This window comes from Nonomuraea sp. NPDC050394, from assembly GCF_044459065.1.
GTDB lineage: Bacteria > Actinomycetota > Actinomycetes > Streptosporangiales > Streptosporangiaceae > Nonomuraea.
In genome coordinates, this window is record NZ_JBITIO010000004.1 from 221017 (window position 1) to 277263 (window position 56247).

At 72.2% G+C, this 56247-nt stretch carries 51 protein-coding genes (2 of these 51 cut by a window edge); 22 read left to right on the forward strand and 29 right to left on the reverse strand.

What is annotated here, in order from left to right:
• Positions 1 to 319, reverse strand: the 5' portion of a protein-coding gene (locus ACIBKY_RS18590; protein WP_397097885.1) for an NAD(P)-dependent oxidoreductase. The gene continues 545 nt to the left of window position 1, outside the view; 319 of the gene's 864 nt are visible here — the first part of the coding sequence; it begins with the start codon at positions 317 to 319; the stop codon falls past the left edge of the window.
• Positions 320 to 416: 97 nt separating this feature from the next.
• Between ACIBKY_RS18590 and ACIBKY_RS18595 the strand changes: the two genes are divergently transcribed.
• Positions 417 to 971: a CGNR zinc finger domain-containing protein gene (locus ACIBKY_RS18595; protein ID WP_397097886.1), complete on the forward strand. Its 555-nt coding sequence runs from the start codon at positions 417 to 419 to the stop codon at positions 969 to 971.
• Between the two features lie 180 nt (positions 972 to 1151).
• Here the strand turns inward: ACIBKY_RS18595 and ACIBKY_RS18600 are convergent, their stop codons facing one another.
• From ACIBKY_RS18600 to ACIBKY_RS18630, 7 genes are all read right to left on the reverse strand, one after another.
• Positions 1152 to 2375 carry an FAD-dependent monooxygenase gene (locus tag ACIBKY_RS18600; protein ID WP_397097887.1) on the reverse strand — a complete coding sequence of 408 codons (1224 nt, stop codon included), beginning with the start codon at positions 2373 to 2375 and terminating at the stop codon, positions 1152 to 1154.
• 551 nt (positions 2376 to 2926) lie between these two features.
• Complete coding sequence (locus ACIBKY_RS18605) at positions 2927 to 3301, reverse strand: Fur family transcriptional regulator (protein ID WP_184966503.1); 375 nt, start codon at positions 3299 to 3301, stop codon at positions 2927 to 2929.
• A complete protein-coding gene (locus tag ACIBKY_RS18610) occupies positions 3298 to 4131 on the reverse strand; it encodes a metal ABC transporter permease (RefSeq protein WP_397097888.1) in 834 nt (277 codons plus the stop codon). Before ACIBKY_RS18610 ends, ACIBKY_RS18605 begins: the two co-directional genes overlap by 4 nt.
• Positions 4132 to 4164: 33 nt before the next feature.
• On the reverse strand, positions 4165 to 4920 hold the full coding sequence (locus ACIBKY_RS18615; protein ID WP_397098410.1) for a metal ABC transporter ATP-binding protein: 756 nt from the start codon (positions 4918 to 4920) through the stop codon (positions 4165 to 4167).
• Between the two features lie 14 nt (positions 4921 to 4934).
• Complete coding sequence (locus ACIBKY_RS18620; RefSeq protein WP_397097889.1) at positions 4935 to 5858, reverse strand: metal ABC transporter substrate-binding protein; 924 nt, start codon at positions 5856 to 5858, stop codon at positions 4935 to 4937.
• A gap of 50 nt (positions 5859 to 5908) precedes the next feature.
• On the reverse strand, positions 5909 to 9562 hold the full coding sequence (locus tag ACIBKY_RS18625; protein ID WP_397097890.1) for a helix-turn-helix domain-containing protein: 3654 nt from the start codon (positions 9560 to 9562) through the stop codon (positions 5909 to 5911).
• Positions 9563 to 9613: 51 nt separating this feature from the next.
• The gene (locus tag ACIBKY_RS18630; RefSeq protein ID WP_397097891.1) at positions 9614 to 10174 is read right to left on the reverse strand and encodes a DinB family protein; all 561 of its coding nucleotides are present in this window, start codon (positions 10172 to 10174) and stop codon (positions 9614 to 9616) included.
• A gap of 48 nt (positions 10175 to 10222) precedes the next feature.
• Here ACIBKY_RS18630 and ACIBKY_RS18635 point away from each other — a divergent pair, with 48 nt between their 5' ends.
• Positions 10223 to 12598, forward strand: a complete 2376-nt coding sequence (locus tag ACIBKY_RS18635) for a GH1 family beta-glucosidase (RefSeq protein WP_397097892.1) — start codon at positions 10223 to 10225, stop codon at positions 12596 to 12598.
• Here ACIBKY_RS18635 and ACIBKY_RS18640 read toward each other — a convergent pair.
• Positions 12582 to 13742 (reverse strand): hypothetical protein, encoded by a 1161-nt coding sequence (locus ACIBKY_RS18640; RefSeq protein ID WP_397097893.1) that lies wholly within the window; start codon positions 13740 to 13742, stop codon positions 12582 to 12584. The genes ACIBKY_RS18635 and ACIBKY_RS18640 overlap by 17 nt on opposite strands.
• Positions 13743 to 13799: 57 nt before the next feature.
• Here ACIBKY_RS18640 and ACIBKY_RS18645 point away from each other — a divergent pair, with 57 nt between their 5' ends.
• Positions 13800 to 14756, forward strand: a complete 957-nt coding sequence (locus ACIBKY_RS18645; RefSeq protein ID WP_397097894.1) for an isopenicillin N synthase family dioxygenase — start codon at positions 13800 to 13802, stop codon at positions 14754 to 14756.
• Here ACIBKY_RS18645 and ACIBKY_RS18650 read toward each other — a convergent pair.
• The gene (locus tag ACIBKY_RS18650) at positions 14753 to 15457 is read right to left on the reverse strand and encodes a hypothetical protein (RefSeq protein ID WP_397097895.1); all 705 of its coding nucleotides are present in this window, start codon (positions 15455 to 15457) and stop codon (positions 14753 to 14755) included. The two genes, ACIBKY_RS18645 and ACIBKY_RS18650, sit on opposite strands and share 4 nt — an antisense overlap.
• Complete coding sequence (locus ACIBKY_RS18655) at positions 15454 to 16233, reverse strand: hypothetical protein (protein ID WP_397097896.1); 780 nt, start codon at positions 16231 to 16233, stop codon at positions 15454 to 15456. The genes ACIBKY_RS18650 and ACIBKY_RS18655 overlap by 4 nt, the downstream gene beginning before the upstream one ends.
• A 183-nt stretch (positions 16234 to 16416) precedes the next feature.
• Between ACIBKY_RS18655 and ACIBKY_RS18660 the strand changes: the two genes are divergently transcribed.
• The 3 genes from ACIBKY_RS18660 to rocD all read left to right on the forward strand — a co-directional run bounded on the left by ACIBKY_RS18660 (position 16417) and on the right by rocD (position 19070).
• On the forward strand, positions 16417 to 16890 hold the full coding sequence (locus ACIBKY_RS18660) for an Lrp/AsnC family transcriptional regulator (RefSeq protein ID WP_184966517.1): 474 nt from the start codon (positions 16417 to 16419) through the stop codon (positions 16888 to 16890).
• A 138-nt stretch (positions 16891 to 17028) separates the two neighbouring features.
• Complete coding sequence (gene ddaH, locus ACIBKY_RS18665) at positions 17029 to 17820, forward strand: dimethylargininase (RefSeq protein WP_397097897.1); 792 nt, start codon at positions 17029 to 17031, stop codon at positions 17818 to 17820.
• 38 nt (positions 17821 to 17858) lie between these two features.
• Entirely contained in the window at positions 17859 to 19070 is a 1212-nt protein-coding gene (rocD, locus tag ACIBKY_RS18670) for an ornithine--oxo-acid transaminase (RefSeq protein ID WP_397097898.1), read from the forward strand.
• Between the two features lie 244 nt (positions 19071 to 19314).
• Here rocD and ACIBKY_RS18675 read toward each other — a convergent pair whose 3' ends face one another.
• From ACIBKY_RS18675 to ACIBKY_RS18690, 4 genes are all read right to left on the reverse strand, one after another.
• Entirely contained in the window at positions 19315 to 20415 is a 1101-nt protein-coding gene (locus ACIBKY_RS18675) for a hypothetical protein (RefSeq protein WP_397097899.1), read from the reverse strand.
• Positions 20408 to 20995: an RNA polymerase sigma factor gene (locus ACIBKY_RS18680; protein WP_397097900.1), complete on the reverse strand. Its 588-nt coding sequence runs from the start codon at positions 20993 to 20995 to the stop codon at positions 20408 to 20410. Before ACIBKY_RS18680 ends, ACIBKY_RS18675 begins: the two co-directional genes overlap by 8 nt.
• Positions 20996 to 21414: 419 nt before the next feature.
• The gene (locus ACIBKY_RS18685; RefSeq protein WP_397097901.1) at positions 21415 to 22128 is read right to left on the reverse strand and encodes a class I SAM-dependent methyltransferase; all 714 of its coding nucleotides are present in this window, start codon (positions 22126 to 22128) and stop codon (positions 21415 to 21417) included.
• 22 nt (positions 22129 to 22150) lie between these two features.
• Positions 22151 to 23692: an alkaline phosphatase D family protein gene (locus ACIBKY_RS18690; protein ID WP_397097902.1), complete on the reverse strand. Its 1542-nt coding sequence runs from the start codon at positions 23690 to 23692 to the stop codon at positions 22151 to 22153.
• Positions 23693 to 23935: 243 nt separating this feature from the next.
• Between ACIBKY_RS18690 and ACIBKY_RS18695 the strand changes: the two genes are divergently transcribed.
• From ACIBKY_RS18695 to ACIBKY_RS18705, 3 genes are all read left to right on the forward strand, one after another.
• Positions 23936 to 25213 (forward strand): Glu/Leu/Phe/Val dehydrogenase, encoded by a 1278-nt coding sequence (locus ACIBKY_RS18695; protein WP_397097903.1) that lies wholly within the window; start codon positions 23936 to 23938, stop codon positions 25211 to 25213.
• Between the two features lie 75 nt (positions 25214 to 25288).
• The gene (locus ACIBKY_RS18700; RefSeq protein WP_397097904.1) at positions 25289 to 25477 is read left to right on the forward strand and encodes a hypothetical protein; all 189 of its coding nucleotides are present in this window, start codon (positions 25289 to 25291) and stop codon (positions 25475 to 25477) included.
• A gap of 16 nt (positions 25478 to 25493) precedes the next feature.
• Positions 25494 to 25973, forward strand: coding sequence for a cupin domain-containing protein (locus ACIBKY_RS18705; RefSeq protein ID WP_379616704.1), 480 nt, complete (start codon positions 25494 to 25496; stop codon positions 25971 to 25973).
• Between the two features lie 3 nt (positions 25974 to 25976).
• On the opposite strand, the gene ACIBKY_RS18710 is transcribed toward ACIBKY_RS18705, so the two are convergent.
• Entirely contained in the window at positions 25977 to 26348 is a 372-nt protein-coding gene (locus ACIBKY_RS18710) for a VOC family protein (protein ID WP_397097905.1), read from the reverse strand.
• 170 nt (positions 26349 to 26518) lie between these two features.
• Here ACIBKY_RS18710 and ACIBKY_RS18715 point away from each other — a divergent pair, with 170 nt between their 5' ends.
• Genes ACIBKY_RS18715 through ACIBKY_RS18725 form a run of 3 tightly spaced genes read left to right on the forward strand, consistent with a single transcriptional unit; the run spans position 26519 to position 29747 of the window.
• Positions 26519 to 27898, forward strand: a complete 1380-nt coding sequence (locus tag ACIBKY_RS18715) for an APC family permease (RefSeq protein WP_397097906.1) — start codon at positions 26519 to 26521, stop codon at positions 27896 to 27898.
• Entirely contained in the window at positions 27895 to 28905 is a 1011-nt protein-coding gene (locus ACIBKY_RS18720; protein WP_397097907.1) for an acetamidase/formamidase family protein, read from the forward strand. Before ACIBKY_RS18715 ends, ACIBKY_RS18720 begins: the two co-directional genes overlap by 4 nt.
• 53 nt (positions 28906 to 28958) lie before the next feature.
• Entirely contained in the window at positions 28959 to 29747 is a 789-nt protein-coding gene (locus ACIBKY_RS18725; RefSeq protein ID WP_397097908.1) for a trypsin-like serine peptidase, read from the forward strand.
• On the opposite strand, the gene ACIBKY_RS18730 is transcribed toward ACIBKY_RS18725, so the two are convergent.
• The 3 genes from ACIBKY_RS18730 to ACIBKY_RS18740 are packed head-to-tail and all read right to left on the reverse strand — an operon-like array spanning position 29731 to position 31858.
• Complete coding sequence (locus ACIBKY_RS18730) at positions 29731 to 30621, reverse strand: Gfo/Idh/MocA family protein (RefSeq protein ID WP_397097909.1); 891 nt, start codon at positions 30619 to 30621, stop codon at positions 29731 to 29733. The two genes, ACIBKY_RS18725 and ACIBKY_RS18730, sit on opposite strands and share 17 nt — an antisense overlap.
• A complete protein-coding gene (locus ACIBKY_RS18735) occupies positions 30618 to 31529 on the reverse strand; it encodes an NAD-dependent epimerase/dehydratase family protein (RefSeq protein ID WP_397097910.1) in 912 nt (303 codons plus the stop codon). Before ACIBKY_RS18735 ends, ACIBKY_RS18730 begins: the two co-directional genes overlap by 4 nt.
• 2 nt (positions 31530 to 31531) lie before the next feature.
• Positions 31532 to 31858 (reverse strand): YrdB family protein, encoded by a 327-nt coding sequence (locus ACIBKY_RS18740; RefSeq protein WP_397097911.1) that lies wholly within the window; start codon positions 31856 to 31858, stop codon positions 31532 to 31534.
• Between the two features lie 138 nt (positions 31859 to 31996).
• Here ACIBKY_RS18740 and ACIBKY_RS18745 point away from each other — a divergent pair, with 138 nt between their 5' ends.
• Positions 31997 to 32710: a TetR/AcrR family transcriptional regulator gene (locus ACIBKY_RS18745; protein WP_397097912.1), complete on the forward strand. Its 714-nt coding sequence runs from the start codon at positions 31997 to 31999 to the stop codon at positions 32708 to 32710.
• On the opposite strand, the gene ACIBKY_RS18750 is transcribed toward ACIBKY_RS18745, so the two are convergent.
• The 5 genes from ACIBKY_RS18750 to ddaH (ACIBKY_RS18770) all read right to left on the reverse strand — a co-directional run bounded on the left by ACIBKY_RS18750 (position 32676) and on the right by ddaH (ACIBKY_RS18770) (position 39634).
• Positions 32676 to 33272 (reverse strand): TetR/AcrR family transcriptional regulator, encoded by a 597-nt coding sequence (locus tag ACIBKY_RS18750; protein ID WP_397097913.1) that lies wholly within the window; start codon positions 33270 to 33272, stop codon positions 32676 to 32678. The genes ACIBKY_RS18745 and ACIBKY_RS18750 overlap by 35 nt on opposite strands.
• A 9-nt stretch (positions 33273 to 33281) precedes the next feature.
• Positions 33282 to 35555 carry a PEP/pyruvate-binding domain-containing protein gene (locus ACIBKY_RS18755; protein ID WP_397097914.1) on the reverse strand — a complete coding sequence of 758 codons (2274 nt, stop codon included), beginning with the start codon at positions 35553 to 35555 and terminating at the stop codon, positions 33282 to 33284.
• Positions 35552 to 36886, reverse strand: a complete 1335-nt coding sequence (locus ACIBKY_RS18760) for an MFS transporter (protein ID WP_397097915.1) — start codon at positions 36884 to 36886, stop codon at positions 35552 to 35554. The genes ACIBKY_RS18755 and ACIBKY_RS18760 overlap by 4 nt, the downstream gene beginning before the upstream one ends.
• Positions 36887 to 37021: 135 nt before the next feature.
• On the reverse strand, positions 37022 to 38728 hold the full coding sequence (gene leuA, locus ACIBKY_RS18765) for a 2-isopropylmalate synthase (RefSeq protein WP_397097916.1): 1707 nt from the start codon (positions 38726 to 38728) through the stop codon (positions 37022 to 37024).
• Between the two features lie 162 nt (positions 38729 to 38890).
• Complete coding sequence (gene ddaH, locus ACIBKY_RS18770; RefSeq protein WP_397097917.1) at positions 38891 to 39634, reverse strand: dimethylargininase; 744 nt, start codon at positions 39632 to 39634, stop codon at positions 38891 to 38893.
• 38 nt (positions 39635 to 39672) lie between these two features.
• Here ddaH (ACIBKY_RS18770) and ACIBKY_RS18775 point away from each other — a divergent pair, with 38 nt between their 5' ends.
• From ACIBKY_RS18775 to ACIBKY_RS18795, 5 genes are all read left to right on the forward strand, one after another.
• Entirely contained in the window at positions 39673 to 39918 is a 246-nt protein-coding gene (locus ACIBKY_RS18775; RefSeq protein ID WP_397097918.1) for a DUF2630 family protein, read from the forward strand.
• A gap of 24 nt (positions 39919 to 39942) precedes the next feature.
• The gene (locus tag ACIBKY_RS18780) at positions 39943 to 40926 is read left to right on the forward strand and encodes a GNAT family N-acetyltransferase (protein ID WP_397097919.1); all 984 of its coding nucleotides are present in this window, start codon (positions 39943 to 39945) and stop codon (positions 40924 to 40926) included.
• A gap of 109 nt (positions 40927 to 41035) precedes the next feature.
• Positions 41036 to 42352, forward strand: coding sequence for an MFS transporter (locus ACIBKY_RS18785; RefSeq protein ID WP_397097920.1), 1317 nt, complete (start codon positions 41036 to 41038; stop codon positions 42350 to 42352).
• A gap of 10 nt (positions 42353 to 42362) precedes the next feature.
• Positions 42363 to 43028: a response regulator transcription factor gene (locus tag ACIBKY_RS18790; RefSeq protein ID WP_397097921.1), complete on the forward strand. Its 666-nt coding sequence runs from the start codon at positions 42363 to 42365 to the stop codon at positions 43026 to 43028.
• Complete coding sequence (locus tag ACIBKY_RS18795) at positions 43025 to 44371, forward strand: sensor histidine kinase (protein ID WP_397097922.1); 1347 nt, start codon at positions 43025 to 43027, stop codon at positions 44369 to 44371. The genes ACIBKY_RS18790 and ACIBKY_RS18795 overlap by 4 nt, the downstream gene beginning before the upstream one ends.
• Here ACIBKY_RS18795 and ACIBKY_RS18800 read toward each other — a convergent pair.
• Both ACIBKY_RS18800 and ACIBKY_RS18805 read right to left on the reverse strand, forming a co-directional pair.
• Positions 44350 to 45891, reverse strand: a complete 1542-nt coding sequence (locus tag ACIBKY_RS18800; RefSeq protein ID WP_397097923.1) for a carboxylesterase/lipase family protein — start codon at positions 45889 to 45891, stop codon at positions 44350 to 44352. The two genes, ACIBKY_RS18795 and ACIBKY_RS18800, sit on opposite strands and share 22 nt — an antisense overlap.
• A complete protein-coding gene (locus ACIBKY_RS18805; protein ID WP_397097924.1) occupies positions 45888 to 46097 on the reverse strand; it encodes a hypothetical protein in 210 nt (69 codons plus the stop codon). The genes ACIBKY_RS18800 and ACIBKY_RS18805 overlap by 4 nt, the downstream gene beginning before the upstream one ends.
• 102 nt (positions 46098 to 46199) lie before the next feature.
• Between ACIBKY_RS18805 and ACIBKY_RS18810 the strand changes: the two genes are divergently transcribed.
• Positions 46200 to 46796, forward strand: a complete 597-nt coding sequence (locus ACIBKY_RS18810) for a TetR/AcrR family transcriptional regulator (RefSeq protein ID WP_397097925.1) — start codon at positions 46200 to 46202, stop codon at positions 46794 to 46796.
• Here the strand turns inward: ACIBKY_RS18810 and ACIBKY_RS18815 are convergent.
• Entirely contained in the window at positions 46793 to 47698 is a 906-nt protein-coding gene (locus tag ACIBKY_RS18815) for a TAXI family TRAP transporter solute-binding subunit (RefSeq protein ID WP_397097926.1), read from the reverse strand. The two genes, ACIBKY_RS18810 and ACIBKY_RS18815, sit on opposite strands and share 4 nt — an antisense overlap.
• A 26-nt stretch (positions 47699 to 47724) precedes the next feature.
• Here ACIBKY_RS18815 and ACIBKY_RS18820 point away from each other — a divergent pair, with 26 nt between their 5' ends.
• On the forward strand, positions 47725 to 48519 hold the full coding sequence (locus tag ACIBKY_RS18820) for a Mut7-C RNAse domain-containing protein (RefSeq protein ID WP_397097927.1): 795 nt from the start codon (positions 47725 to 47727) through the stop codon (positions 48517 to 48519).
• Here the strand turns inward: ACIBKY_RS18820 and ACIBKY_RS18825 are convergent.
• A complete protein-coding gene (locus tag ACIBKY_RS18825; protein WP_397097928.1) occupies positions 48475 to 51960 on the reverse strand; it encodes a protein kinase in 3486 nt (1161 codons plus the stop codon). The genes ACIBKY_RS18820 and ACIBKY_RS18825 overlap by 45 nt on opposite strands.
• 73 nt (positions 51961 to 52033) lie before the next feature.
• On the opposite strand from ACIBKY_RS18825, the gene ACIBKY_RS18830 reads away from it, so the two are divergent.
• Both ACIBKY_RS18830 and ACIBKY_RS18835 read left to right on the forward strand, forming a co-directional pair.
• On the forward strand, positions 52034 to 54541 hold the full coding sequence (locus ACIBKY_RS18830; protein WP_397097929.1) for a BTAD domain-containing putative transcriptional regulator: 2508 nt from the start codon (positions 52034 to 52036) through the stop codon (positions 54539 to 54541).
• 116 nt (positions 54542 to 54657) lie between these two features.
• Positions 54658 to 56202 carry an endonuclease/exonuclease/phosphatase family protein gene (locus ACIBKY_RS18835; RefSeq protein ID WP_397097930.1) on the forward strand — a complete coding sequence of 515 codons (1545 nt, stop codon included), beginning with the start codon at positions 54658 to 54660 and terminating at the stop codon, positions 56200 to 56202.
• Between the two features lie 41 nt (positions 56203 to 56243).
• Here the strand turns inward: ACIBKY_RS18835 and ACIBKY_RS18840 are convergent, their stop codons facing one another.
• Positions 56244 to 56247 carry the 3' end of a hypothetical protein gene (locus tag ACIBKY_RS18840; protein ID WP_397097931.1) on the reverse strand. The gene runs 482 nt beyond the window's last position, so 4 of the gene's 486 nt are visible here — the last part of the coding sequence; its start codon lies off the right edge, out of view; it ends in the stop codon at positions 56244 to 56246.

The window sequence follows — 56247 nt, forward strand, 5'->3', positions numbered from 1 at the left end:
GCGCCGCGGCGGCCCGGCGAGCCAGGCCGGCGCTCACCGTGGCGAGGTTGACGTGAACGATCCCGCCCGGGGCCTGAGCGAGAACACCGGAGTCGATGAACGTCTCGGCGACGGCCCGGTCATCGGCCAGGACCGAGAAGACCACCGGCGAGCGCATGGCCTCGGCGACCGAGGCGGCTCGCCGGGCACCCGCCGCGACAAGCTCGTCCGCGGGCCTGCCGGAGCGGTTCCACACCACGACGTCGTGGCCGGCGCTCAAGAGGTTGCGTGCGATGGGCCGTCCCATGGCTCCCAGACCGATGACCGCGATGTCGCTCATGTGGAGACCTCCTTCTATGGGCCGTCCAAGACATGTTAGCGTCTGGCGAACCGGCTAAGACGGTTCGCCAGGTGTGTCGCTCACCGCGGAGGTTGGAATGACCGAGGACGTACGTCGTGTGTTCCGCATGGACAACGAGGTCCTGGCGTTCCGCTTCACCGCCACCGTCAGCGATCGAGCCGGCATGGCGCCGCGCGAGCGGCTGACCGGCCCCGCACGACTGAGGATGTGGCTGCGGGCGGCAGGGCTTGACGCCACGGACGTGTCGCCGGCCGATCTGAAGGACGCCGTCGAGCTGCGGGAGGTGATCTACCGAATCGGGTCGGCGATCGCCGCGGGTGAACAGCCCGATGCGCAAGACGTCGGCACCCTCAACGCGGTCGCGGCCGCCGGGCACGCGAAGGCCGCGCTCGAAAACGATCTCGCGGGATGGCACCTGACCGAGACGACGCCTGTCGGTGACGCCCTCGGGGTCCTGGCCACAGACGCCATCCACGTCCTCGGGGGCCCCGTCCGCAGCCGCGTCAAGAACTGCGAAGGCCCCGGATGCGCGGGACTCTTCCTTGACACCAGCCGCGGAGCCAACCGCCGCTGGTGTTCCATGAACACGTGCGGTAACAAGGTCAAGAAGGCACGACTCGCCGAGAGCTGACCCGCGAGCGACCGAACAAGATGACCGGTTGCGCCTGCGCGCGCAGGCCGTACCGCGCCCGGACACGGAGCGCACCGGGCTGGGCCTGCAGGCCCATCCGACCGCCCGCCGGACCTGGCGTCAGCGTGCGAAAGCAGGCGGTGGATGTCGCGAAACCGGCGGACCCGTCCGGGCGGTGGCCTACGGCTTGGCCGACGAGGTCATCGACAGTCCGGCCGAAGCCCCGGAGTCCGGCACCCCTGCGTAGTCGGGCAGCTCCGCGCCGTTGATAGCACGCTCGACCAGTTCGGTGAACCATTCGCCGGCGAAGTCGGGGCTCGGCTCGGCGTCCGGCCCCGTGACCCCGAGGCTGTGCACGTGCAACCGGCCGATCTCCTGGTTGGCCTCCACGAACGAGCGCATCCGCGCCTCGTAGCCGGCGAACCCGGCCTCCGGATCCCACCCGGCGGCGGCCAGCTCTCCGGCCAGCAGGTACGCGCCGACCAGGGCCAGCCCGGTCCCCGCCCCGGACATCGGGGACGCGCTGAACGCGGCGTCCCCGAGCAGCCCCACCCGTCCACTCGACCAGCGGTCCATCACCACCTGAGCGACCTGGTCCAGATAGAAGTCCGGGGTGTCGTCCACGTGCGCGAGGATGCGCGGGGTCAACCAGCCGAAACCGTCCATCCGCTCGCGCAGCAGGCGCTTCTGCGCCGCGACGTCACGGTAGTCGACGTCGAAGTCGGCCGCGGGGAAGGAGAACATGGCCATCGCCCGGGTGGCGTCCGGGACGGGCCGCAGGCCGGCCGACCGCCCGGCCTCCTGATAGTCGATCATCCAGCGGTCCACTCCGAACTCGTTGGGCACGCCGTAGAAGGCCAGCACGAGCCCGAGATGGCGGATGAAGCGCTCATGCGGCCCGAAGACCGTCGCTCGCAACTGCGAGTGCAGCCCGTCGGCCCCGATCACCAGGTCGAAGCGCCGCCGGTCGCCGCCGGCGAAGACCACGTCGACCCCGTCCGCGTCCTGGCTGAGCTCGGCGATCCGGTCACCGAAGACGTACTCGACACCGTCGCGGGTGTCGTCGTAGAGCACTCGGGACAGGTCCCCGCGCAGGATCTCGATGTCCGCGATGAACCCGTCGCCGCCGTGGTCGTCCGCGTGGTGGGTCTCCAGCACGTTCCCGTCCGTGTCCACGATGTACGCGCCGGCGGTGTCGGTGCGGGCCGCGCGCACCGCCGCGTCCAGCCCCATCCGCCGGATGACCTCTTTGGCCACCCCGCGCGCGTCCACGGCCTGCCCACCGGGGCGCAGCTCGGGGGCGCGCTCCACCACGGTCACCTCGGCCCCCCGCCGGCGCAGCCAGTGGGCCAGCGCCGGCCCCGCGATGCTCGCCCCCGCCACCAACACCCTGATGCCGCCCATACCGCCTCCTGCTCGTCCGATTCATGTCGATGACGCGATTTGGCCCATCTCGATAATCAGACTCGGGCGCGGCCAGAAAATCATCGCCGCACGGTCATCGGATTCGGCACCGGCGGATCATCACGGCCCGCGGCAGGCGGTCGCCGCGGCCAAGGCCACGGCGGACCGGCTCGCCACCCGACGCCGGGCAGCGAAGCCGTCACCGCCGTACTGCCTTCCACCACGGGCCGGCCGCGCCGCGAAGGCAACACTCAGAGCTCGAACTCGTTCTTACCGACCCCATCCAGGAACGCCACGCACTCCCCGTCGGTGAAGGTCAGCGCGGGCCGTCAGGGATTCCGCCAGCCCGGCGAACCTGGGCGTCAGCCCCATGAGAAAGCGCGCGGAGCGGAGCGGAGCACCTTTGGCCAGGGTGGGATCCAACTGCTCAACCACTTGGCTGGGCAACGGGCGGGCCTCAAGAGGGCGGTCCGAGCGCAGCGAGGCCCTACAGGGGTCGGGGCCGGCCCCGACTGGAAGAACGCGCGGAGCGGAGCGGAGCACCTTGCCTTTCAGGCTGAGCACCCAGCGCAGGTCCCGAACACCTCGACGGTGTGGGTGATCTCCGTGAAGCCGTGTTCGCTGCCCACCGCCTCCGCCCACCGCTCCACCGCGGGCCCGGCCACTTCGACCGTCCGCCCGCATCGTCGGCACACCAGGTGGTGGTGATGGTCGTCGGTCGCGCAGGCGCGGTAGACGGACTCCCCGTCGTCCGTACGCAGCACGTCGACCTTGCCCCCGTCGGCCAAGGCCTGGAGCGCGCGGTAGACAGTGGTGAGGCCGATCTTGGCCCCGTCCTGCCGCATCTCGGCGTAGACGTCCTGCGCGCTGCGGAACCCCTCGCTGCGCCGCAGCGTGTCGTGGACGGCATCGCGTCTGGTCGTCATGTGATCTCCTGTGGTCGGCCTCGCCGTACGAACTTACCGACCCCGAGGGCCAGCACGAAGCCGGCGAGCGCGAGTAGGACGATCGAGGCTCCCGGCGGCACCTTCGGCGAGACGGTGGACACGAGCAGACCGCCGACCGCCGCCACCATCCCGAACACCGTCGCCAGTCCCATCGTCGCCTTGAATCCCCTGGTCAGCTGCTGGCTCGTGGCGACCGGGATCACCATGAGCGCGCTGACGAGCAGCAGCCCCACCACCCGCATGGCGATGACCACGGTCAGCGCCGCGGTCACGGCGATCAGCAGGCTGAGGAATCGCACCGGCAGCCCGCTCGCCTTCGCCACCTCCTCATCCTGGCAGAGCACGAACAACTCTCTCCCGAAGAACGCCACGACCGCCAGCACCGCGACCGCGAGCCCGCCGATGATCCAGATGTCCTGGCAGGTGACGCTGGCGATGGCGCCGAACAGGAAGGAGTTGAGTTTGGCGTTGCTGCCGCCGGGCGCGATGGCCATGAGCATGACGCCGCCGGCGATGCCGCCGTAGAACAGCAGGGCGAGGGCGACGTCGCCGCTGGTACGCCCGCGCGCCCGTACCAGCTCGATGGCGATGGCTCCGGCGACGGAGACGAGCACGGCGGTGAGCACCGGCGCCGTGTCGGTCAGGAATCCGAGGGCGACGCCGGTCAGCGCCACGTGGCCGATGCCGTCGCCGAGCAGGGCGAGGCGGCGCTGCACGATGAACGTGCCGACGGCGGGCGCGCACAGGCCCACCAGCAGGGCGGCGATGAGGGCGAGCTGGAAGAACTCCCTCTGCAGAAGGTCGCTCACGGGTGCACTTGCCAATCGGTCGGGGGTGGGCGGCTACGGCTTGACGCGGAGGTCGGTCAGCGGGCCGGTGACGGCTTCCTCGGCGTGCGGGTGGACGTGCTCGTGTCCGGGTTTGGCGCATTCTCCTTCCGGCTGCGGCGGCCGGCCGTCGTGCTCGATGAGCCCGGCGCGGACCACGACGCCGCGTGAGATGACGGGTTCGAGCGGGCCGAGCTCGTGGGCGACGAGCACGACGGTGCGTCCTTCGCGGACGAGCGTGGCGAGCGTCCCGGCCAGCAGTCGCTGGCTGTCGGCGTCGACGCCGGCGGTGGGCTCGTCCATGACGAACGTGTCCGGCTCGCCGGCCAGCGCCCGCGCGATGAGCACCCGCTGCTGCTGCCCGCCGGACAACGACTGCACGGGGTCGCCGGCCCGCTCGGACAGGTCGACCGCCGCGAGCGCGCGCGCCACCGCCGCGTGGTCTTCCTTGCTGGTACGGCGGAGCCTGCTCTGCCGGGCGATGCGCCCGGAGGCGACGATCTCCCTGACGGTCGCGGGTACACCGCCGCCGACGGCCAGGCGCTGGGGCACGTAGCCGATGCGCCGCCAGTCGCGGAATCTGCCGGGTGGCACGCCGTACAGGAGAGTCTGCCCGCCCGACAGCGGCGTGAGGCCGAGCAGGGCGCGCACCAGCGTGGACTTGCCGGAGCCGTTGGCGCCCATGATGGCGACGACCTCGCCGGGGCGGACGGTGAGGTCGACTCCGCGCAGGATGGGGCGGCGGTCGAGGGTGACCTGGCCGCCGGTCATCTGGAAGACGGTGTTCACGCGCAGCCCAGGGCGGTCTGGAGTGTCTTGAGGTTCTGCCGCATCTGGGAAAGGTAGTCGCCGTTGCCCGGCTTGCCCTCCAGCGGGTCGAGTACCGCGGTCTTGGCGTGAACCTCCTGGGCCAGCACCTCGGCGACCTTCGGGCTGACCAGGGCCTCGGTGAAGATGGTGGTCACCTTCTCGGCGTTGGCGAGCTTGGCGACCTCGGCGATGCGGGCGGGCGACGGCTCGCTCTCGGGGTCGAGGGTGATGCCGACCTGCTTGAGCTTGTAGCGGTCGGCGAGGTAGCCGAACGCCTCGTGGCTGGTCACCATGGTCTTGCTGGTGCAGTTGGTCAGGCCCTTGGCCATCTCCTGGTCGAGCGCGGTGAGGTCGGCGGCCGTCTTGGCGGCGCGGTCCTTGTACGCCTGGGCGTGCGCCGGATCGGCCTGGGCCATGCGCTCGCCCAGTTTCCCCGCGACGGTGGCGAGCCTGAACGGGTCCAGCCACAGGTGCGGGTCGTAGGAGACCTCGTGCTCGTGCGCCTCTTCTTCCCCGGCGTGTTCGGGGGCGGGCAGCGTCTTCACGGCGGTGGCCGCGTCGAAGGCCCGGTCGCCCTGCTGCCCGAGCGCGTCGTCCACGGCCGGCTGGATGCCCTTGATGTAGACGGACAGGGTGGCGTCCTCCAGGTCGGCGATCTGCTGGGCGCCCAGCTCGAGGTCGTGCGGCTCGACGCCGGGGGCGGTGAGCACGGACACGTCGATGTCAGCACCGCCGACGCGCTCGGCCAGCCACTGCAGGGGATAGAAGGCCGCGACCACGCGGGGCTTGTCACCGGCGGAGGCGGTCTCGGCGGTGCCCGAACCGCAGGCGGCGGTGGCGAGGAGTCCGGCACCCGCGAGCAAACCCACAGCGCGCACCCGGAAATGTCCTGACATCATGGGAGTCATTATGCGGCAAAATGAAAATGGTTGTCAAAATCAGGTGTGATCTAGGACATCGGACGGCAGGGTGGTTCGAAGGCCAGGCCGGGGAAGTGGCGCTGCCACTCGGCGGCGGTGATCCGCGGCGTCGCCAGCGCGCAGAGCCGCCGCGCGACCCGTTCCGGGTCCATGTCCCACAACCTGGCCGTGCTGTCGCTGCTGCCGGTGACCAGGGTCGCGCCGCCAGGTCCGAAGGCGACGGAGTTCACCCGGTCGGTGTGGCCCACCAGCGGCACGGGCGGGCCGGGGCTGCGGGGGCGCGTGATGTCCCAGACGCGGGCCGTACCGTCGAAGCCCGCCGTCACGAGCGTGCGGCCGTCAGGGCTGAAGGCCAGCCCGTTGACGCTGTTGCTGTGTCCCGCCAGGACCGACAGCGCCCGCGGGCCGCGCGGGTCGGACAGGTCCCAGAGGCGGGCGGTGTGGTCGTAGCCCGCGCTGGCCAGCACGTCACCGGAGGGGGCGAACGCGACGGCGGCCACGCTGTTGGCGTGCGCGCTGATCGTCGACAGCGCGACCGGGCGGCGCGGATCGGACAGCTCCCACAGCCGCACCGTGCGGTCGGCGCCCGCGCTGGCCAGCACCCGCCCGTCGGACCTGAAGGCCAGGCCCAGCACCCGATCGGTGTGCGCGCGCAGGACGCGGGTCTCGACCGGCCTGCGCGGGTCGGACAGGTCCCACACGCGCACGACGCCGCCGTCCTCGCCCACCGCCAGAACCCGGGCGTCGGGGCGCAGCGCCAGCGTGAACGTGTTGGCCGGCGCGCTCACCATGCCCAGCCGCACCGGGCGGAGAGGGTCGCGCACGTCCCACAGGCGGGCGGTGCGGTCGAGGGAGACGGTGACCAGCCGTCCGCCATCGGGGGTGAAGGCGGCGGTGAGGACGTTGTCGGTGTGCTCCTTCAGCGTCGCCAGCGCCGCCGGCCGGCCGGGGTCGGACAGGTCCCACAGGTGCGCGCGGCGGTAGCTGTTGGCCACGAGCAGCCGCCCGCCCGCGCCGGGCACCGCTGAGTGGATCGGGCCGCTGTGGCCGTACAGGACCGGGCCCTTGACCTCCCACAGCCGGGCGGTGGTGTCGCGGCCGCCGCTGGCCAGCGTGCGGCCGTCGGGGCTGAAGGCGACCGCGTAGACGGTGTCGGTGTGCCCGGTCAGCGTGAGGGGGACGGCGGCGAAGCGGGGCTCGGCGATGTCCCACAGGCGCACGGTGAGGTCGTAGCTGCCCGTCGCGACGGTACGGCCGTCGGGGCTGAAGGCCACCGCGACGATGCCGTTGACGTGCCCGGAGAGGGCCGCGAGCGCGACCGGCCGCGCGGGGTCGCGCACGTCCCACAGCCGCAGCGTGTTGTCGAAGCCGCCGGTCGCCAGCGTGCGGCCGTCCGGGCTGTAGGCGGCGGCCAGCACCCGGTCGGTGTGCCGGACCTCGGCCACCTGCCGGGGCTCGCGCGGGTCGGCGACGTCCCACAGGCGCACGGTCGAGTCCCCGCTGGTGGTGGCGAGGGTACGCCCGCCGGGGGCGAACACCGCCGCCGAGACGCCGTCGGCGTGCCCGCCCAGCACCGACAGCCGCTTGGCCCGGTCCGGCGTCGTGACGTCCCAGAGCCGGACGGTGCGGTCGGCGCCGGCCGAGGCCAGCGTGCGGCCATCGGGGCTGAACGCCACCCGCCGGATCTCGCCTTCGTGCCCCCTGAGCGTGGCCTGGGCGGCCGGGTGGGCGGGGTCGGTGAGATCCCACAGCCGCGCGGTGCCGTCCTGCCCCGCGGTGGCCAGCAGCCGCCCGTCGCCGCGGATCGCCGCCCCGAGCAGGCCCCCCGAGCCCGGCAGCACGGCCAGCGGCCGTGGCGCGTGCCGCGCGCCGACGTCCCACAACCGGACCGTGCCGTCCGTGCCGGTGGTGGCGAGCAGCCGCCCGTCAGGGGTGAACTCGGCCGCGTAGACCGCGCCGGTGTGCCCGGTGATCCGCGTCGAGTACGGCGTCGCGAACGTGCTGAGCAACGCCCCCCGGGCCTCCGCCGTGGGCGCCAGCCGGTAGGCGGCCAGGCCGATCTGCGCGGCCAGCGCGGGGTTGGTGCCGCGCAGCGCGACCGCCTCGTTGGCGGCCTTGCCGGACAACGCCTGGTTGCGCTGGTCGCTGACGGTCTCCAGGCTGCGTACGCTGACCACGGTCGCCACCACGGTGAGCAGCAGCATCGCCGCCAGCCCCGCGACCAGCCGGTGGAGCCGCCGGGTCCGGCGGCGGGCGGCGGCCAGCTCACCGGCCTCGCGGGCGACCGAGGCGTCCAGGAACGCGCGGTCCGCCGGCTGGGTCGTGGCCAGCTCGCGGGCGGCGGCCAGCCGGGCGCCCCGGTAGAGCAGCGCGGGGTCGCGGTGCTCGCGTTCCCAGGCGGCGGCCGCGTCGGCGAGCTGACGGCGGATCACCAGCCCGGCCCGGTCCTCCTCCAGCCACTGCCGCAGCAGCGGCCAGGCCGTCAGCAGCGCCTCGTGGCTGATCTCCACCGAGTCGGTGTCGGCGGTGATCAGCCGTTGCGCCACGAACCGGTCGAGCACCTCCTCGGGTAACCGCTCCGTCGCGACCCGCCGCCGGGTGTCGGCGGTGTCGGCGGCCACGTGCACCAGATCGACGAACAGCCGCCTGGCCAGCTCCCGCTGCGGCCCGCTGAGCGAGGTGTAGACCTGGGTGGCGCTGGCCGCGACCGCGCCGTCGATCCCGCCCACCGCCCGGTAGTCGGCGATGGTCAGGCGGCGTCCGCCGCCCTGCCGCCAGGTGGCGTACAGGGCGTGCGACAGCAGCGGCAGCACCCCCGCCTCGTGGGCGCCGGCGCGCGGGGCGACCTCGCGCAGCAGGAGGTCGACCAGCCCCTCCCCCAGCTCCACGCGGGCCTTGCGCGCCGGTTCGACAATGGCCTCGCGCAGCTCTGACTCGCTCATCGGGCCCACCGCGAACTGGCCGTCCCTGGCCGCGGCCAGCAGCGGCGGGTGGCGCAGGGCGTGGGCGTAGAAGTCGGCGCGCAGGCCCAGGACGACCGTCGCGCCGTCGCTCGCCGCCTCGGCCAGTTCCGCGATGAGCGCCTCGCCGGGTGAGCTCGTGGTGAAGACCTCCTCGAACTGGTCCACGACCACGAACCCGGACAGCTCGCCGGGCGGGCGCGTGCTGGGCGTGAACAGCAGCGCGGGCCGCTCGCCCAGCGCGGGGATGAGCCCGGCGCGCAGCAGCGAGGACTTGCCCGAGCCCGACGCCCCGACCACCAGGTGCGGGCCGTGGCCGCGGGTCACGCGCTCCACCAGCTCCTCGGTCAGCGCCCGGCGGCCGAAGAACCATTCGGCGTCCTCGACCTGGAATCCGGCCAGTCCGCGGTACGGTTCCGGTCCGGCCGGTCTGGGGCCGGGGGCGCGGCGTACCCTCCGCCAGGCTTCCACCCACCGCTCCAGCTCGGCGGGGTCGTCGACCCCGCACGCCCGCAGGACGCGGTCGAGCAGGTCGCGCGAGCCCGTCGCGGGCAGCCCGCGGCCGGCGAACCAGTCGCCGACCGTGCTGTGCGCGCCGCGCACCCCCGTCGCCGCGGCGACCTGGCGGACGGTGAGGCCGGCGCGCTCGCGCAACGCGGTCAGCTCGCGGGCGAAGTCCTGGCGGGTGTGGATCAGGTCGATCGCGTGCGAGCTGCCGGACATTCGAGTCTCGATTCGACACGTGGCGACGGCGGGTCACCGCGATGGTACGTGTCAGCCCGGCTTCGGCCGCCAGCCGGGCGGGGGATCCTCGCCGACCCGCCCGTCGATGGACTCACGCAGCAGGTCGGCGTGCCCGGTGTGCCTGCCGTACTCCTCGATGAGGTCGCAGACCAGCCTGCGCAGGCTGGCGTGGTTGCCGTCGGCGTCGCTGACGTGCGCGAGCTGGTCGAGGCCGCCGTCGGCCAGGGCCGCCCCGAGCCGCGCTCGGGAACGTTCCACCGCGCCGTCCCACAGGGCGTAGAGCTGCCCTGGGGTGTGACCGGTAGTGGCGAACTGCCATTCGCCGCCGCTCCGGTCGATGGTGTCCCACGGCGGGCCGACGGGCTCGCCCCTCATCTTGGCCGTGAACATGTGGTCCTCCACGAGGGCCAGGTGCTTGAGCAGACCGCCGATGGTCAGGTCGGAGGCGCCGATCCGGGTCCGCAACTGGTCCGCGTCGAGGTCGTCGGCCTTCCACCGGAACGTCGCGCGCAGCCGGTCGAGCGCGCCGATCAGGTGCTCGGTCTCGGTGCCGGCGAGGGGTGGCTCCCAAGGGGTGTCGCTGTCGCTCATGGCCGACACCGTAGCCGCCGCCTCCGACAGTCTCGGCACAATGAGGGCATGCGATTTCCCGATGGCTTCGTGTGGGGCGTCTCCTCGTCGGCCTATCAGATCGAGGGCGCGGCGGCCGAGGACGGCAGGGGGCCGTCGATCTGGGACACCTTCTCCCACGCTCCCGGCCGGATCGCCGACGGGAGCACCGGCGACGAGGCGTGCGACCACTACCACCGCCACTCCGAGGACGTCGGGCTGATGAAGGGGCTCGGGGTGCGGGCCTACCGGTTCTCGGTGAGCTGGTCCAGGGTGCTGCCGGACGGGGCGGGAAAGGTCAACGCCGCCGGGCTCGACTTCTACGAACGGCTGACCGACGAGCTGCTCGGCCAGGGAATCGCCCCGTACGCCACCCTCTACCACTGGGACCTGCCCCAGGCGCTGGAGGACCGGGGCGGCTGGCCGAATCGCGACACCGCCGAGCGGTTCGCCGGCTACGCGGCGGCCGTACACGAGAGGCTGGGTGACCGGATCGACACCTGGTTCACGATCAACGAGCCGTGGGTGGCGTCCTTCCTCGGCTACGCGGCCGGCACACACGCGCCGGGGCGGCGCTCGGCGGCCGAGGCGTTCAGGAGCGCGCACCACATGCTGCTGGCCCACGGGCTGGGCGCGGGGGCGCTGCGGGAGGCGGGCGCGCGGCGGATCGGCGTGGCGCTCAACCTGTCGCCCGTGCTCACGCCGGGCCAGCTCGGCGACCAGGACCAGGAGCTGACGCCCGAGGACGCCGAGGCGGTGTCCAGGATCGACGCGCTGCTCAACCGCCAGTTCCTGGACCCGATGCTGCGCGGCTCCTACCCGCCGGAGCTGCTGGAGGTGGTGGAACGGCATGCCGGGCTCGATCACGTGCGCGACGGCGACCTCGATCTCGTCGCGCGGCCGATCGACGTGCTCGGCGTCAACTACTACGCGCCGCACGTCGTCCAGGCGCAGCCCAGCCAGCCGGGCGAGCCCGCCTTCCCCGGCAGCGAGGGCGTGCTGTTCGCCGCCACGCCCGGCCCGGCCACGGCGATGGGCTGGCCGATCGTGCCGAGCGGGCTGACCGTCCTGCTGCGCAGGCTCGCCGCCGACCATCCCGGGCTCGACCTCATGGTCACCGAGAACGGCGCGGACTTCGGCGACGGCGAGCGCGACGCCGAGCGGGTCGCGTTCATCGAGGCGCACGTGCGCGCCGCCCACGCCGCGATCTCCGACGGGGTACGGCTGCGCGGCTTCCTCGCCTGGACGCTGCTGGACAACTTCGAGTGGGCCGACGGCTACCGGCGCAAGTTCGGCCTGGTCCACGTCGACTTCGCCACCCAGCGGCGCGCCGAGAGGGACAGCGCGCGCTGGTTCCGGGACGTGATCGCCCGCAACGGCCTGCCCGCCGCGCCCCGGCCGACGCTGGAGACCGTGGCGGCGCGCGCCGGGGTCTCCAGGGCGACGGTCTCGCGCGTGGTGAACGGCGAGGCGTCCGTCCGGCCGGAGGTCAGGGCCAGGGTCCGGGCGGCGGTCGAGGAGCTCGGCTACGTGCCGAACCAGGCGGCCCGCAGCCTGGTCACGCGGCGCACCGGCACGGTGGCGCTGGTGCTGTCCGGGCCGCGCCACGACAACGCCGCCCTGGTCTCCGCGGTCGTCCAGTACGTGACCAGCGTCCTGGAGGCGAGCGGCCGCCAGGTGCGGCTCATGCTGGCCGACTCCGAGCAGAGCCACCGCCGTGTCCTGGCGCAGGCGGAGGGACGGCACGTGGACGGCGTGATCCTGCTGCCGCCCGACCGTCAGGACCCGCTGGCGGAGCGGCTGGCCGGGACGGAGGTACCGCTGGTGCTGCTCGGCGGCCCCGTCGTGGCCGCCGACGACGCGGGCGGCGGCGCGGCGGTGGCCCGCCATCTGCGCGAGCTCGGCCGCGTCCGCCCCGCCGTGCTGACCGGTCCGGGCGCGGCGGCCGGGGAGCGGGTGCGCGGCTTCCTGGAGGTGTTCCCGCGGGCCGAGATCTCCGACGACGCCGGACGGCTGCTCACCGGACGCCCCGAAGCGCCGCGCCCCGACATGGCGCGCCCCGACATGGCGCGATCCGACACAGCGCGATCCGGCGCGGTGCGCCCCGGCACGGTGCGCCCCGACGCGGTCTTCGCCGTGACCGACGCTTTGGCGCTGGAGGTGCTCGGGGCGGCGCGGGAGGCGGGCCTGCGGGTTCCCGAGGACCTCGCGGTGGCCGGGTTCGGGGACGGTGAGGCCGGGCGGCACACAATGCCCGCGCTCACGACGGTCGCCGTCCCGGTGACCGAGCTGGCGCTGGCCCTCGCCAGGTCGCTGCTGTCCGCGCTGGACGGGCAGCCCGTCGCGCCGAGCGTCCTGCCCGTCCACCTGGAGGTCAGGGGGAGCACGGTCAGCGGCGGGCGATGATGCGCTCGGCCCAGCTGGCCGCCTCCGGGTCCTTCAGCCCCTCCACCACGCCGCCCAGGTAGGCCGTGGCCAGGCTGTGGAAGCCGTTGTCGAGCTGGCGGACGCGTCCGGCCCGCCGCCGGTCGGCGCCCTGGAGGTGCTGGCCGATGCTCTCCGCGTACCCGGCGTCGTGCTGGTAGGCGGCCTGGGCCCGCGCGCAGGCCGCGGCGTCGTGGTCGCGCTTGGCGCGCAGTTCGCGCAGCCGCCGGTCGTTCGGGTTGTGCATGCGGCGGCCGAGGTCGGCGGCGATGAGCGCGGTGGCGATCAGCAGCGCGAGCAGCAGCACCATCGTGGGCAGTTCGCCGACGCCCTGGGAGGTGGGGCCGATCTCCTGGCCGTCCACGACCAGCGGCTTGACCAGGGCGTCGCGGCGCAGGACGGCCACGGCGACGATCAGGCCGAGCCACACCAGCGCCACGGCGGCCAGCAGCCAGCGGCCGCGGGCCGGGCTGCCGTTCTCCTGCCAGGCGCGGAACGCCCTGCCGTACATGTGCGGCGCGACCAGCATGATCAAGGCGGCGCCGGTGGCGAGCAGGGCGGTCATGGCGACGCTGTCACCCCAGTTCAGGATGACCTGGTAGAGGATGGGCACCTCGACGATCAGCAGGAGCAGCAGCAGGAGCGCGCCGGGCAGCCAGCGCCGGATCGCCGGCCAGCGGTTGCCGGACACCGCGATCGAGCTGGGCCGCCCGTCGCCGGGGCGCCTGCTGGGCTGCTCCAGCTCGGCGACGTGGCGCTGGGATTCGTCGAGTGCCTTGCGCAGGTCGGAGAAGGTGCGCTGCGACTCGGCCAGCCTGATCTTCTGCGCCTCGAACTCGGCCCTGGCCTGCTGCGTCTCGCGCTCGGCGCACTCCTCGACGCGGGCCAGCTCGGCCAGCCGTTCGTCCTCCAGTTCGTGGAAGCGCGGGACGCTGCCGGTCTCCAGCGTGAGCGTGTCGATCTGCCCTTCGGCGGCGTGGCCGCGGCCCAGCTCGCGTTCCTCGGCGCGGCGGTGCCGCCAGTCGGGCAGGTGGTACAGGTCCCCGTCATAGGCGATCGCGGGAGTGATCCGTGCGACCTGCGCGGGCTCGTCGGGAAGGTCCTTGTGCCGTTTGCGTAAACGCATCGCCCCTCCAGCTTCTGCTTCGATGCTAATCGCCGAAATTCACGGAGAATGGCTGGCGTGAGCGAATTGCCGGTTATCGATATCGAGCCCCTCCTCTCCGGTACGGCCGGCCGCGTTCCCGGCCAGATCGGGGCGGCCTGCCGTACCAGCGGCTTCTTCTACGTCACGGGGCACGGCGTGCCGCCCGCGCTGATCGAGCGGCTGGACGCGGCGGCGCGCGCGTTCTTCGAGCTGCCGGCCGAGGTCAAGAACGAGATCTCCATGGAACGCGGCGGGCGGGCCTGGCGCGGCTTCTTCCCGGTCGGCGGCGAGCTCACCTCGGGCCGCCCCGACCTCAAGGAGGGCATCTACTTCGGCGCCGAGCGGCCGCCCGGCGGCACGCCCCTGCACGGGCCGAACCTGTTCCCCGCCCAGGTCCCGGACCTGCGTGCGGCGGTGCTCGCCTACATCGAGGCGATGACCGGGCTCGGCCAGGCCGTCATGCGCGGCATCGCGCTCAGCCTGGGCCTGCCCGGCGACTACTTCAGCGCCGGGTACACCGCCGATCCGACCGTCCTGTTCCGGATCTTCCACTATCCGCCGTCGAAGCCGGACGCGGACGGATGGGGCGTCGGCGAGCACACCGACTACGGGCTGCTCACGCTGCTGCTCCAGGACGCCAACGGCGGGCTCCAGGTCCACACGCCGGGCGGCTGGATCTCCGCGCCGCCGGTCCCGGGCACGTTCGTGTGCAACATCGGGGACATGCTCGACAAGCTCACCGGCGGCCTGTACCGCTCGACGCCGCACCGGGTGCGCAACCTGAGCGGGAACGAGCGGCTCAGCTTCCCCTTCTTCTTCGATCCCGGGTGGGACAGCGAGGTGCCGCCGCTGCCGTACACCGAGGGCGGGCGGGCCCGGTGGGACGGGCAGGATCTGCGTGCCTTCACCGGGACCTACGGCGAGTACCTGCTCGGCAAGGTCTCCAAGGTCTTCCCCCAGTTGCGCGCGGACGTCCTGGACCAGAACGACTAGAGCAGGTCGGAGGAGACGGCGCCGGAGGCCTCGAACGCCTCCCGCCAGAAGGTCTCCAGCAGCGGGAAGCGGTCCGGGTTCGAGGTCTTGGCGCGCAGGAAGCCGTGCACCACCACCTCGTACCCGGTCAGGTCCGGCAGCAGGCGGGCTTGGCGCAGCTCCTCGATCTTGCGTTTCCTGCCGGCGTCGGTCAGGTCGAGCTTGTTGACGTCGAGGTCGCCGCGGTTGTTGATCAGGTCGCTGAAGACGGCGATCCGGTGCGCGCTGTCCGGCCGGCGCTGGGCGTTCATCTGCTTGACCAGGTAGCGCAGCGCGCCGATCACGTCCGAGCCCTTGCCCTCCTCCGGGCAGTCGAACAGTTTGAGCGCCTTCGGCAGGATCTGGCCCAGGCGGTGCTTCCTGATGCGCTCGTCGACCACCGGGTTGTCGTTCGGGTTCTCCTGCGGCGACGCGGCGATCTTGACGGGGGTCTCGCGGCACGTGCTGCTCTCCGAGGCGCCGGTCACGGCGGCGAAACCCATCCAGTCGCAGCCGCCGGTGAACTCCGGCAGCTTGGCCGACACATCGCTCCTGGACGTGGCCGGCTCGGCGTACGAGGTGGAGTCCACGACCGTCCCGCACAGGGCGCGCGTGTCCGCCGCGCATCCGCTCACACCCGCGCCGACCAGCACGACGACCATGACCCCCGCCAGCCGCCTCACGCGTCCCCCTTCTCGTCGGGTGAAGCCTCTTCGTCCGGCGCGCTGAGTTCTGGGGTCTGGGCGGTGGTCAGCTCGCGCCGCCCGTTCACCTCGGCCTGCCAGAGCTCGACCCGCCGCTCCACCTCCTCCAGCAGCCCGCCCATCTCCTCGCTCCCGGCGGGCGGGGCGGCGGTGTCCATGGCGATCACCTCGCCCTTCCACAGCGGCGGGATCTCCTCGCGCCGCGGATGCGCCCGCATCACGCCGCTCCGGTAGGCCGCGATCATCCGCTGGGCCCACGCGTGCACCTGCTCCACGTCGTGGTTGCGCCGCAGCACCGCGCCGTCCCACTCGCGCGCCAGGCGTTCCACCTGGGCCCGTGCCCCGAACACGCGCTCGGCGGAGTCCCTGGCCTCGGCCGCCCGCCGCCGTTCCTCCCGCCGCCGCCTGGCCTCGGCGATGGAGATGAACTCGTCGTCCCCCCGGCCGTTGGCGGCGTGCGTCCCGTTGGGCGGGGCGGGCCGGGCGAAGTCCACGGTCATCCGCAGTACGGCCTGCCGCGCCTCGCCCGCCTCCCGTAACAGGGCGGTCCGTACCTCGGCCAGTTCGCGGTCCAGCCGGGCGATCCGCTCGCGTGCCATGGCCCGTATCTCGCCCAGGTAGGCGGGCCGGCAGTCGGGGTCGACGAACTCGTGCAGCGCGTGCTGACGGGCGTCGCGTACACCCTGCTGGTGAGCGTCCTCCCGCTCCTGGTCCAGCCCCGTGCTCCGCTTGAACAGCCGCGCCAAGAACGCCATCCGCGTCTCCCGAGTGCCCCTGGAATCTCCACACTAATCGCCCAACCCATCCCGAAAGCGGCTTCTACCCTGAAAGCCGTGACACGCCGGGGATCGTGGCCGCGGTCTCAACCCTGATGAGCGTTCCCGCGACGCGGGGGTGCGGGCGGGTCCGGGCGGGTGGCGAGGCTGTATACAGGTCGCGTGGAACTGGATCGGCTGGACCGCGACATCATCGGGGCGCTCATGGAGGACGCTCGGGCGACATACGCGGAAATAGGCCAGCAAGTGGGTCTGTCGGCGTCGGCGGTGAAGCGGCGCGTGGATCGGTTGCGTGAGGCGGGGACGATCACGGGTTTCAGCGCCGTGGTGGCCCCGCAGGCCCTGGGGTGGACGACCGAGGCGTACGTGGAGCTCTTCTGCCAGGGCAAGACGAAACCCTCCGACATCGCGCTGGCGGTGGCGCGGTTTCCCGAGGTGGTGGCGGCGGCGACGATCACCGGCGAGGCCGACGCCCTTCTGCATATCCGTGCGACCGACGTGGGCCATGTGGAGCGGGTTATCGAGCGCATCGCGGCCATGCCGTTCGTGGTGCGGACGAAGAGTTCGATCGTGCTGTCGAGGCTGGTGGACACCGCCGTACCGACCGCACGCAACGGATCGCCCATCACCGGGTAAGACTCGCAACAGACCCGCGCCAACGCGCAATATCAGCTGCTTGGCCTGCATAATCATGCATTCTTAGGCTGTCTCCGTCCCCCGAGATACCCCTGGTGGCCCGGAGGGGATCCCCCGACGAAGATGACGGAGACCCGCATGCCCAAGCACTTCCTGATGTGCCGCCCCGAGCACTTCACGGTGGAGTACGCGATCAACCCCTGGATGGACCCCGAGGCGGGCGCCGATCGCGAAGTCGCCGTGCGGCAATGGGAAGGGTTGAAGGCCGCCTATGAGAGCCTCGGCCACCAGGTCAGCCTGATCGACCCGGTCGAGGGCCTGCCGGACATGGTGTTCGCCGCCAACGGCGCCACGGTGGTCGGCGGCCGCGTGTACGGCGCGCGGTTCGCCTTCCCCCAGCGCGGCCCCGAGGGCCCGGCCTACCTGCGCTGGTTCGAGGAGCGCGGCTACCAGGTGAAGAACCCCGAGCACGTGAACGAGGGCGAGGGTGATTTCCTGACGCTCGACGAGTTCGTCCTCGCGGGCACGGGCTTTCGCACCGACGTACGGGCGCATCAGGAGGCCCAGGAGTTCCTCGGCCGCCCGGTGATCTCGTTGTCGCTGGTCGACCCGCGTTTCTACCACCTCGACACGGCGCTATTCTCACTCGACGGACGCAATGTCGCCTACTACCCCGGCGCCTTCTCCGAGGGCAGCCAGGAGGTGCTGAAGCGGCTGTTTCCCGAAGCGGTCCTGGCCACGGCGGCCGATGCCGAGGTTCTCGGCCTCAACGCGGTCAGCGACGGCGAGCACATCGTCATCAACTCCGAGGCGGGCGAGCTCCAGCTGGAGCTCAAGCGGCGCGGTTACGAAGTGATCCCCGTCGAGCTGGCCGAGCTGCGTAAGGCCGGTGGCGGGCCGAAGTGCTGCACGCTCGAAATCCGGGCATAACAGAAAATCCCGGACATAACATGTAATAGGGGGAGATAATGACCAGCACCACACAAGAGCTGATTGAGATCAGCGAGCGGCGCAGCGCGCACAACTACCACCCGCTTCCCATCGTGATCCACGAGGCGCACGGCGCCTGGGTGACCGACGTCGAGGGCAAGCGCTACCTGGACTTCCTGGCCGGCTACTCCAGCCTGAACTTCGGCCACGGCAACCCGAAGATCATCGAGGCGGCCCAGGCCCAGCTGCAGAACCTCACGCTCACCAGCCGCGCCTTCTACCACGACCAGTTCGCCGCGTTCTGCACCGGCCTGGGCGACCTGACCGGCAAGGACATGATCCTGCCGATGAACACCGGCGCCGAGGCGGTCGAGACCGCGATCAAGGTCTCCCGCAAGTGGGGCTACGAGGTCAAGGGCGTCGCACCGGAGCAGGCCAACATCATCGTGATGGAGGACAACTTCCACGGGCGTACCACCACGATCATCAGCTTCTCCACCGACCCCGACGCCCGCGAGAACTTCGGCCCGTACACCCCCGGCTTCAAGATCGTGAAGTACGGCTCCGCCGAGGCCGTCCGCGAGGCCATCGACGCCAACACCGTCGCGGTGCTCGTCGAGCCCATCCAGGGCGAGGCCGGAGTCCTGGTGCCGCCGGACGGCTACCTCACCCAGCTGCGCGAGATCTGCACCGAGAACAACGTTCTCATGATCGCCGACGAGATCCAGTCCGGCCTCGGCCGTACCGGCAAGACGTTCGCCTGCGACCACGAAGGCGTCGTGCCCGACATCTACATCATGGGCAAGGCCCTCGGCGGCGGCGTCGTCCCGGTCAGCGCCATCGCGGCCGACGAGGACGTGCTCGGCGTCATCAAGCCGGGCCAGCACGGCTCCACGTTCGGCGGCAACCCGCTGGCCTGCGCCGTCGGCAACGCCGTCATCGAGATCCTCAACACCGGCGAGTACCAGGCCAGGGCCACCCAGCTCGGCGAGGTCCTCCACGCCCGCCTGAACGAACTGATCGGCAAGGGCGTCGTCACGGTACGCGGACGCGGGTTGTGGGCAGGCGTGGACATCGACCCGTCGCTGGCCACGGGCCGCGAGGTCTCCAAGGCCCTGATGGCCCGCGGCGTCCTGGCCAAGGACACGCACGGGTCGACGATCCGCCTGGCTCCGCCGATCGTCATCTCCGAGGAGGACCTCCTCTGGGCCGTCGACCAGCTCGCCGACGCCATCGCCTCCTTCCAGTAACCCCCGATACGGGCCTCCCGGACGACCACGTCTCTCCGGGAGATCGGCCCTGCCTCCAGGCGGCGCTCACCAGAGGGGGTGCGCTCGCCGAGGGCGGCCGGGGAGGTCGGACCTGCCCGGACGGCCCTGTGGGTCGCCCCTCACCAGAGGCGCCCCGGTTTCGGGAGGCGGCTCGCCAGGAGTGATCCTCCGGGTGAGCCGCCTTCTGCGCGTCCGGGCGCGGATCGCCTGAAAGCGGCGGCGATCAGCTTCCCGGCGGGATCGGCGTCGGCTCCCGGCTCGCCTCAAGGTCCGGTGCGGCGGGCGTGGGAGTGCGCACCTCGTTCTCGGGCGGGAGCGTGGGGTTCGCCGAGTTCGCGGGGGTGGCCTCACCCGGCGGCGGCGGAGTGGGCATGCCCGTGGCCTTGTTCTCCGGGCACGGGGTGATCACCCGGCCGTCCACCTCGGGCAACGAGTCGACCACCCGCATCCCGAGCTGAGCCGTCAGCCCGACCACGCTGCCCTCGGGCGCCCGCGCCTCCTTCGCGTCCACGACCGTGTTGCGCAGGCCCATGTACTGGCTGGTCACGGGGTCGAAGATGAGCTGCCGCAGGGCCCCGCCGTACACGAGCCCGATCCCGATCCCCGTGCGGCCGGCCCCGTCCGCGACGCCGTCGGCCACGCGCACGCCGGGGATCGCCTTGAGCTCCGCGATCAGCGTGTCCAGTTGCTCCTTGGTCAGGTACCGCTCGACGATCATCACCCGCGCCCGGTCGAAGGCGGCGGCGGCCGGGTCCCCGTTCGAGGCGCCGTCCGGCTTGGCGAGCTGCGCCCGCACCGCCGCCGGGTCGGGGGCCACGATGGGCAGCCACTCGGGGCACTCGGCCAGCCGCAGCCACGTGGTGCGCGGCTGCTCGGGCGGGGGCGTCGCCTGCCCAGGCGATGACGGGGACGGCAGCCTCTCGGTGCGGACGTACACCGCCTCGGTCCCCGACGCCGTCAGCCACACCTGCCGTTTGACCTGCTTCATCACGCGTCCCTCCGCGCCGAACCAGGCCTGGACCACGCCTTCCTCGGTCCCCTGCGTCTCGACCACGATGTACTGGCCTGGCCGAGCGTCGAGCCCGCCCGGCGAGGCCACCATTCCCGGCTCCCCGCGGGCGAGCGCCCCCGCCACTCCCCCGACCAGCAGCACGGTCACCCCGAACGCCGCCACCGACTGCCAGCCCAGCCGCGGGAGCCTGAACCCGCCCCGCCCCCCGCGCGCCGCACGTACCAGCTCCTCCCGCGCCCGCGACCGAGCCTCTTCCGGGTACGGCGGAGCCGCCGGCCGCCCTTCTGCGAAGATCCTGATCTCGTCATCCACGGTGGGCCTCCTCGGCAGCGAACGGATCGGCACCGCCGAGAGCCCTGCGCACCTTCACCCGCAGCCGATGCAGCCGCGAGCGCACGGTGCCGACCGGGACACCCAGTGCCAGGGCCGCGTCCTCGTAGGTGAGGTCGGCCCAGGCGACCAGGAGCAGCAGGTCGCGTTCCGCCGCGGTCAGCTTGGTGAGCGCCCTCGCCAGCCTGGGCTGGAGCAGTTCGGCGCTGACCCGGTCGGCGCTGCGCTCGTCGAAGCCGTCCGGGCGGTCGGCACTCACCTTGGCCATCGCCTGGTTGCGGCGGCGTTCCGCCCTGCGGTGCTGGGCCACGACGTTGGTGGCGATGCCGTACAGCCAGGGTCTGGCGTCGGGGCGGGCCAGGTCGTAACGGGCGCGGGCACGGAAGGCGACGAGGAACACCTCGCCGGTCACGTCCTCGGCGAGCTCGGCGCCCAGTCTGCGGGCGGCGTAGCGGTGGATCTCCTCGGCGTGCCGGTCGAACAGCGCGGCGAAGCTCTCGGGGTCACCCAGTGAACGCCCGATCAGCGCCGCGTCGTCCAGCCGTTCTTGAACACCCACCACGTTCCGGTCCTCTCGTGTGCGGTCACCCTGTTGTTGACCGCACCCGGAGCCCCGGTTCCACCTTTCTTCCCCCACCCTCGTGGGGACCGGACGGAAACACCAGAAACTGCCCCGAACGCCCTACGGGGACACAGGCAACCCCGGCCGGTGGGCACCCCCCGGCACGGCAACCCGAAGGCGGGCCGTCAAAGCGCGGACAGCCGGGAAGCCGAGGGACCAGGGAACCGGGGAGCCAGGCAGGGCGAGCCTGGAGAGCCTCGGGAGCCCGAGCCCCGGGGTGCCGAGCGAGCGCGAGCGCGGAAGCCGCTGAGGGCGGGAAGCCTGGGGAAACGGGGATCCGCGATGCGGGGGTGCGGGCGTCGCGGGGACACGGGCACCCCGGGATCCGGGCTCCCCGGACTTGGGGAGCCCGGGGAGGGTTAGGAGTGGTGCCAGGTGAGGAGGCCGTCGGGGGCGGTGCCGCGGGTGAAGCCGGCCGCCGTGAGCTCGGCGGTCAGTTCCTCCAGGGAGGGCCGGTAGCCGTCGCTCTCCACGACGTCCTCGCTGATGACGACCCCCCGCTGCAGCACCCGGTAGGAGAAGCGCGAGGTGGCCATCTCGGGCGTGGCCGACACGACCTGCCCGATGATCTCGTAGGTGTGCCGCCCCACCCGGTACGACCCCATGACCTCCGGCGGACCGGGCACACCCACGGGCCGCTGCCGCCAGTTGAAGATCAGGCGACCTCCGGAGCGGAGCTGCCTGGCCAGCGTCTCCCACAGCTTCGGGCGCTCCGTGGGCGCGAAGCCGTACAGGACGGAGATCATTACGGCGGCCTCGACGGGCTCGTCGAGGTCGGCGTCGAGCGCTCCGCAGGGCAGGACGGTGACCCGCGCACGCAGGGAGGGCCGGTCGGACAGGCGGGAGAGCAGGATGGCGCGCATGCCGAGCGACGGCTCGACCGCGAAGATCTCGCCGGGCACGGTGTCGCCGATGACCTGGGTGATGAGGCCGGTTCCGGCGCCGATCTCCAGGACGCCGCCGGTGACGCCGTCGAGGAGGGGCGGCAGGAGCTTCCTGATCTCGGGGACGTGGCCGTCCTCGTGCCACAGGTCGTAGAAGGGTGCGGTGCGGGTGTAGGCGTCCAGAGTCACAAGCCCTGAACGGTAATGGTTTTCATGTTAGATGTACAGTGTCGATGGGTTTGACCGTGTTGTCCGTTGCCTCGTACCAGGTGACCGAGTTCGGAAAGGTCAGTACGGCCAGCGCGTTCTGGAACCACGGACCGTGTGTCACCCGCCACCGGATCGGCGGGCGCGGGATGCGGGCGAGCTTGGCCAGCGTCCCCCCGATCAACGTGGCGATGCCGAACTGCGTGAACACGTTGGCCAGCCGCAGCAGCCTGCTCAGCGGGTTGCGGATGGGCGAGCAGACCAGCTGGGTGATGTTGCGGGACTTGGCGACGTAGGAGTAGTGGACGTCACCGGACAGGATCATCACCGGCACGCCGGTCTTCAGCAGGAGCTTGGCCAGCGCGTCGAACGAACGCCGGAACGCCGCCCAATGCTCCAGGTCGAACGCCTGCCGGAACACCTCCGAGAGCCGCGCGACCACCTTGCCCCACTTGCCGTCGCACAGCGCCTCGTTCCAGTTCTGTACGGAGTGCACGCCCTCGGGCAGCATGAACGGGATCGACGACCCGATGATCAGCCGCTCGGCCGGGAGCGCGACCTGCTCCTCCAGCCAGGCCCACTCGACGTCGTCGAGCATGCGCCGGTCGCCGGGCGTGAGCTGGCGGGCGCAGCGGGTGTCGACGATGAGCAGCCGGGTGTGGCCGAGGTCGCGGGCGTAGCTCCACCGGTTGCTGCTCGGCTCGGCGTCGGCCTGCTCGGCGAAGGCGTCCAGGCGTTCGGAGCCCGCGCCCTTCAGGAGGTCCTGCAGCAGCGGATCGGATGCCCGCTCCGCCGGAGAAAGGTTGCCCAGGTGCTGGTAGACCCAGTACGCGCCGAGCCCGGAGATCACCCGGTGCTTCCACCAGGGCACTTCGGCCATGGTCTCGCGCCAGGTCTGGGAGGTGTTCCAGTCGTCGCGCACGTCGTGGTCGTCGAAGATCATGGCGGTCGGCACCGTGGACAGGAGCCAGCGGAGCTCCGGTTCGGTCCAGGCCAGCCGGTAGAGCTCGGCGTACTCCTCGAAGTCGGCGATCTCGTCCTGCGGCTCGGTGGTTCGCCGGGCGCGGATGTAGTCGAGCATCTCGGGCGAGGGGTTATCGGCGTAGACCTGGTCGCCCAGAAGCAGCAGCAGGTCGGGCCAGTCGGGGTCGTCGGCGGTCTCGAGGTGGTCGCCGTAGGCGCGCAGCACGTCGGGGCCGTGCGTGCGCACGTGCGCCGCGTCATGGGGAACGCTGGTACGGCAGGAGCCGAACGTCAGCCGGCGCGGCCCCTCGGGCGGAATCAACCGGATCCGGCTGGGCGCGCGGCCCTCCAGCGGCCAGACGGAGGTGCCGTCCAGCTCGACCCGGTAGTCCGGCACGTCCCGTGTCAGCTCGGTGAGATCGACGATGGCGTAGTGGTGGCCGTGCACGGTGAACGTCGGCGAGGAGTGCTCCCCGTCGCGTGTCGAGACCGTGACCTGGCAAGGCTCGTCGGTTTCCACCCATATGGACGCGCTGGTCTCATCGACGTAGCGCAGCATGGGACCGATCACCAACCCGGGCATCCCACCCCCTCATGTGACAGTTCGGCGAAGAGCTTCTACCCAGCCTGCCAGTGTGGCACGTTCCCTGAGCGACGATCACACGCTTGGATTTGTCCACAAGGGATCGGCTACGAATCTGGACAGAATCCCTACACAATTCGAAACCACTCGATATAGGCTGATCACGACAAGAACGTCCAAATGGATCGAGCAACGGCGCTTAATCCACTGATTTGGGCGTACATAACAGGAGGATTTTCTTCCATGAGCATCATGGTGCCGTCAAAGACGCCGGCCCTGATCACCCCTGGACAACAGGCTCTCGACTCCGCTCTCCACCAGCTCGGCCACGCGGCCGGGCACCTCGGTCTCGACGACGGGCTGCGCACGATGCTGGCCACGCCACGCCGTTCGCTGACCGTCTCCGTGCCGGTCCGCCGCGAGGACGGCCGCATGGACGTGGTCCAGGGCTTCCGTGTCCAGCACAACGTATCGCGCGGCCCCGCCAAGGGCGGCATCCGCTTTCATCCCAGCACCGACATCCACGAGGTCACGGCGCTGGCGATGTGGATGACGTGGAAGTGCGCGCTGGTCGGCATCCCGTACGGCGGCGCCAAGGGCGGCGTCTCCGTCGACCCGGCCGCGCTGACCACCCGCGAACTGGAGCGGCTCACCCGCCGCTACGTCAACGAGATTTTGCCGCTCATCGGCCCGGAGAAGGACATCCCCGCCCCCGACGTCGGCACCGACGAGCAGACCATGGCGTGGATCATGGACACCTACAGCGTCAACGCCGGATACTCGGTGCCCGGCGTCGTCACCGGCAAGCCGATGACGCTCGGCGGTTCCCTGGGCCGTGCCGGGGCGACCTCGCGCGGCGTGCAGATCGCGGCCCTTGCCGCGCTCGGCCGCTCGCCCGAGGGTGTGAGCGTGGCCGTGCAGGGCTTCGGCAAGGTGGGCGCGCTGGCCGCGCAGTACCTCGCCGACGTGGGCTGCAAGGTCGTGGCGGTCTCCGACGTGCGCGGCGCGATCTACTCGCCGTCCGGCCTGGACATCGCCGACCTGTGCGCCCACAGCGCCGAGACCGGCAGCGTGTACGGCTACCGCCACGCCGATGCCATGAGCCACGCCGACCTGTTCGAGCTGGACGTGGACCTGCTGATCCCGGCGGCGCTGGAAGGCGTGATCACCGAGGAGAACGCTCCCAGGGTCCGTGCCCGCCTCATCGTCGAGGGGGCCAACGGCCCGACCACCCCGGAGGCCGACGAGATCCTCGCCGCCTCCGGCACCACCGTCGTGCCGGACATCCTGGCCAACGCGGGCGGTGTGATCGTGTCGTACCTGGAGTGGGTGCAGAACATGCAGGCCTTCTCCTGGAGCGCCGCCGAGGTTGAGATGAAGCTGCGCGACCTGATGCAGAGCGCGTACGGCGAGGTGAAGTCGCTGGCCGCGGAGAAGAGCCTGACGCTGCGCCAGGCCGCCCACGTCATCGGCGTGGGCCGGGTGGCGGAGGCGCACCAGATGCGCGGCCTCTACCCGTGAGCACGACTTAAGTAGGTGGCGCGACCGCCCTGGGACCGATGTTCCGGTCCCGGGGCGGCTGCGAGTCTGGGCCCCATGAGAGCAATCGTGGGGGTCATCCTCCTCATCCAAGGGGTGGCCGGCTTCGTCGGCCTCACGTTCTTCGACTCCAAGTGGGGACTGCTGCACCGCGTCGCCGAGGTCCCGAACTGGGGCTACCTGGGCATCGCGCTGGTGGGGGCCGGTCTGTTCATGTGGGGCGAGTCGGCCAAGAAGAAGAGCTAGCCCGTACGCTCTGACCATGACCTACCCGGATCCGATCTACCACGGTGACCAGGGCGAGAAGAGCGCCCTGCACCGGCCGGCGGGCCACGCGCCCGAACTCGTCTACCCCAACGGGAACGAGGTCCACTACATCGCCACCGGCGCCTCGACCGGCGGCCTGTTCGGCCTGTACCGCTGGGTCATGGGACCGACGCCCAGCGGGCCGGGCCCCCACTTCCACAAGACGATCACGGAGTCGTTCTACGTGCTGCGCGGCACGATCCGCATCTTCAACGGCGACCAGTGGCTGGAGACCGAGCCGGGCGACTGGGTCCACGTCCCGGCCGGGGGCATCCACGGCTTCAGGAACGAGTCCGGCGAACCCGCCGAGATGCTCCTGCACTTCTCCCCGGGCGCGCCCCGCGAGGGGTACTTCGAGGGCCTGGTGGAGTCGGGGGACATGACCGACGAGGAGCGTGCCGCGTTCTACCTGCGCCATGACAACTACTGGCTGTAGGGATCAGGCGTAGGGCGCGGTGATGACCTCCATGTTGTGGCCGTCGGGGTCGTCGAAGTAGACGCCGCGCCCGCCGTACAGGTGGTTGATCTCGCCGGGGGTGTGGTGGCCCGGGTCGGCCCAGAACTCCACGCCCGCCTCCTCGATGCGCGCGAAGATCTCGTCGAACTCCGGCTCACTGACGATGAAGCAGTAGTGGTTCGGCTGGATCGACGTGGCTTCCATGTAGTCGAGCGTGACGCCGTTGGAGGTCTCCAGCGGCGTGAACGGCCCCCAGTCCTTGCCCACCGGGAGGCCGAGGATCCTGCCCAGGAACTCGGCGGAGGCACGCTTGTTCCGGCTCTGCACAATCGTGTGGTTCAAGTCGACTGCCATACCGGCCACGCTATGCCCGGCCCGGCCCTGATGCCAGGCGGCCGGACGCCGTGGCGCGTCGGCCCACAAGCCCCATAAGTCCAGAATTGCCCCTTTCGCGTGGGCGCGCAGCCGGTAGATACTCGCGATCATCAAGCCCCTACAGGGGCTCCATGAGAGGACCCGGCAACATGCCCACACCCCCCACCACCGTGGAGCAGTTCGGCTACCGCCAAGAGCTCCAGCGATCCCTGGGCTTCGCGGATCTGATGATCTACGGGCTCATCTTCATGGTGCCGATCGCGCCGTTCGGCATCTTCGGCAGCGTCTTCTCCGCCTCCGGCGGCATGGTCGCCCTGGCCTATGTCGTCGGCATGGTCGCGATGGCGTTCACGGCGCTGTCGTACGCCCAGATGGCGCGGGCCTTCCCGATGGCCGGATCGGTCTACACCTACGCCGGCCGCGGCATCGCCGCCCCCGTGGGGTTCATCGCCGGATGGGCGATCCTGCTCGACTACCTGCTCGTGCCCGGCCTGCTGTACCTGGTCGCCGGTGTGGCCATGAACTCCTTCGTGCCCGTCGTCCCGGTATGGGGATGGGTGGTGGTCTTCGTGGCGCTCAACACCGTGGTCAACTACCTGGGCATCCAGATGACCGTGCGCATCACCCGGATCATGCTGGTCGCCGAGCTGATCGTGCTCGCGATCTTCCTCGTGGTCGGCGTGGTCGCGCTGGCCCAGGGCAAGGCGCAGACGGGCGCGCTGACCCCGCTCTTCGACTCCTCGACGTTCACCCTGCCGCTGGTGTTCGGGGCCGCGTCGGTGGCGGTGCTGTCCTTCCTCGGCTTCGACGGCATCTCGACGCTGGCCGAGGAGAGCCGCGAGGACGGCAGGCGGCTGGGCCGTTCCATGGTGGCCGCGCTCGCGCTGGCGGCCGTGCTGTTCGTGGCCCAGACCTGGGTGGCGGCCCTGCTCACGCCCAACCGGGCCACACTGCTGGAGAAGGGCGACGCGGCCGGCAGCGCCTTCTACGACACCGCGGCCTTCGCCGGCGGCCCCTGGCTGGCCACGCTCACCGCCGTCGCCACCGCGATCGCCTGGGGCTTCGCCAACTCGCTCGTCGCCCAGGCGGCCACGTCCCGGCTGCTGTTCGCGATGGCCCGCGACCGGCAGCTGCCCGCGTTCCTGTCGCGCGTGCACCCCCGCCACAAGGTCCCGGTCAACGCCACGCTCGCGGTCGCCGCGCTCTCGCTGGCGCTGGGCGTCTACATGAGCACCCGCGAGGACGGCATCCCGCTGATGAGCTCGCTGGTCAACTTCGGCGCGATGACCGCCTTCCTGCTGCTGCACGTCGCCGTCGTGGTCCACTACCTGCTACGGCAGCGCAGTTCCAACCTGATCGCCCACCTCCTGGTCCCGTTGCTGGGATTCGCGATCCTGGTCTTCGTCGTGGTCAACGCGAACGTGGCCGCGCAGCGGCTGGGGTTCGCCTGGCTCGGGCTGGGCCTGGTGGTCCTGGCCGTCACCTACGTCGTGGGCCGCCGCCCGCGCCTGCCGAAAGAGGTCGTGTGAACATCCACCCCTACCGCCCCGAGCCGGATGAGCTGAGCTACACCTTCGGCGGTCGCGCCCCGGTCGGCGAGGTACGGCCCGGCACGATCCTGGAGCTCTACACCGAGGACTGCTTCGGCGGCCGGGTGCGGACCGTGGACGACCTGCCGTCACAGGTGTGCGAGTTCCCCTATCTCAACCCGGTGACCGGCCCCTTCCACGTGACGGGCGCCGAGCCCGGCGACACGATCGCGCTGCACTTCGTCTCGATCACCCCGGCCCGCGACTGGGCGATGTCCACGACGTTCCCGCACTTCGGGGCGCTGACGGCCACCCACACCACCGCGATGCTGCACCCGGCGCTGGAGGAGCGGGTCTGGCGCTACGACCTGGACCTGGAACGCGGCGTGGCCGTCTACCGGGCCAGGAAGAGCGACTTCACGGTCGAGCTGCCCCTGGACCCCATGCACGGCACCGTCGGCGTCGCCCCGGCGGCCGGTGAGGTCAAGATGACGATCACGCCCGACGCCCACGGCGGCAACATGGACACCCCGGAGCTGCGCGCCGGCGTCACCGTCTACCTGGGCGTCAACGTCGAGGGCGGGCTGTTCGCCATCGGCGACGGGCACGGCCGCCAGGGACACGGCGAGGTGTGCGGCACCGCGCTGGAGGCCGCGATGAACACCGTCGTCGCGGTGGACCTGATCAAGGGCGTGGGCACACCGTGGCCGCGCATGGAGGACGACCTGCACCTGATGTCCACGGGCTCGGCGCGCCCCCTGGAGGACGCCTACCGCGTCAGCCAGCACGACCTGGTCACCTGGTCGGCCGAGCTGACCGGGCTGGAGACGCTCGACGCCTACCAGCTCATCAGCCAGGCGGGACAGGCGCCGGTCGGCAACGTGTGCGACACGAACTACACGATGGTCGCCAAGGTCGCCAAGGCCCACCTGAAGGATCCGGCCGCCTACGGCTCCGCCCACGCCCGGCTGCGCGCTCTCGGCGCGGAGTATCTTTCTTCGCGCTGAAAGGCGAGTGTCGCAGGTCAGGGTAATGATCACCTTCGATCTACAGTGGAGGCGTGCTCCGGCTGCTGCTGTCCATGACCCTGCTCAACCCGACGGCCGAGCCACCCCTCGACGCCGTCCCCGCCTCCCACGTGCTCACGCCCGGCGGCGACCGGCTGGGGTACGCCCCTGCCGGCCGCGCCCGGCCCGACACCGGTGTGCTGATCGGCCACGACCCGGTGGCCGGGACGGCCGTGATGTGCGGCGGCGCCGTCTTGAGGTCGCGGAGCAGGAGCCTGGTCCTGACCGCGGCGCACTGCCTCTACCACCGGGGCAGGCGGCTGCGCGGATTGGTGTTCATGCCCGGTTACGACGGAGGGCGGGCGCCCATGGGTGTCTGGCCCGCCGTGCGCACCTGGGTGCCCTCGGGGTGGCGCGACCGGCCGGACTCCCCCGCCCGGCTGCCCTACGACCTCGCGCTGGTCGGCGTCGCCGGGAAGGGGCGCTCGACCCTGGAATCGGTGGCCGGGCGCGGGCTGCGGCCCGTGGAGCGCGGCACGCTGTCGCGGCGCCGGGCCCTGGACCTGCTCGGATATCCGGCCGGGCGGCGCTATCCGGGCACGCGGCTCTACCACTGCCTGGGGCAGGCGGCTCCGTACCGGGGAGTGCTCGTCACGCACAACTGTCACGCGTCCGGCGGCGGGAGCGGCGGCCCGGCCCTGTACGGCGGGGCCGTGGCGGGCGTGGTGTCCTCCTCCAGCCCGCTGTCGGACCCGGCCGGGTTCACGGTGCTGGCACCGCTGGACTCGCGGCCCTTCGCCCGCATGCTGAGCAGGGCCGACCGCGTCATGCGGCGTGGCTGACGATCTCCTCGCAGATCGCGTGGCTGATCAGCGCGTCACCGGCGTCCAGGACGCGGCCTTCGCGCACGGCGGCGAGGAAGTCCAGCGTGATCTGCTCGACGCCGCGCTGCCGTGAGACCGGCACCCAGTCGGGACGGCGGCGCAGGACCTCGCCGGACCCGGTGTAGTCGACGACGTCGCCGAGGTTGACCACGCGGCGCTTGACGCCGTCGCCCATGACCTCGCAGCTCTCCTCCGAGGCGCCGCTGAGCCGGTTCATGACGCCGATGGCGGTGAAGCCGTCGCCGGACAGCTCCAGCATCACGTGCTCGACCTGGCCGTCGCGGACCCGGGTGCGGATGCGGGTGCCGCTCACCTCGCCGGGGACCAGGAAGCGCAGGGTGTCCACGACGTGGATGAAGTCGTCGAACATGACCGGGCGGGGCGCGTCGGGGTGGTTCTCGCGGTTCTTCTCCATGATCACCAGGTGCCTGGGCAGCTCGGCCAGGCCGGTGTAGCCGGGGGCGTACCGGCGGTTGAATCCGACCATCAGCGAGCGTCCGGCCGCGCGCGCCAGGCTCACCAGCCGCTCGCAGTCGGCGAGGTTGTCGGCGATCGGCTTGTCCACGTAGACGTGGACGCCCGCGCGCAGGAGGGTGTCCACGATCTTGGGGTGGGCGGCGGTGGCGGCGTGGACGAACGCCGCGTCGATCCCCGCTTCGACCACCTGCTCGACCGTGGTGAAACGTTTGGCGATCCGGTGCGCCGCGCCCAGGCGGTCGAGCGTTCCGGCGTTGCGGGTGCACAGGTGGAGGTCGAGGCCGGGCTGGGCGGCCAGCACGGGGAGATAGGCCTTCTCCGCGATGTCGCCCAGGCCGATCATGGCAATCTTCATCCGGCCAGGCTAGCCTTCAGCGCCTCGTCGACCGGCGTGGGCGCGACGTCGAAGGTGCGCTGGAAGGCGCTGGAGTCGAGCACGAAGGGCGCGACGAACTGGTAGCGGATGTGGCGGAACTCGCCGATCAACGGGTTGAACAGCCCGGCGACCCGAAGGACCGGCCACGGCAGCACGCTCATCTTGGGCGCGGGGCGGCCGAGGACGGCGGCCATGCCCGCGCCGATCTGCCGGAAGGTCATCGGCTCGTTCGTGGGCACGTGCCAGGCCCTGCCCCAGGCCCGCTCGTCGTTGGCGGCGGTGATGAGCGCGTCGGCGACGTCGGGCAGGTAGGTCCAGCTGTGCGGCACGTCGGCCGGCCAGACGAGCTGGATGGTCTTGCCCGCCTTGAGCGGGTCGATGAAGCGCGAGCCCAGGTACGACTGGTCGGTGGCGCCGGGGCCGAAGAAGTCGGAGCCGCGCACCTCGGTCACCCGGATGCGGCCGGCCTCGTGCAGGGCCAGCGCGTCCTGCCACATCTTCGCCCTGACCATGGCCTTGGGGCTGCGCGAGGCCAGCGGGAGGTCCTCGGTCATGGGGCCGTCGACGGGGCCGTAGGGGTAGAGGTTGCCCAGGATGGCCAGCACGGCGCCGGTGGACTCGGCGGCGGCCAGGAACGCCGCGGACATCGGCGGCCAGTCGGTGAGCCAGCGGTGGTACTTCGGGTTGACGCAGTTGTAGAGGGCGTCGGCGCCCTTGGCGGCCTTCGTCAGCCGGGCGGCGTCGGCCACGTCCGCGGCCACCTTGGTGACGCCCTCCGGGCCGCTGCCCGAGCGGGTGACGACCGTGACGTCCTGGCCAAGGTCGCGGAGCTTGACGGCGAGGTGGGTCCCGACCTGGCCGGAACCGACGATGACGTGCTTACCCATGATCAGGCCTGCTTCCAGATGAGGCGGAGTGTCGCGTTGACGGCGAAGAGGATCGCGAAGACGGCGGCCGGAGTGGCGGCGCCCGCGGCGTAGAGTGCGGCGGCCCCGCCGCCGAACCAGAGGATCTCCAGGACGCCCCGCCAGATCCCGGTGGCCGGGAAGGTGGCGTTGACCCCGCCACCGGCGCCGAACAGCGCCCAGGCTGCGATGAAGAGGGCCGGCGCGCCGAGCCCGGCGAGCGTGTTGATGATCCAGTTCGAGCTTACGGTGAAACCCCAGTATCCGACGGCGGCGATGACGCCGAGTTCCAGGAGGAACATCAGCAGCATATTCGCGTTCTTCATCATCTCTGGAACCCCAACCTCGTGACTGCCGTTCGCTTACGAGAGCAATGCTCTCCCAAAAGAGCGCCTGTCGTCAAGAGCAGTGCTCTCGTTTATTCTCACCGCTCTGGTAACGTGCTGGGTATGACCGCTAGCAGGACCGCGAGAGAACGTGTCAGAGCCGAGCTCACCAAGGAGATCGCCGACATCGCCCGGCGCCAGCTCGCCACGGAGGGGGCGGGCGGGCTGTCGTTGCGCGCCGTGGCCCGCGAGATGGGCATGGTCTCCTCGGCCATCTACCGCTACTTCCCCAGCCGGGACGACCTGCTGACCACCCTGATCATCGACGGCTACAACGCGATCGGGGAGTGCGTGGAGCAGGCCGACGCCGCCACCGACCGGAGCGACCACCTGGGCCGCTGGCTGGCGGTCTGCCACGCCGTACGCGACTGGGCGCTGGCCAACCCCCACGAGTACGCCCTGCTGTACGGCTCGCCCGTACCCGGCTACCAGGCGCCGATGGACACCGTGGAGGCGGCGGTCCGCGACACGGTCGTCTTCGGCCGCATCCTGTCGGAGGCCCATGAGGCGGGCGTCCTCGATCCCCCCGGCATCGCGCCCGCTCCCCCGCCCTCGCTGGCAGAGGACGCGGCGCTCGTCCGCGCCGTCATGCCGGGAGTCTCCGACCTGGTCATCTTCCGCGCGATCAACGCCTGGACCGGCCTGTTCGGATGGGTCAGCTTCGAGCTGTTCGGCCAGTTCAACAACACGCTGGACAACCGCAGGACCGCCTTCGAGCACGCCATGCTCAACAACGCCGCCCTCATGGGGCTGGGCATCCCAGAAGCGGCACGATGATCTCGTCGACCACCTCGACGATGAGCGCGTCAGGGATCGGCGGCCCGTTGAACAGGAAGTACTGCCTGATCATCGCCTGACCCACGTCCAGCCGGCGGGAGGTGACCGCGCCGGCCTCGACCTCGCCGCGCTCGACCGCGCGGCGGACCACCTCGTGCATCATCCTGCGCCCCGCGCCCTGGGAGTTCTCGCGCAGCGCGGCGCCCCGGCCGCGGTCGCCGAGCGCCTCGCTCAGCAGCCCGCGCATGGCCTCACCGGGGGCTCCGTCCAGCGCGGCCGCGGTGTGGCGGAGTACGGCCAGCAGGTCGCCGCGCAGGCTGCCGGTGTCGGCCACGTCGGAGGGGTCGGGCAGGACGGAGTAGACCGCCGCCATCACCAGCTCCAGCCGGGTCGGCCAGCGGCGATACAGCGAGGCCTTGCCGGTCCTGGCCCGCTCGGCGACCCGTTCCATGGTCAGCTTGGCGTAGCCGACCTCGGCGAGTTCGTCGAGCGTGGCCTGGAAGATGGCGGCGTGCAGCGCCTCGCCCCGGCGGCGGGGCTGTTTGCGGTGGTCGGTGACCATGGATGCATCCTATGGAGCCTTGCCGACCGTGCCGGTGTCTCCGTCCACGACGACCATGAGCCCGTCGGTCAGCGCCGAGGTGCCCTCGCCGGTGCCCATGACCGCCGGGATGCCATACTCCCTGGCCACGATCGCCGCGTGCGAGCCGGTGCCGCCGGTGTCCACGACGACCGCGGCGGCCCGCTGGAACAACGGCGTCCACGACGGGTTCGTGTACGGGCAGACCAGCACGTCCCCCGCGGCCAGCCGGCCGAACTCGGCGGGCTCGCGGATCACCCTGACCGGCCCCGTCACCGTGCCGCCGCTGGCCGGGGTGCCGGCGACCAGCGCGTCACCGGCCTCGGGCGCGGGGAAGACCGCGCGGGGGTCGATGAGCCGCACGCCCCGCAGTTCCTCCCGCTTGGCCGCCCTGGCGAGGATCGTGGCGCGCAGCCTCTCCCGGTACGGCCCGGCCGCCGGATCCTCGACGCCTTCCAGCTCCTCCAGCCGCAGGTGGAAGACGTCCTCCGGGTCGGGCAGCCCGAGCCGCCTGCCCATCTCCACCAGCGACCGGCGCAGGATGGGCTGGGGCATCGTGAAGGAGAAGTGGCTGTCCTCACGGAAGGCGAGCCCGGCCCGCGCCGCCCTGACCAGCCGCTCGACCCGCCGCCTGCGCCGCGGCGAGCGCAGCCGGGGATGGCTCAGCAGCCGCTCCAGCGGATCGGGTCCGTGCTCTCGCGCGGCGGGGCCGCTCGCGAGCAGCTTGACCATGTCGAGCACGGTGCCGGGGGCGTCGCTCCAGCTCGGTGGGGTGACGAGGATGGGGCTGGCGGTCTCCCGGTGCCCGTACTCGGCCAAGAACGCCTGAAATCTCTGGTCGAAGTCGGAGTCGTGGAGATGGGCGGCCAACTCCTCCAGCCCCCGGTTGGCGTCCTCCGTCCGGCTGCCGCCACCCGTGATCACCGTCCCGAAGTGCTTGCCCAGCCGGTACGTCTTCAACGTCACCAGCAGGCGGGCCAGCGCCAGCCCGGTACCCGGCAGGTAGTCGATGCGCAGGTCCGCCACCGGCTCCACCAGGTCGAGCGCCCGCCGGGGCATGGCCCGCAGCTCCCGCCACGGCAGCGCCGCCAGGTCGATCGCCGCCAGCTCCCGCTCACGCTCCAGAAAGGCGAGGAAGCGCGGGTCGCGCGTCCAGGTGGCCGGGTCGTACCGGCGGGCCTTGCGCAGTACGCGCAACGGCAGCCCCAGCAGGCGGGCGGTGGGCCGGGGCTTGGGAGGGACCATCCGGTAGACGACGCCGTCCTCCTCGCGCAGGAAGCCGTCGAACACGCCCCGGATGCCGAAGTCGGCGGCCACCCGGGCCATCAGCCCGGCGGGTCCGTGCGGGAGCCAGGTCGTCATGTCGATCGGGTAGGGGCGCACCGGCAGGTACTCCAGCAGGATCCCGGCGATGCGGCGCTCGACGGGGTTGAGCCCGCGGCCCAGCGGAGGCGGCGGGAGCGCGGTCATCGGGCGGGCCTGCAGCAGGCTGACACGGCCTTCCGCGTAGGCCCATTCGAGGTCCATGGGGCGGCCGAAGTGGCCGGCCACCCGGACGCCGAGCTCGGCCAGTTCGCGCAGGGCCGTCTCCGGCAGGCGTCCGGCCCCGCCTTCTTCGCGGGTCTCGGTGGTGCCGCCGCCGGCCGTACCTCTGATGACCACCTCGCGGCGGCCCGCGCGGAAGGCGGTGAGGCGGCCCGCGCGGTCGAGCACGTAGTGGTCGGGGGTGACACGGCCGGAGACGACGGCCTCGCCGAGGCCGCTGCTGGCGTCCACGACCAGCGTGGAGCGCTCACCGGTGACGGGGTCGGCGGTGAACATGACGCCCGCCGACTCCGCCTCCACCATGCTCTGCACGACGACCGCGATGCGCACGTCGGCGTCGGGGATGCCGAGCCTGGCGCGGTAGGCGACGGCGCGCTCGGTGAACAGCGAGGCCCAGCATCGGCGGACCGCGTCCAGGAGCGGGTCCTCGCCGATGACGTTGAGGAAGGTGTCCTGCTGGCCGGCGAACGCGGCGCCGGGCAGGTCCTCGGCGGTGGCGCTGGAGCGCACGGCCACCGGCCCGCCGCCGAGCGCGGCGTAGGCGGCGGCGATCTCCTGCCGCAGGCCGCCGGACATCTCGGCGCCCGCGGCGGTCGTGACGACGAACCCGTCCGGGACCGGCAGCCCGAGCCGGACCAGTTCCCCCAGGTTGGCGCCCTTGCCGCCGGCCTGATCGAGGTCGGCGCGGCCAAAGTCGCGCAGGGGTGCGACGCTTTTCATACGTTCTCCTCCACATGGGCCCGGGTACGCAGCGGGCGTACGGGCAACGCGAGCGTCAGCAGGAACGCCACCCCGAGCAGCGGCGCCATCATGGCGAAGACCGGCGGCACGGCCTCGGCGAACCCGGCTCCGGCCAGCCGCAGCGTGATCAGGGCCCCGACCACCGCCACCCCGGCCGAGGCCCCGATCTGCCGCAGGAACGTCACCGCCGAGGTGGCCGTCCCGAGGTCGGCGTGGGCGACGGTGTTCTGCGCGACCAGCACCATGACCTGCATGACGAGCCCGACGCCGAGCCCGGTCAGCAGCATCACCGCGGCGATCGCGGCGGCGCCCTCGGCCACGGCCAGCAGCCCGAGGCCGAGCGCGGCCACGAGCGCGCCCACCACGGGGTACGGCTTGTAGCGCCCGGTCCGGGTGATCAGGCGGCCGGAGACGATCGTGGTGGCCAGCACGCCGCCCATGAGCGCGGTGACCAGCAGCCCGGCCTGGGTGGCGGTGGAGCCGAGCGCGATCTGCAGGTAGGCGGGCATGTAGGTGATCGTGCCGAACAGCGCGAACCCGATCAGGAAGCTGATCGCCACCGGCACGGCGAAGCCCCGGTCGCGAAAGAGCCGCAGAGGCAGGATGGGATCGGCCGCCCGCCGCGCCGTGAGCGACCACGCGCCGGCGCCGGCGGCGGCGAGCGCGAGGTAGACCGGCTCCCCCGTCTGCCCGAGCAGCACCATCCCGACCACCGCCACGGCCAGCGTGAGCGCGCCCGCCACGTCCAGCGGGGTCCGCGTGCCCGGCCTGGGCAGGTGGAGCGTACGGCTGAGCACCACCAGCGCGAGCAGCCCGAGCGGCGGGTAGATCGCGAAGATCCACCGCCAGCCCACGGTGTCGATGAACAACCCGCCGACCAGCGGGCCGCCGACGGCGGCCACGATGTAGGCGGCGCCGATGAGGCCGAGGTAGCGGCCGCGTTCGCGGGGGCTGACGATCTCGCCGATGATGGCCTGAGCGCCGATCATGAGCCCGCCGCCACCGATGCCCTGGAGCGCGCGGAAGGCCACGAACTGGGGCATGGACCCGGCGACCGCGCACAGGACGGCACCGGTCACGAAGATCACGATGGCCGCCTGCATGAGGGGTTTGCGGCCGTAGCGGTCGCCCAGCTTGCCGTACACGGGCATCACGACCGTGGCCGCGACCAGGTAGGCGGTGACGACGGCCGGCATCTGGTCCAGTCCGCCGAGGCTCGCGGCCACGGCGGGCAGGGCGGGCGCCATGATCGTCTGGTCGAGCGCGCCCAGCAGCATCGCCAGCATGAGCCCGGTCAGCGTGAGCCGCACGCCGCACCTCCTTAGAGAACGTATCGTTCTCTAAGGAGAGTAGATGAATTCCCGGTGAATGAAAAGAGCGCTCCGCCGGGCCGGCGGAGCGCTGGGAGAGGGGACCGCGCGGAGGGACGGGCCTCCGCGCGCGTCCTAGCGGGAGGCGCGGTTGACCGCGGAGATGATCGCCTTGAGCGAGGCGGTCGTGGTGTTGGCGTCGATGCCCACGCCCCACAGGATCCGGCCGTCCACCTCGCACTCCAGGTAGGAGGCGGCCTTGGCGTCGGTGCCCGCGCTCATCGCGTGCTCCACGTAGTCGAGCACGCGTACCTGGATGCCGATTCCGGCGATCGCGTCGATGAAGGCCGAGATGGGGCCGTTGCCGTTGCCCTCGATCTCGCGGATCTCCCCGTCGAGGCGGATGTCGGCGCCGATGCGGTCCTGGTCGTCCACGGTCGACTCGTGGCGGTGGGCCATGAGGCTGAGACGGCCCCAGCGGTTGCCGGGCGTGGGCAGGTACTCGTCCTGGAAGATCTCGAACATCTCGACCGGCGTCACCTCGCCGCCCTGCGCGTCGGTGCGGGCCTGCACGACCTTGGAGAACTCGATCTGCAGGCGGCGCGGCAGGTCGAGCTGGTGGTCGGCCTTCATGATGAAGGCGACGCCGCCCTTGCCGGACTGGCTGTTGACGCGGATGACCGCCTCGTAGCTGCGCCCGATGTCCTTGGGGTCGATCGGCAGGTACGGCACCGCCCACGTGAAGGAGTCGACCGGCACGCCCGCGGCGGCGGCGTCGGCGGCCAGATGCTCGAAGCCCTTCTTGATGGCGTCCTGGTGGGAGCCGGAGAAGGCGGTGTAGACCAGCTCGCCGCCCCACGGGTGGCGCGGGTGCACGGGCAGCTGGTTGCAGTACTCGGTGACGCGGCGGATCTCGTCGATGTCACTGAAGTCGATCTCGGGGTCGACACCCTGCGAGAACAGGTTCATGCCCAGGGTCACCAGGCAGACGTTGCCGGTGCGCTCGCCGTTGCCGAACAGGCAGCCCTCGATGCGGTCGGCGCCGGCCATGTAGCCCAGCTCGGCGGCGGCGACGGCGGTGCCGCGGTCGTTGTGGGGGTGCAGCGACAGGACGATCGAGTCACGCCTGCTCAGGTTGCGGTGCATCCACTCGATCTGGTCGGCGTAGACGTTGGGCGTGGCCATCTCGACGGTGGCGGGCAGGTTGATGATGACCTTGCGGTCGGGGGTGGGCTGCCACACCTCGGTGACCGCGTCGCACACCTCGACGGCGTAGTCCAGCTCGGTCCCGGTGAACGACTCGGGCGAGTACTGGTAGAAGACGTCGACGTCGCTCGCCTCGGCGAGCTTGCGTACGAGCTTGGCGCCCTCGACGGCGATGGCGGTGATGCCCTCGCGGTCCTGGCCGAACACGACGCGGCGCTGGAGCGTGGACGTGGAGTTGTACAGGTGGACGATGGCCTGCCTGGCGCCCTGGATGGACTCGAAGGTGCGCTCGATCAGCTCGGGCCTGGCCTGGGTCAGCACCTGGATCACCACGTCGTCGGGGACGCGCCCCTCGTCGATGATCTGGCGGACGAAGTCGAAGTCGGTCTGGCTGGCGGCGGGGAAGCCGACCTCGATCTCCTTGTAGCCCATCTTGACCAGCAGGTCGAACATCTGGAGCTTGCGGTGGGAGTCCATCGGGTCGATCAGCGCCTGGTTGCCGTCACGCAGGTCTACCGCGCACCATCGGGGCGCCTTGGTGATCACCTTGCCGGGCCAGGTGCGGTCGGCGAGCCGGACGGGCTCGAACGCCTGGTAACGCTGGACGGGCATGGAGGTGGGCTGCTGAGCGGTCATCTGAGGTGTCCTCAAAGTCGGTCCGAACGGCCGACGCGCATGGCTCGCTCCGCGACGAGGGAGCCGGCCTGCTTCAGAGGCCCTCGCCGCGGCAGCTAAGAAGCAGCCCGCGCAGCATGCGTTTCACGTTAGCAGACGTCTCGCCATGCGCCCTCCCCGATCTCACCTGATGAGAACCGAAAGACAGGTCACACAGCCCTCCAGCTTCTCAAATTCCGAAATGTCCACGCTCACGACGTTGAGCCCCCTCTTTCGCAGCATGCGGGCCGTTTCCGGGGCGGAGGCCGCCATCAGCACGGTCTCCTCGTCCAGCACGACCACGTGCGAGCCCGCCTCCTCCGGGGGCTCCAGCAGGCCCGGCAGATCCACCAGCGAAGGGTCACCGATCAGCGTGCCGTCCGGCAGGGCGGTCACGGCCGACTTCAGATGCAGCACCCCGCGCAGCTCCACCGGGACCACCCGCCGGTCGGGCAGGTGCCCGGCGAGCTGGGCGATGCCCTCGTCGTTGGTGCGGGCCGATCGGCCGGCGTACACGGTCGTACCGGCCCGCAGGACGTCGCCGCCGTCGAGCGTGCCTGGCGCCTCGATGGCCACGGCGCGCAACCCCTGGCCCCGCACGGCCTGCGCCACCGCCGCCACCTCGGGCCGCCGTTCCGGCGCCCCGGGACGCGTGAGTACGGCCAGCCGCCCGCACACCACCACGGTGTCCTCCACGAACACCGCGTCCGGCAGGTCGTCGGCCCGTGGCACGTGGACCGGGCTCCAGCCCGCCTCCCCCAGCGCGCCGACGTAGGCCGCGTGCTGCTCCAGGGCGAGCTCGTAGTCGACCGCCCGCCGTTCGAGATGGGTGACGATGCCCTCGGCCAGGCGCGGACCAGGTTCCCTTACCACCGCGATACCCCGCATAGGGCGTGTTCTATCACGCGCCGGTTAGAGTCAGGATCATGCAGGATAACGAGATTCTCACCAGGATCAGCGCCCTCGTCGCGGAGGAGCACGAGCTGCGCGAGCGCCTGTCCACGGGCGACGTGACCTCGGAGGAGGAGAACGCGCGGGTCAAGGAGCTGGAGGTCGCGCTCGACCAGTGCTGGGACCTGCTGCGGCAGCGCCGGGCTCGCCGGGGCGCCGGGGAGAACCCCGACGAGGCGGCCGCCCGCCCGGTCAGCGAGGTCGAGAGCTACCAGCAGTAAAACCGGTGGCGGGAAGAGGCGCGCGTGCGCTTGCCTGACGGCATGACGATCCAGCAAGTAGATCTCGGCGGCCCCCTGGACGAGGTGTACGCCGCCTACCGCGCGGCCACCGGCCACCGGCCGGGCCCGGTCATGTCGCAGCGCCACTACGAGTGGCTGATGCGCCAGGGCGACTCCGGCTCCCGGGTCGAGGCGTGGGCCGCGGTCGAGGACGGCCAGATCGTCGGCGGCCTCGGCCTGCAATACCCGCTGCTCGACAACACGCATCTCGCCGTGGTGTTCGAGGCGTTCGTCGTACCCGGCCACCGGCGGCGGGGCATCGGCAGGGCACTGTACGAGCACACGAAGGAACGGGTCAGGGCCGAGGGCAGAAGGCTGCTGGTCGGCGAGACCGAGAAGACGGGCAGCGGGGCGGCGTTCGTCGCCGCGATGGGCGGCCAGGTCGTGCTGCCCGAGGCCCGCCGTACGCTGGACCTGCGCAAGGCCGACTGGCCGGCGATCAGGGCGATGCTGCCGCAGGCCGAGGGCTACCACCTGGAGCGCTTCACCGGCCCCGCGCCCGAGGAGCTGCTGGCCGATCTCGCGCAGGTCATCGGTGGCATGAACGACGCGCCGCGCGGTGCGGACATCGAGGAGATGCGCTTCGACACCGACCGGATGCGCGAGTTCGAGGCGTCGATCGTGCCCAGCGGCGGCGACTCCTACGCCATGATCGCCCGCCGTACCTCCGACGGCGCCCCCGCGGGCTACACGCGCCTCTACATCGAGGCCGACCGCTCCGACGGCTGGGCCCGCCAGGCCGACACCACCGTGCTCGCCGCCCATCGCGGCCGCAGGCTCGGGCTGCTGCTGAAGGTCTCCAACCTGCTGTGGCTGCACGAGAGCGAGCCGCAGGTGGAGCAGGTCGTCACCTGGAACGCCACTTCCAACCGGCACATGCTGGCGATCAACGAGGCGATGGGCTTCGAACTGCTCGACGAGTGGAACACGTGGCAATCGGACGTCTGACGTTTCGCCGATGTTAAGCGCAGGTTAGATATGCGCCCGCTCCCCTTGCCCGGCGAACCTTCGGCGGAGAGGCTCTGGCCAGCACAGACGCCCCCCTGGAGGTATCCCGTTGAGCAAGGCACGCATGCCGTGGAAGAACGTCATCGGCGGTTCCGTCGGCAACCTCGTCGAGTGGTATGACTGGTTCGTCTACGCGAGCTTCGCCACCTACTTCGCGGCGTCCTTCTTCCCCAAGGGAGATTCCACCGCCCAGTTGCTGAACACCTTCGGCATCTTCGCCGTCGGCTTCTTCATGCGCCCGATCGGCGGCTGGCTGCTCGGCCGCTACGCCGACCGCAAGGGCCGCAAGGCCGCCATGACCATGACGGTCACGCTGATGTCGGCCAGCGCCCTGCTGATCGCGGTCGCGCCCACGTACGACACGATCGGCGGCGCCGCCGCGGTGGTCCTGCTCGTGGCCCGGCTGCTTCAGGGCATCTCGGTCGGCGGCGAGTACGCGGCAAGCGCCACCTTCCTGACCGAGGCCACCCCGCCCGGCCGGCGCGGCTTCGCCTCCAGCTTCCAGTACGTCTCGATGACCGCCGGCCAGCTCGTCGGCCTCGGCCTGCAGATCATCCTGCAGAACTCCATGACCGAGGAGGCCCTGAAGTCCTGGGGCTGGCGCATCCCGTTCATCATCGGCGCCCTGGCCGCCGCGGTCGTGTTCTACCTGCGGCGCAGCCTGATGGAGACGGAGGCCTACGGCGAGGAGTCCGCCGGCGCGCACGGCGCCAAGGACCGCGGCACGCTCAAGGCGCTCTTCGCGCACAAGAAGGAGTTTCTGCTGGTCATCGCCCTGACCATGGGCGGCACGGTCGCGTACTACACCTACACGACGTACCTGACCACGTACCTGTCCAACACCGCCGGGCTGTCGAAGGCGACCGCCTCGACCGTGAGCTTCTGCGCCCTGTTCATCTTCATGTGCGTCCAGCCGGCGGCCGGCGCGCTGTCGGACCGGATCGGACGGCGGCCGCTGCTGATCACCTTCGGCATCGGCTCGACACTCGGCACCGTGCCGCTCATGTACGCGCTGTCGTCGGTCGGCGGCTTCTGGAGCGCGCTGCTGCTCTCCCTCGTCGGCCTGCTCATCATCACCGGCTACACCTCGATCAACGCGGTGGTGAAGGCCGAGCTGTTCCCGACCAACATCCGGGCGCTCGGGGTGGCGCTGCCGTACGCGATCGCCAACGCCCTGTTCGGCGGCACCGCCCAGTACGTGGCGCTGTGGTTCAAGGGCGCGGGCATGGAGCCCGGCTTCTACTGGTACGTGGCCGGGTGCGCCGCCGTCTCCCTCGTCGTGTACTTCAGCATGCGCGAGACCCGCGACGCCGCGCTGACGCGCCGCGAGCGCGGCGTGGCCGAGGCGGTTCCCGAGCGCGTCTAACCTGGTCGGCATGCGAGTTCTCCTGGTCGAGGATGACGACCGGCTCGCGGCGGCACTGACCACGGCACTGTCGCGGCACGGGCACGAGGTCGTCCGTGCCGCGCTGGCCGTGGACGCCCTCCGCCTGGCGGGGGGCGTCGGCTTCGTCCTGCTGGACCTCACGCTGCCCGACATGGACGGGCTCGACGTGCTGCGCCGGTTGCGCCGCAGCTCCGCCGTACCGCTGATCGTGGTGACGGCGCGGGTCGAGGAGCGCGAGGTGCTGCGCGGGCTGCGTTCCGGCGCCGACGACTACCTCGTCAAGCCGTTCCGCACCGCGGAGCTGATGGCGCGCATGGAGGCCGTGCTGCGCCGCGGCACCCGCCCGCTGCCGGTGCGCGACGAGGTCGTGACCGTCGGGGACGTGCGGATCGACCTGGACGCCCGGCAGGTGCACGTGGCGGGTGCGCAGATCACGCTGACGCGGCGCGAGTTCGACGTGCTGGCGCTGCTGGCGCGCAGTCCCGGCGTGGTGCGCAGCCGCGAGGAGATCCTCGACGAGGTCTGGGGCGACCCGCTGCTGTCGGCCTCCCGCTCGCTCGACGTGCACGTGGCGGGCCTGCGCGCCAAGACGGGCCGGCCCGGCCTGGTCGAGACCCTGCGCGGCACCGGCTACCGCCTGGGTTCGACGGCGTGAACTCCCGGCTGGTGGTGACCTTCACCACGCTGATCGTCTTTCTCATCGCGGCGCTGGCCGTACCGCTGGGGCTCTTCTACGCCTCGCACCGCACCAACCGGCTGCTGCTCGACCGCCGCGCGGACGCCACCCGCTTCGCCGAGCTGGCCGACCAGTCGGCGCGCGACGCCGACCACTCCGCGCTGAGCGCGGAGATCGAGCGCTACAGCGAGCTGTACGGCGCGGCCGTCCGTGTCCTCGGCCGCGACAGGAAGGTGCTGGCCGAGTCCGGGCGGATGACCGCCGACACCGGCGCGGCGACCAGGCTGGCCCTGTCCGGCCGCACCACCGAGGAACTTCCGGCCATCGGCCCGCTCGGCCCGCGCACGGTGCTGCTGGCCGAGCCGGCGGGCCGTGACGCCCAGTTGTCCGGCGTGGTGCTCCTGCAAGTCCGCACCGACAATGCCCGCACGGACGTCATGTTCGTCTGGGGCGCTCTGGCCGCCGGCGCCCTGATCGCGTTGGCCTACTCGGTGCTGGCGGCGCGCCGCCTGGCCCGCTGGATCCTGCGCCCGGTCACCGAGCTCGACCGCACCACGCGGGCGATCGCCGAGGGCCAGCTCGACGCCCGCGCCCACCCGGGCAACGGCCCGTCGGAGCTGCGCCGCCTGGAGGAGCGCTTCAACGCGATGGCCGACGCCGTCTCCGGCGCGCTGGAGCGCCAGCGGGCGTTCGTGGCCGACGCCTCGCACGAGCTGCGTACGCCGCTGACCGTGTTGTCGCTGCGGCTGGAGAACCTGGAGCCGCATCTGCGCGAGGAGGGCTCGGCCGAGTACGAGGAGACGCTGGCCGAGCTCGACCGCCTGGCGCTGCTGGTCGAGGACCTGCTGGCGCTGGCCAAGGTCGAGGCGGGCGCGGTCGCGGCCACCGCGCGGACCGCCCTCGCGCCGCGCCTGGCGGGCTGGCGCGAGGTCTACACCGCGCGCGGCCTGACCTTGGAGGTCGCGATCCCGGCGGAGGCGGAGGTTCCCGAGCCGGTGGCCCGCGTCGCCGACATCGCGCTGGACAACGCCCAGAAGTTCGTCCCCTCCGGCGGCAAGGTCGCGGTGACCCTCGACGACGGCGTGCTCCGGGTCGCCGACGACGGCCCCGGGCTCGGCGAGGACGAGCGGGCCGAGGCGCAGGGCCGGTTCTGGCGCTCCGGCTCCCACGCCAACGTGCCGGGCAGCGGCCTGGGCCTGGCCATCGCCGCCGAACTGGCCAGAGCGTGCGGGGCCACGCTCAGCCTGCTGCCCGCCCACCCGCACGGCCTGGTCGTCGAGGTGCGCCCGGGCCCGGGCCATCAGAACCAGAGCCCGCAGTGATGCCCGCCCTTCATGTCGTACGGCCGCGCCGTCTCCTGCGTCAGCTCCAGCGCCCGGTCCGTCCCGTCGAGACGCGGCCAGCGCGGGCTGCCGCCCCCGTTCGGGTCCCCGGTGCGTACGAACCGCGTCCAGTAGCCCACCACCCGCTCGGCCAGCGCCCGCTGCCCGGCGTTCTTGCCCGGCGCGTCCACGAAGTCGAACAGGGCGAACGTCTCGGCCCCGTGCGCGGTGACCTCACCCATATGCGGCGGCAGCGGCCCGGCGACCGCGGGCGCGGTGGGGTCGGTGAACAGGTAGGCGTACGTGGGGGCCTTGCGTGCGTGCAGGCGCCCTGACTTCCAGGTGGGGCAGATCCAGTCGCGGTCGCTGAACACCCTGCTCACCGCCGCGGCGGCCGAGGGATGGTCGCGCCGGGGGTAGCGCCGTGCGACGCGGGCGGCGTCCGCGCCGAAGGCCTTCTTCAGCATGGCCGGGTAGTCGCGCTCGCCGATGCCGTCCGGGTAGGCCCAGAGCGTGAACTCGGCGTGCTCGTCGCGCGTGTTGCCCAGGAGGAGCGGGACGTCCGCCTCCTTCCCCGCGGCGAACACCTTGGCGGGCTCGCGCGGGACGGACGGCGTGCCGTACGACAGGAGCGGGAAGCCGCCCGTGTGCGGCAGCAGTTCGGCGGCCTTCTTGCCGCGCAGGCAGGCCACGTCCGCGCAGGACATCCGCTCGGCCAGCGCGCGCCCGTTCCGCTGGACGGTGCCGAGCGGGTGCCAGGACGACGTCTGGCCCAGGCCGGGGCCGAGCGCGCCGGCCGGATGGCTCATCAGGCATGACCCGCTCTCGACGACGGCCTGTCCGAACAGGCCCTCGGCGGGCGGCGAGGTCATGAGCGTGCAGACGCTCATCGCCCCGGCCGAGGCTCCGGCGAGCGTCACCCTGCCCGGATCGCCGCCGAAGCGGGAGATGTTGGCCTTCACCCACTTAAGCGCGGCCACCTGGTCCTGCAGGCCGAAGTTGGTCTCGCGGCCGAGCTCGGGGTGGGCGAAGAAGCCGAAGACGCCCAGCCGGTAGTTGACCGTGACGACCACGATGTCGCCGGTCCTGACCAGGCGCGCGGGGTCGTAGATGGAGCCCGCGCCGCTGAGGAAGCCGCCGCCGGGCACCCACACCATGACCGGCCGGTTCGTGCCCGGCCCCGCGGGGGTGGTCACCTCGACGGTCAGGCAGTCCTCGCTGGTCGGCGTGCCCTTGGGCATGTCGGGCGCCTCCAGTTGCATGCAGGCCGGGCCCGGCCTGGTCGCGTCGCGCACGCCCTTCCACGCGGGCGCCGGCTGGGGTGCCCGCCAGCGCCGTTCGCCGACGGGCGGGGCGGCGTAGGGCAGGTCGTGAAACCTGCGCACGCCGCCGTCCTCGGCCCCGCGCACCTCGCCCTGGGCCGTCCGCACGACCGTCCCCTTCACCGCGGCAACGGGTACGGCCGCGCCGCACCCCGTCAGCGCCGCGGCCACCACCAGGACGGACAGGATCCTTCTCACTTGCCCTTCCCCTTCCGCGCCGCCCACGCCGCCGAGAGCCCGCCGACGGCGACCGCGATCGCGTAGCAGGCCATCCACGCCGCGAACCCGCCGGGCAGCCACTGCAGGAACCCGCCGTCGGCGTGGTCGGCCAGCAGCCTGATGGCTCCCTGCGCGCCCACGACCAGCAGGAGGACCCCGATCACCTGTACTGCCGTGTACTTCACTGCGAAACCTCCGAAATTTTGTGGTTCGATCGCACCATAATCCGTTTTGGTACGATCGCACCACAAACCAAAGTCGAAGCTCGCCCTACCAAGGACGGACGCATGCCCCGCCACGCCGACCACGACCAGCGCCGCCGCCAGATCGCCGAGGCCGTGTGGCGGCTGGCCGTCAAGGGCGGGCTGGAGCACGTCACCCTGCGGCAGGTCGCCGCCGAGGCCGGGGTGTCGGCCCGGCTTCTGCAGTACTACTTCGGCACCCGCGACCAGCTCCTGCTCGGCGCGCTGGAGATCCTCAACACGGTCTCCGGCGAGAGCGCGCGGCGGCGGCTGGAGCGGATCAGCGAGAAGCCCGACCCGCGCACGATCGTGCGCGGGGTGCTGATGGAGTTGCTGCCGCTGGATGCCGAACGCCGGGAGCGGCACCTGGTGTTCGTCGCGTACTTCGTGCACATGCTCGCCGACCCGGCCCTGGCCGCGACGGTCCGCGAGACGCCGCCGGGCCTGCAGCGGCTGCTTGCCGACATGCTCGGCCAGGGGCGCGAGCAGGGGCAGGTGGGGCCCGAGGTGGACATCCCGGCGGAGGCCGCGTTCCTGCTGGCCGGGGCCGAGGGGCTCCAGGCCGGTGTGCTGCTCGGCCAGCACACGCCCGAGGAGGCCGTTGCCCTGATCGACCACCAGCTCGGGCGGATCTTCCGCTAGCCGTACACCGAGCGGTAGTAGCGGGCGGCGCCGGGGTGGAGGGGCACGGCGCCGGTGCCGATGGCGTAGCGGCGGTCGAGGCGGCCGCCCGGGGCGTCGGGGGCCTGGAGGCGGTCGCGGCTGGCGAACAGGGTCGCGGTCAGCTCCCTGGCCAGCTCCACGTCCAGGTCGCGGCGGCAGACCAGGTAGCTGGGCGTCCCCACGGTGGCCACCGGCTCGGCGGCGCCGTACACGCCGGCCGGGAACGCGGCGTGCTCGTACAGGGGGCCGTGCGCGCGGCGCAGGATGGGCACCAGCGTGTCCAGCGCGAGCAGCCGCACGTCGTCGAGTACGGCCAGCGCGGGCGTGGGCACGCCGCCCGACCAGAAGAAGGCGTCGACCCTCCCGTCGCGCAGCGCCTTGATCGACGTGTCCAGCCCGAGCTTGAGCGGACGGGTGCCGGTCAGCCCCGCCGCCCGCAGCACCCGCTCCGCGGTGACGGCGGTGCCCGACCCCTCGGCGCCGAGTGAGACCGACCGCCCGGCCAGGTCCCGCGGCGCCATGACCGCCGAGCCCGCGCGCACGACCAGGTGCACGTAGTTCATGTACATGCGGGCCAGCGCGGCCACCGGCTGCCGCCGCACGCGCACCGCGTGGTCGGCGCTGTCGGCCAGCGCGAACGCGGCGTCGGCCCGGCCGTCGCTGAGCATCTCCAGGTTCTCGACGCTGGCGGCCGTCCTGAGCACGCCGACCTCGAAGCCGACCCGCCGCAGCTCCGCCGCGAACCGATCCCCCAATTGCTCGTACGGCCCGCCCGCCGACCCCGTGGCCAGCCGGATCCGCCCGCCCTCCCACTCCCCCGCCGCGCACCCCGCCACCGCCAGCCCGGCGAGGGCGAGGAGGGAACGGCGCGGCAGACTCACCCCACCAAGGTATCCGCACCGCCGAAATGGGGGTGATCCCCCGACGGCCCGCGTGGCATCCTGACCGTGTGGACGAGACGGACATACGCCTGCGCATCGCCCCCGAGCTGCGGCTCTTCCTACCCGCGAGCCGCCGCCAGGAGTGGCAGCGGGCGCAGGCGGACCGCACGTCCACGCTCGGCCACGTGGTGGAGTCCCTGGGCATCCCGCTGACCGAAGTGGGCCCGATGACGGTGGCCGGCACCGGCGTGGGCCCCGCCTACCAGCCGCGCGGCGGCGACGTCGTGGACGTGGCTCCGGTCCCCAGGCCCCAGCCGTTGTCGGCGGAGCCGCGCTTCCTCCTGGACGTCCACCTGGGCACGCTGGCCAGGCGGCTGCGGCTGCTCGGCATCGACACCGCGTACCACAACGACATGGACGACCCGGCGCTGGTGGTCCAGGCCAACGCCGAGCGCCGGGTGCTCCTCACCCAGGACCGCGGCCTGCTGCGCCGCCGGGCGCTGTGGCTGGGCGCGTACGTGCGGGGCGCCAAGGCCGACCTCCAGCTCGGCGACCTCCTGGACCGCTTCGCCCCGCCGCTGCGCCCCTGGACCCGGTGCACCGCCTGCAACGGCGTCCTGGCCGAGGTGCCGAAGAGCGAGGTGGCGAACACCCTGCGCGATGGCACCCGGCGCAGCTACGACGCGTACGGCAGGTGCCGCGAGTGCGGTCAGGTGTACTGGCGCGGCGCCCACAGCGACCACCTGGAGAAGATCGTCACGCGTGCGCGGGACGCCCTAACCGGCATCGGCGCACACGCGGAACGGCTCCGCCTCCGGTAGGTAGTGGCTCCATTCCTGGCTGGTGAGCGGTCGTCCCGCGGCCTGGCAGGCGGCCCGCGCGAGGCGTACGGGATCGAGCGGGTGGGTGCGCAGCACGCCCTCGGGCGTCGCGCTGAGGAGCGTCGTGCCGTCCTCGCCGAAGGCGATCGCCGCCCCCTCCATGAACCCGTACTCCGTCATCCCGTCGAACACGGTCCCGAGTGCCTGCCGCGTCCGGATGTCCCACAGCCTGATCTGGTCGCCGAAGCCGTAGGCGGCGAGCATCGTGCCGTCCCGCGACCAGGTCAGCCGCGTGGCCTCGAACCCCGCCGGCACGGGCAGGTCGTCGATCCTGGCCGTCAGCCGGGCGTCCCAGAGCACGAGGCGGCCCGACATCCAGACGGCCAGGTACCGTCCGTCGGGGCTGAAGGCGTAGACCTGCAGCGACGTGCCCAGCATCCGGGGACGGGCCAGCCGCGCTCCCTTGAGCGGGTCGATCAGCGCGGTGGCGGTCATCAGGACGCGCCCGTCGGGACGCCAGGCGGTGACGCCCTCGCTCGCGACGTCCGTGGCGAGCGACGAGCCGCTCCGGAGGTCGCGCAGTTCAAGGGGCAGCGCCCCGTCCACCCCGCCGGTGGCGACGGCGAGGGTCCGGCCGTCGGGGCTGAACCCCAGGCCGTAGACCGAGCTCGCCTTGGGGTTCGCGGGCCGGAAGGAGGTGAGCTTCGTCCCGGTGCCCGTGTCGATCAGCATCACGCCGGCGTCCGTGCCCACGGCCAGGCGGCGGCCCGCGGGGTCGAAGGCCAGCTCGCCCTGCAGCGCCGGGTCGCCCCAGGCGATGGGGACGCCCACCGGGCGTCCGCGTGCCACGTCCCACAGCCGCACCTCGCCTCGCGCGAAGGTGGCGAGCAGGCGGCCGCCCGGCGCGAACTCGCCGGTGCCCAGCGAGTCTCCGCGCACGACGGGCTTGTCGAGCAGGACGGCCAGGCTGACCGTATGGATCACGCCGCCGTTCATCACCAGGCGGATGGCCCGGTCGCCCGGATCGAGGCGGACGGAATCCAGGTCCGCCGACATCTCCATCCGGAGGATCTGCTGGCCGTCAGAGCGCCGCTGCACCGCCATGTCGCCCAGAAGGTCCCAGTGGGCGATCAGCTCGTCGCCGAAACCGAAGGCGAGCGTGCGGGCGGCCTCGCCGGGGATCACGCTGCGGCGTTCGGCACCCGACGCGATGTCGCGCATCTCAAGCCGGCGTTCGGTGTCCCCCGACAACTCCTGCGTGTACGCCAGTGAGCGGCCGTCCCCGCTGATCTCGACGGTCTCGACGTCGCGGACCCGAGGCAGTCCGGGCAGGTCGATCCGCCGGTTCGCGCGCAGGTCCCAGACCTCGACCCGGCCTCCCCGCGGTGTCACCACCCCGCGGGCGCCCCGGCCGTCGACGGCGGACAGGTCCGCCCGCAGCGCCTTCCTGTCCTTGACCGTCCACCACCGCCGCCCGCCCTCGGCGTCGGGGACGGCCAGCAGCCGCCCGCCGGCCTCGAAGGCCAGCTCACCGGGATCGGTGACGTCCAGGCCCGTCGCGAACGCGCCGCCGATCGGCCGGCCGGACGCGAGGTCCCACAGCCGCACCGCACGATCGTCCTGGAGCGCCAGGATCTTCCCGTCGGCCGTGACCGCGGCCTTCCCCGCTGCCCCGACGCCCGTGAACTGCCTGAGCTGACGGTGCGCCCGCACGTCCCACAACCGCGCCTGCCCGTTCTGCACGGCGACGAGCAGGCGCCCGTCCCGGCTCGTCGCGTACACCACGTCGGAGGCGGCGTCAGGGTCGGTGAAGGTGTCGGTGAACCGCTGCGAGCGCGAGTCGATCAGCGCGGCTCTGGTCTCCGGAATGCCGGGATCCAGCCGGTACGCCGCCACGCTCAGCAGCATGGCCAGCTTCGGGTCGTTCACCCGCAGCCCGGCGGCGCGCAGGGCCAGCGCGCGGGCGGTGGCGGCGTCGCGCTGGGCCGTGACCTCCGTCCTGCGGTACTCGGCCAGGGCCAGTCCGCCGAGGGCCAGGACGAGGAGCACGGCCATCGCGCCGGCCAGCATCGCGCGCAGCCGTACCTGGCGGCGGGAGCGGGCGGTGGCGGCGTCCAGGAACTCGCGTTCCAGCCGCACCAGCGTGAGGTCCCTGCGCTCGGCCGCCGCCCAGCGCAGGGTGCGGTCCAGGTGGGAGCCGTGCAGGAGATCGGCGGGCTTCCTGCCGTGTGCGTCCCAGAAGCGCGCCGCCTCGGCCAGCCGGCGCTGCACGGGCAGGCCGTCGCGGTTGTCGGCCACCCATTCCCGCAGTCTGGGCCAGGCCTGCACCAGGCCGGGCCTGGCCAGCGCGTACGTGCCCGCGCCGGGCGCGGACACCAATCCCGACGCGGTGAACAGCGCCAGCAGTCCGTCGACCGCCTCCTCTTCGGGCAGTTCGGCGCGGGTGACCTCCCTGACGCTCTCGCCGTCGGCCATGCGCAGGAACACCTCGGGCGCGGCGGCCCGTTCGCGTTCCGACAGCTCGCCGTACAGCTCCTCGGCGACCGCGCCGAGGCCGGGCTCGGCGGCGGGCCCGCCGAGCGTGGCGGCGAGCGCGCCACCACGGGCGAGCGGCGCGTCCGCGTCACCCCAGTCCGCGTCACCCCCGTCCGCGTCACCCCCGTCCGGCAACCCCAGCAGTGCCAGCAGTACGGCCCGCGCCCGCGGCCGCAGCCCCGGTTCCTGAGCCAGCGCCGCGGCCACCAGCGGCCCGAGCGGCTCCGGCAGCCCCTCCACGTCGGCCTGGAACCCGAGCACCTCCGACACCATCGCGACCGGATCGCCCGTCTCGACCGCGTCCACCCCGCGCGCCGCGAACAGCACGACCAGCCCCCACGACCACAGGTCGGCCGCCGCGCCGGCCCCGCGCCCGGTGAACAGCTCGGGCGCCATGTAGGCCGGCGTCCCCATCACCGGCCCCGTCGTGGTGGGACCGTCCTCCCGCGCCACCCCGAAGTCGATCACCCTCGGCCCGTCCGGCCCCAGGATGATGTTGTCCGGCTTGAGGTCGCGGTGCACGACGCCGGCCCGGTGGATGGCGGCCAGCGCGGTCGCCACGCCGACGGCCAGCCGGTGCAGCCCCTCCCCCTCGTACGGCCCGGCCTCCGCGACCACCTCCCGCAGGGTCCGCCCCGGTACGAACTCGCTGACGATGTACGGCACGCCGAGATCCACCTCGACCACCCGGGCGGTGCAGAAGGCCGCCACCCGCCGCGCCGCGTCCGCCTCCTTGCCCAGCCGCCGCCGGGACTCGGGCGAGTCGGCTCGCGGTACCTTGATGGCGACCCGCTCCCCGTCGGGCCCGTACGCGTCGTAGACCACCCCCTGCCCGCCCGCGCCGAGCCGGCCCGCCAGCCAGTAGCCGCCGAGACGGGGTGGGTCAGAAGGAGTAAGCGCCGCCATCAGATATGAAATTCTGTGCCCATAAAAGATCACAGACGCCTGGATTGCGGGAAATAGCGTGGAATTTCGGATCATGGGGCCGCTAGAGGTGCGCCACGGCGGGGAGGACCGCACCCCCACCGCGCCCAAGCACCGCGACCTGCTGACCATGTTCGTGCTGAACGCCCGCCGCCCGCTGAGCGTAGGACGGCTGCGCGACCTGTTATGGCCACGCGAGGGCGGCGACCGCTCCGACTCGCTGGTCCGCGGCTACATCGGCCACCTGCGCCAGCTCCTCGGCAAGGACGTGATCACCACGGTCTCCGGCACCTACACGCTCGCCGTGGAGGAGGAGCAGCTCGACGTCAACCGGTTCAGGAGCCTGGTCGAGCAGGGCGGCTACGACGAGGCGCTGACACTGTGGCGCGGCCCGGCACTGGAGGACGTCGACCCCGACGGCTCGCGCTGGCTGGAGACCGGCCGGCTGCGCGAGGAACTGGAGGAGCTGCGCCTGCTGGCCATCGAGCGCAGGAACCAGCGGGCCCTCGACGCCGGCCGGCACCGGGACGTCCTCGCCGAACTGCGCGGCCTGGTCGCCAGGCACCCGCTCTGGCAGCGATTTCGCGGGCAGTACATGCTGGCCCTCTACCGCAGCGGGCGGCGCGTGGACGCCCTGGCCGCCTACGCCGCGCTGCGCGAGGAGCTCGACGGCGGCCACGCCATCGAGCCCGACCCCGATCTGCAACTGCTCTACCACCGCATGCTCCACGACGACGTCTCCCTGCACGTCTCCGCCGGGCCGCCGGTCCTGCTGCCGCGCGACGTGGCCGACTTCACCGGCCGGGGCGAGCTGCTGGAAGAGGTGGTCGGGGACCAGGTGGTCGTCCATGGCCAGGCGGGGACGGGCAAGTCGGCGCTGGCCGTACACGCGGCATGGCAGCAGCGCGCGAGCTTCCCCGACGGCATCCTCTACGCCGACCTGCGCGAGAACGGCGACCCCGCCGCGGTGCTCGAAGACTTCCTGCGCTGGCTCGGCTGCCCCGCCCAGGCCGTCCCCGACTCGCCGGAAGGCCGCGAGCGGCTGCTGCGCGCCTACGCGGCCGGCCGCCGCCTGCTGGTCCTGCTCGACAACGCCGCCGACGAGGAGCAGGTACGCCCGCTGCTGACCTCCTCCCCCACGATCATCACCAGCCGGTCGGCGCTGGCCGGTCTGCCCGGCGCCAGGCGGCTGCCGGTCGGCGTGCTGGGCCCGGAGGAGTCGCTGGAACTGCTGAGCAGAAGCTCGGGCCGCGAACCCGGCGAGGCGCTGGTCCGGCTGGCCCGTTTCTGCGGCGGCCTGCCGATCGCGCTGCGCGTGGCCGGCTCACGGCTGGCCGCCCGGCCCGCCTGGACCGCCGACTACCTCGTCGGCCTGCTGGAGAACGAGCACCGCCGGCTCGACGGCCTGCACGCGGGCGACCAGACCGTCCGCAGCGCGTTCGCCATCGGCTACGACGGCCTGCCGGAGGCGGCCGGGCGCACGCTGCGCGGGCTCGGCGCGCTGTCGGCGCCCGACGTGGGCGACTGGGTGAGCGAGGTCTTCGGCGGCCAGGCCGAGGCGCTGGTCGAGGCGGGCCTGCTGGAGGCGCACACGGTGGACGTGGCCGGGCAGGTCCGCTACCGCATGCACGAGCTGGTCCGGTTGTTCGCCCGCGAGCAGCCGGACCCGCCGGGGCTGTCCGCGCTGGTCACACTGGTCCTGGCCAGGGTGCGGGTCTCCCGTTTCCCCCTGGTCTCCGGCGATCCCGCGGCCGCCTTCGCCACCCGCGAGATCAAGGAGTCGGTACAATGGCTGGCCGCCGAGCGCGGCTTCCTCGTCGCCCTGACCGGCGACCTGTGGCGGGCCGGGCTCGACGCCGACTGCTGGCAGCTCGCGCACCTGCTGACGCCGTTCCTGGAGCGCCACCGCCACCTCGACGACTGGCGTACCGTCCTGGCCCATGCCCTGCCCGCGGCCCAGGCGACCGGCGAACCCCGGGCCGAGGCCCTGATCCTGCGCGACGAGGGCGACCTGCTCCTCGCCGAACACCGCTGGCAGGAGGCGCACGAACGCCTCCGCCTGGCCCTGGGCCTGTTCCACCGCGCGGGCTCCGTGCGCGACGCCCACCACACCCGCCGCCGCCTGGGCCGCGCCCACCTGGAGCTGGGCCGCCCGCAGGACGCCGAACGCCTGCTGACCACCTGCCTGGAGGCGGCCGCGGGCGAGCGCGAGCGCGCCGACACCCTGCTCGTCCTCGGCGAGGTGCTGCGCCGCGCGGGCCGCCCGGAGGAGGCCGCCGCGCACCTGAACGCCGCCGCCGAACACCTCGCCGACCTCGGCGACCGCCACCGCCGCACCGACGCCCTGCTCGCCCTGTCCTCGGTACGGCTCGCGCAACACGACGTCCCGGCCGCCCGCGAGGCCGCCGAACAGGCCAGGAGCATCGCCCTGCGGCTCGGCGACCGCCTGCTCGACGCCGCGGCGCTGACGGCCCTGGCCGAGGTCAACACGGCCGAGGGCGCCACCGGCCGCGCGGCCGAGCTGACCGCCCAGGCCCGCAACATCCTCAAGGAGCTTGTCTAGACAGCTGCGCCACTTGTCCACCCTTGACCAGGGTAGATACTAGTCAGACTGCGTACATCTGAGCTTTACTTTGCCAGTGGATGCTCTCTTCGGACAGCCAGCCACTAGGAGCCCCGATGCGTCTACTCCCCCTGTTAGCCGCCGCCCTCCTCGCCCTGATCACCGTGACCGTTCCCGCCCGCGCCGCCGCCCCCGACGGCACGCTCGCCCTCGAATCGAGCGCCGTGCGGGCCGGCGACCCGATCAGGCTCTCCTACTCCACGCCCCGCCCGCACGCCAAGAACTGGGTCGGCCTCTACACCGAACCCGGCAACGGCCCCGTCGCCGAGCAGTTCGTGGGCCCGTCGCTCACGTGGGTCTACACCCCCGGCGCCAACGGCACCGCCACCCTGCCCACACAGGGGCTGGAGCCCGGCGACTATGTCGTCTACTTCCTCGCCCAGGACGGCTACGCCTGGCTGGCCCAGCCCGCCCGGCTCAAGCTCGTCAGCTCCGCCACCCTGCACTTCGTCACCTCGCCCTTCACGCTGCGCAACGGGCGGGCCGGCACGCCGTACGGTGCGAGCGTCACAGGGCTGGTGAAAGGCGACACGACCGGACTGACCTTCACCAAGAAGGCGGGCACCGCGTGGATCGCCGTCGCCGCCGACGGCCGCGTCAGCGGCACCCCTGCCGCGGCCGGAACCTCGGCGCTCACCGTCGAGGCGCGCAACGCGGCGGGTCAGACGAGCACGGCATCGATCTCGATCCGGGTACGCGGGGCGAGCGAGACGCTGGTGCCCCGGCTGAAGGCGCTGAGCTGGAACCTGTGGCACGGCGGCAGCCAGGTCTCCGGCGGCCGGGAGAAGCAGCTGCGCTTCCTGCTGGACCGCGACGTGGACGTGGTCGGCCTGCAGGAGACGTCCTCGACCTCGGCGCAGGAGCTCGCCCAGGCGCTCGGCTGGGACCACTACCAGGCCGGCGCCGACCTGGGCATCATCAGCCGCTATCCGATCACCGCGCGCGGCCCGCTGCCGTCGCAGTCCGGGCTGGCCGGCGTCTACGCGCGCGTCCGCCTCGACGAGCGCACCGGCCGCGAGCTGGTCCTGTGGAACGCCCACCTCGGCTACACCCCCTACGGCCCCTACGACGCCTGCTTCTCCAACCGCACCACCCAGCAGTTGCTCACCCGCGAGGCGAACTCCGGCCGCACCGGCCAGATCCAGGCGATCATCCAGGCCATGGGCGGCCACCTGCAGGCCGCCGCGACCCACCCCGTGCTCCTGACCGGCGACTTCAACGCCCCCTCGCACCTCGACTACACCGCCGCGGCGGCGCCGTCCCACTGCGGGCGCTCCGGCATCCCGTGGCCGACCTCGAAGGTCCCCGAGCAGGCGGGCCTCAAGGACTCCTACCGCGTCGCCCGCCCCAACCCGGTCACCGCGCCCGGCAACACCTGGTCGCCCGTCTACAAGACCTTCACCGGCGGGTACGGCTACGACCATCGCGTCGGCGACCCCGAGCCGCAGGACCGCATCGACTTCGTCCACTACGCCGGCGGGCTGAGCGTCGAGTCCTCCGACGCGGTCGTCGCCGGGACCCCGGCCCCCCACCCCGGCCACGGCGGCAATGAGTGGACCTCCGACCACGCCGCCGTCCTGACCACGTTCACGCTCACCTGACCGATGGGGGACGGCGGGGATGCCCGCCGTCCCACCCCCACTCAG

Excerpts from the sequence above, each read along its gene's own strand:
- ACIBKY_RS18715 (WP_397097906.1), top strand. The coding sequence starts at position 26,519 with ATGCCCACACCCCCCACCACCGTGGAGCAGTTCGGCTACCGCCAAGAG.
- ACIBKY_RS18740 (WP_397097911.1), bottom strand. The coding sequence starts at position 31,858 with ATGCTGCTGATGTTCCTCCTGGAACTCGGCGTCATCGCCGCCGTCGGA.
- ACIBKY_RS18630 (WP_397097891.1), bottom strand. The coding sequence starts at position 10,174 with ATGAGCGACAGCGACACCCCTTGGGAGCCACCCCTCGCCGGCACCGAG.
- ACIBKY_RS18820 (WP_397097927.1), top strand. The coding sequence starts at position 47,725 with ATGGGGGTGATCCCCCGACGGCCCGCGTGGCATCCTGACCGTGTGGAC.
- ACIBKY_RS18700 (WP_397097904.1), top strand. The coding sequence starts at position 25,289 with ATGAGAGCAATCGTGGGGGTCATCCTCCTCATCCAAGGGGTGGCCGGC.
- rocD (WP_397097898.1), top strand. The coding sequence starts at position 17,859 with ATGACCAGCACCACACAAGAGCTGATTGAGATCAGCGAGCGGCGCAGC.
- ACIBKY_RS18735 (WP_397097910.1), bottom strand. The coding sequence starts at position 31,529 with ATGGGTAAGCACGTCATCGTCGGTTCCGGCCAGGTCGGGACCCACCTC.
- ACIBKY_RS18750 (WP_397097913.1), bottom strand. The coding sequence starts at position 33,272 with ATGGTCACCGACCACCGCAAACAGCCCCGCCGCCGGGGCGAGGCGCTG.
- ACIBKY_RS18825 (WP_397097928.1), bottom strand. The coding sequence starts at position 51,960 with ATGGCGGCGCTTACTCCTTCTGACCCACCCCGTCTCGGCGGCTACTGG.
- ACIBKY_RS18625 (WP_397097890.1), bottom strand. The coding sequence starts at position 9,562 with ATGTCCGGCAGCTCGCACGCGATCGACCTGATCCACACCCGCCAGGAC.
- ACIBKY_RS18635 (WP_397097892.1), top strand. The coding sequence starts at position 10,223 with ATGCGATTTCCCGATGGCTTCGTGTGGGGCGTCTCCTCGTCGGCCTAT.
- ddaH (WP_397097897.1), top strand. The coding sequence starts at position 17,029 with ATGCCCAAGCACTTCCTGATGTGCCGCCCCGAGCACTTCACGGTGGAG.
- ACIBKY_RS18600 (WP_397097887.1), bottom strand. The coding sequence starts at position 2,375 with ATGGGCGGCATCAGGGTGTTGGTGGCGGGGGCGAGCATCGCGGGGCCG.
- ACIBKY_RS18655 (WP_397097896.1), bottom strand. The coding sequence starts at position 16,233 with ATGGCGTTCTTGGCGCGGCTGTTCAAGCGGAGCACGGGGCTGGACCAG.
- ACIBKY_RS18730 (WP_397097909.1), bottom strand. The coding sequence starts at position 30,621 with ATGAAGATTGCCATGATCGGCCTGGGCGACATCGCGGAGAAGGCCTAT.
- ACIBKY_RS18830 (WP_397097929.1), top strand. The coding sequence starts at position 52,034 with ATGGGGCCGCTAGAGGTGCGCCACGGCGGGGAGGACCGCACCCCCACC.
- ACIBKY_RS18615 (WP_397098410.1), bottom strand. The coding sequence starts at position 4,920 with ATGACCGGCGGCCAGGTCACCCTCGACCGCCGCCCCATCCTGCGCGGA.
- ACIBKY_RS18710 (WP_397097905.1), bottom strand. The coding sequence starts at position 26,348 with ATGGCAGTCGACTTGAACCACACGATTGTGCAGAGCCGGAACAAGCGT.
- ACIBKY_RS18620 (WP_397097889.1), bottom strand. The coding sequence starts at position 5,858 with ATGATGTCAGGACATTTCCGGGTGCGCGCTGTGGGTTTGCTCGCGGGT.
- ACIBKY_RS18640 (WP_397097893.1), bottom strand. The coding sequence starts at position 13,742 with ATGCGTTTACGCAAACGGCACAAGGACCTTCCCGACGAGCCCGCGCAG.
- ACIBKY_RS18745 (WP_397097912.1), top strand. The coding sequence starts at position 31,997 with ATGACCGCTAGCAGGACCGCGAGAGAACGTGTCAGAGCCGAGCTCACC.
- ACIBKY_RS18690 (WP_397097902.1), bottom strand. The coding sequence starts at position 23,692 with ATGCCCGGGTTGGTGATCGGTCCCATGCTGCGCTACGTCGATGAGACC.
- ACIBKY_RS18790 (WP_397097921.1), top strand. The coding sequence starts at position 42,363 with ATGCGAGTTCTCCTGGTCGAGGATGACGACCGGCTCGCGGCGGCACTG.
- ACIBKY_RS18810 (WP_397097925.1), top strand. The coding sequence starts at position 46,200 with ATGCCCCGCCACGCCGACCACGACCAGCGCCGCCGCCAGATCGCCGAG.
- ACIBKY_RS18705 (WP_379616704.1), top strand. The coding sequence starts at position 25,494 with ATGACCTACCCGGATCCGATCTACCACGGTGACCAGGGCGAGAAGAGC.
- ACIBKY_RS18605 (WP_184966503.1), bottom strand. The coding sequence starts at position 3,301 with ATGACGACCAGACGCGATGCCGTCCACGACACGCTGCGGCGCAGCGAG.
- ACIBKY_RS18755 (WP_397097914.1), bottom strand. The coding sequence starts at position 35,555 with ATGAAAAGCGTCGCACCCCTGCGCGACTTTGGCCGCGCCGACCTCGAT.
- ACIBKY_RS18775 (WP_397097918.1), top strand. The coding sequence starts at position 39,673 with ATGCAGGATAACGAGATTCTCACCAGGATCAGCGCCCTCGTCGCGGAG.
- ddaH (WP_397097917.1), bottom strand. The coding sequence starts at position 39,634 with ATGCGGGGTATCGCGGTGGTAAGGGAACCTGGTCCGCGCCTGGCCGAG.
- leuA (WP_397097916.1), bottom strand. The coding sequence starts at position 38,728 with ATGACCGCTCAGCAGCCCACCTCCATGCCCGTCCAGCGTTACCAGGCG.
- ACIBKY_RS18695 (WP_397097903.1), top strand. The coding sequence starts at position 23,936 with ATGAGCATCATGGTGCCGTCAAAGACGCCGGCCCTGATCACCCCTGGA.
- ACIBKY_RS18835 (WP_397097930.1), top strand. The coding sequence starts at position 54,658 with ATGCGTCTACTCCCCCTGTTAGCCGCCGCCCTCCTCGCCCTGATCACC.
- ACIBKY_RS18595 (WP_397097886.1), top strand. The coding sequence starts at position 417 with ATGACCGAGGACGTACGTCGTGTGTTCCGCATGGACAACGAGGTCCTG.